At 55.2% G+C, this 57671-nt stretch carries 52 protein-coding genes, 1 tRNA gene and 1 riboswitch; of the genes, 19 read left to right on the forward strand and 34 right to left on the reverse strand.

Going from position 1 to position 57671, the window contains the following annotated elements:
• Positions 1–157: 157 nt before the first annotated feature.
• The gene (gene yihA / locus L4174_RS15925) at positions 158–841 is read left to right on the forward strand and encodes a ribosome biogenesis GTP-binding protein YihA/YsxC (RefSeq protein WP_248144658.1); all 684 of its coding nucleotides are present in this window, start codon (positions 158–160) and stop codon (positions 839–841) included.
• A 995-nt stretch (positions 842–1836) separates the two neighbouring features.
• Here the strand turns inward: yihA and polA are convergent.
• Positions 1837–4611: a DNA polymerase I gene (polA, locus tag L4174_RS15930; RefSeq protein WP_248144657.1), complete on the reverse strand. Its 2775-nt coding sequence runs from the start codon at positions 4609–4611 to the stop codon at positions 1837–1839.
• Between the two features lie 325 nt (positions 4612–4936).
• On the opposite strand from polA, the gene elbB reads away from it, so the two are divergent.
• Positions 4937–5587 (forward strand): isoprenoid biosynthesis glyoxalase ElbB, encoded by a 651-nt coding sequence (gene elbB / locus L4174_RS15935; RefSeq protein WP_248144656.1) that lies wholly within the window; start codon positions 4937–4939, stop codon positions 5585–5587.
• Positions 5588–6081: 494 nt separating this feature from the next.
• Here the strand turns inward: elbB and L4174_RS15940 are convergent, their stop codons facing one another.
• From L4174_RS15940 to recQ, 4 genes are all read right to left on the reverse strand, one after another.
• Positions 6082–6522 (reverse strand): GNAT family N-acetyltransferase, encoded by a 441-nt coding sequence (locus L4174_RS15940; RefSeq protein ID WP_248144699.1) that lies wholly within the window; start codon positions 6520–6522, stop codon positions 6082–6084.
• Between the two features lie 58 nt (positions 6523–6580).
• Positions 6581–7258, reverse strand: a complete 678-nt coding sequence (locus L4174_RS15945) for a 7-cyano-7-deazaguanine/7-aminomethyl-7-deazaguanine transporter (protein ID WP_248144655.1) — start codon at positions 7256–7258, stop codon at positions 6581–6583.
• A 156-nt stretch (positions 7259–7414) separates the two neighbouring features.
• Positions 7415–7732, reverse strand: a complete 318-nt coding sequence (locus L4174_RS15950; protein ID WP_248144654.1) for a DUF3630 family protein — start codon at positions 7730–7732, stop codon at positions 7415–7417.
• 280 nt (positions 7733–8012) lie between these two features.
• The gene (gene recQ / locus L4174_RS15955) at positions 8013–9860 is read right to left on the reverse strand and encodes an ATP-dependent DNA helicase RecQ (protein WP_248144653.1); all 1848 of its coding nucleotides are present in this window, start codon (positions 9858–9860) and stop codon (positions 8013–8015) included.
• A 188-nt stretch (positions 9861–10048) separates the two neighbouring features.
• Here recQ and rarD point away from each other — a divergent pair, with 188 nt between their 5' ends.
• Together rarD and ggt are read left to right on the forward strand one after the other, a co-directional pair.
• Positions 10049–10960, forward strand: a complete 912-nt coding sequence (gene rarD / locus L4174_RS15960; RefSeq protein WP_248144652.1) for an EamA family transporter RarD — start codon at positions 10049–10051, stop codon at positions 10958–10960.
• Between the two features lie 110 nt (positions 10961–11070).
• Positions 11071–12816 (forward strand): gamma-glutamyltransferase, encoded by a 1746-nt coding sequence (gene ggt, locus L4174_RS15965; RefSeq protein ID WP_248144651.1) that lies wholly within the window; start codon positions 11071–11073, stop codon positions 12814–12816.
• 86 nt (positions 12817–12902) lie between these two features.
• On the opposite strand, the gene uvrD is transcribed toward ggt, so the two are convergent.
• A complete protein-coding gene (gene uvrD / locus L4174_RS15970; protein ID WP_248144650.1) occupies positions 12903–15074 on the reverse strand; it encodes a DNA helicase II in 2172 nt (723 codons plus the stop codon).
• 290 nt (positions 15075–15364) lie between these two features.
• Here uvrD and L4174_RS15975 point away from each other — a divergent pair, with 290 nt between their 5' ends.
• From L4174_RS15975 to L4174_RS15990, 4 genes are read left to right on the forward strand one after another with little or no spacing between them, the layout of a single operon-like run.
• On the forward strand, positions 15365–15628 hold the full coding sequence (locus tag L4174_RS15975) for a DUF2282 domain-containing protein (RefSeq protein ID WP_248144649.1): 264 nt from the start codon (positions 15365–15367) through the stop codon (positions 15626–15628).
• Positions 15625–16494, forward strand: a complete 870-nt coding sequence (locus tag L4174_RS15980; protein ID WP_248144648.1) for a DUF692 domain-containing protein — start codon at positions 15625–15627, stop codon at positions 16492–16494. The genes L4174_RS15975 and L4174_RS15980 overlap by 4 nt, the downstream gene beginning before the upstream one ends.
• Entirely contained in the window at positions 16475–17257 is a 783-nt protein-coding gene (locus L4174_RS15985) for a DNA-binding domain-containing protein (RefSeq protein WP_248144647.1), read from the forward strand. The genes L4174_RS15980 and L4174_RS15985 overlap by 20 nt, the downstream gene beginning before the upstream one ends.
• Before the next feature lie 9 nt (positions 17258–17266).
• Positions 17267–17725 (forward strand): DoxX family protein, encoded by a 459-nt coding sequence (locus tag L4174_RS15990; protein ID WP_248144646.1) that lies wholly within the window; start codon positions 17267–17269, stop codon positions 17723–17725.
• Between the two features lie 2 nt (positions 17726–17727).
• On the opposite strand, the gene yigB is transcribed toward L4174_RS15990, so the two are convergent.
• The 6 genes from yigB to L4174_RS16020 all read right to left on the reverse strand — a co-directional run bounded on the left by yigB (position 17728) and on the right by L4174_RS16020 (position 22400).
• Entirely contained in the window at positions 17728–18444 is a 717-nt protein-coding gene (gene yigB / locus L4174_RS15995; RefSeq protein ID WP_248144645.1) for a 5-amino-6-(5-phospho-D-ribitylamino)uracil phosphatase YigB, read from the reverse strand.
• A gap of 26 nt (positions 18445–18470) precedes the next feature.
• A complete protein-coding gene (xerC, locus tag L4174_RS16000; RefSeq protein WP_248144644.1) occupies positions 18471–19379 on the reverse strand; it encodes a tyrosine recombinase XerC in 909 nt (302 codons plus the stop codon).
• Positions 19376–20083: a DUF484 family protein gene (locus L4174_RS16005; RefSeq protein ID WP_248144643.1), complete on the reverse strand. Its 708-nt coding sequence runs from the start codon at positions 20081–20083 to the stop codon at positions 19376–19378. The genes xerC and L4174_RS16005 overlap by 4 nt, the downstream gene beginning before the upstream one ends.
• Positions 20084–20150: 67 nt before the next feature.
• The gene (gene dapF, locus L4174_RS16010) at positions 20151–20981 is read right to left on the reverse strand and encodes a diaminopimelate epimerase (protein ID WP_248144642.1); all 831 of its coding nucleotides are present in this window, start codon (positions 20979–20981) and stop codon (positions 20151–20153) included.
• Between the two features lie 20 nt (positions 20982–21001).
• A complete protein-coding gene (lysA, locus tag L4174_RS16015) occupies positions 21002–22252 on the reverse strand; it encodes a diaminopimelate decarboxylase (protein WP_248144641.1) in 1251 nt (416 codons plus the stop codon).
• 28 nt (positions 22253–22280) lie between these two features.
• A complete protein-coding gene (locus L4174_RS16020) occupies positions 22281–22400 on the reverse strand; it encodes a lipoprotein (protein WP_248144640.1) in 120 nt (39 codons plus the stop codon).
• A gap of 76 nt (positions 22401–22476) precedes the next feature.
• On the opposite strand from L4174_RS16020, the gene cyaY reads away from it, so the two are divergent.
• Positions 22477–22788, forward strand: coding sequence for an iron donor protein CyaY (cyaY, locus tag L4174_RS16025; RefSeq protein WP_248144639.1), 312 nt, complete (start codon positions 22477–22479; stop codon positions 22786–22788).
• A 59-nt stretch (positions 22789–22847) separates the two neighbouring features.
• Here cyaY and L4174_RS16030 read toward each other — a convergent pair whose 3' ends face one another.
• The gene (locus L4174_RS16030) at positions 22848–25436 is read right to left on the reverse strand and encodes a class I adenylate cyclase (protein WP_248144638.1); all 2589 of its coding nucleotides are present in this window, start codon (positions 25434–25436) and stop codon (positions 22848–22850) included.
• A 389-nt stretch (positions 25437–25825) separates the two neighbouring features.
• On the opposite strand from L4174_RS16030, the gene hemC reads away from it, so the two are divergent.
• From hemC to L4174_RS16050, 4 genes are read left to right on the forward strand one after another with little or no spacing between them, the layout of a single operon-like run.
• Positions 25826–26761 (forward strand): hydroxymethylbilane synthase, encoded by a 936-nt coding sequence (gene hemC, locus L4174_RS16035; RefSeq protein WP_248144637.1) that lies wholly within the window; start codon positions 25826–25828, stop codon positions 26759–26761.
• A complete protein-coding gene (locus tag L4174_RS16040) occupies positions 26758–27510 on the forward strand; it encodes a uroporphyrinogen-III synthase (RefSeq protein ID WP_248144636.1) in 753 nt (250 codons plus the stop codon). Before hemC ends, L4174_RS16040 begins: the two co-directional genes overlap by 4 nt.
• A 4-nt stretch (positions 27511–27514) precedes the next feature.
• Positions 27515–28684, forward strand: a complete 1170-nt coding sequence (gene hemX, locus L4174_RS16045) for a uroporphyrinogen-III C-methyltransferase (RefSeq protein WP_248144635.1) — start codon at positions 27515–27517, stop codon at positions 28682–28684.
• Positions 28681–29868 (forward strand): heme biosynthesis HemY N-terminal domain-containing protein, encoded by a 1188-nt coding sequence (locus L4174_RS16050; RefSeq protein WP_248144634.1) that lies wholly within the window; start codon positions 28681–28683, stop codon positions 29866–29868. The genes hemX and L4174_RS16050 overlap by 4 nt, the downstream gene beginning before the upstream one ends.
• A 374-nt stretch (positions 29869–30242) precedes the next feature.
• Here L4174_RS16050 and L4174_RS16055 read toward each other — a convergent pair whose 3' ends face one another.
• The 3 genes from L4174_RS16055 to L4174_RS16065 form a co-directional block, all read right to left on the reverse strand.
• Positions 30243–30671, reverse strand: a complete 429-nt coding sequence (locus L4174_RS16055; RefSeq protein ID WP_248144633.1) for a hypothetical protein — start codon at positions 30669–30671, stop codon at positions 30243–30245.
• A gap of 40 nt (positions 30672–30711) precedes the next feature.
• Entirely contained in the window at positions 30712–31482 is a 771-nt protein-coding gene (locus L4174_RS16060) for a class I SAM-dependent methyltransferase (RefSeq protein ID WP_248144632.1), read from the reverse strand.
• Between the two features lie 133 nt (positions 31483–31615).
• Complete coding sequence (locus L4174_RS16065; protein WP_248144631.1) at positions 31616–34753, reverse strand: bifunctional diguanylate cyclase/phosphodiesterase; 3138 nt, start codon at positions 34751–34753, stop codon at positions 31616–31618.
• 115 nt (positions 34754–34868) lie between these two features.
• On the opposite strand from L4174_RS16065, the gene asnC reads away from it, so the two are divergent.
• Entirely contained in the window at positions 34869–35330 is a 462-nt protein-coding gene (asnC, locus tag L4174_RS16070) for a transcriptional regulator AsnC (protein WP_036750916.1), read from the forward strand.
• A gap of 92 nt (positions 35331–35422) precedes the next feature.
• Here asnC and hemB read toward each other — a convergent pair whose 3' ends face one another.
• The 9 genes from hemB to rmuC all read right to left on the reverse strand — a co-directional run bounded on the left by hemB (position 35423) and on the right by rmuC (position 43563).
• The gene (gene hemB, locus L4174_RS16075) at positions 35423–36469 is read right to left on the reverse strand and encodes a porphobilinogen synthase (RefSeq protein WP_248144630.1); all 1047 of its coding nucleotides are present in this window, start codon (positions 36467–36469) and stop codon (positions 35423–35425) included.
• Positions 36470–36559: 90 nt separating this feature from the next.
• On the reverse strand, positions 36560–37348 hold the full coding sequence (locus tag L4174_RS16080) for a TatD family hydrolase (protein ID WP_248144629.1): 789 nt from the start codon (positions 37346–37348) through the stop codon (positions 36560–36562).
• Positions 37349–37477: 129 nt separating this feature from the next.
• Positions 37478–38224: a Sec-independent protein translocase subunit TatC gene (tatC, locus tag L4174_RS16085; RefSeq protein ID WP_248144628.1), complete on the reverse strand. Its 747-nt coding sequence runs from the start codon at positions 38222–38224 to the stop codon at positions 37478–37480.
• A 6-nt stretch (positions 38225–38230) separates the two neighbouring features.
• Positions 38231–38659 (reverse strand): Sec-independent protein translocase protein TatB, encoded by a 429-nt coding sequence (tatB, locus tag L4174_RS16090; protein WP_248144627.1) that lies wholly within the window; start codon positions 38657–38659, stop codon positions 38231–38233.
• A 3-nt stretch (positions 38660–38662) separates the two neighbouring features.
• On the reverse strand, positions 38663–38908 hold the full coding sequence (tatA, locus tag L4174_RS16095) for a Sec-independent protein translocase subunit TatA (protein WP_248144626.1): 246 nt from the start codon (positions 38906–38908) through the stop codon (positions 38663–38665).
• 55 nt (positions 38909–38963) lie between these two features.
• Positions 38964–40601, reverse strand: coding sequence for a ubiquinone biosynthesis regulatory protein kinase UbiB (gene ubiB, locus L4174_RS16100; RefSeq protein WP_248144625.1), 1638 nt, complete (start codon positions 40599–40601; stop codon positions 38964–38966).
• A 5-nt stretch (positions 40602–40606) separates the two neighbouring features.
• Complete coding sequence (locus tag L4174_RS16105) at positions 40607–41233, reverse strand: SCP2 domain-containing protein (RefSeq protein WP_248144624.1); 627 nt, start codon at positions 41231–41233, stop codon at positions 40607–40609.
• Positions 41234–41240: 7 nt separating this feature from the next.
• On the reverse strand, positions 41241–41993 hold the full coding sequence (gene ubiE, locus L4174_RS16110) for a bifunctional demethylmenaquinone methyltransferase/2-methoxy-6-polyprenyl-1,4-benzoquinol methylase UbiE (protein ID WP_248144623.1): 753 nt from the start codon (positions 41991–41993) through the stop codon (positions 41241–41243).
• 46 nt (positions 41994–42039) lie between these two features.
• Positions 42040–43563 (reverse strand): DNA recombination protein RmuC, encoded by a 1524-nt coding sequence (rmuC, locus tag L4174_RS16115; protein ID WP_371929412.1) that lies wholly within the window; start codon positions 43561–43563, stop codon positions 42040–42042.
• A gap of 209 nt (positions 43564–43772) precedes the next feature.
• On the opposite strand from rmuC, the gene L4174_RS16120 reads away from it, so the two are divergent.
• Positions 43773–44681 (forward strand): DMT family transporter, encoded by a 909-nt coding sequence (locus L4174_RS16120; RefSeq protein WP_248144622.1) that lies wholly within the window; start codon positions 43773–43775, stop codon positions 44679–44681.
• A gap of 134 nt (positions 44682–44815) precedes the next feature.
• Here L4174_RS16120 and L4174_RS16125 read toward each other — a convergent pair whose 3' ends face one another.
• Positions 44816–46018: a multidrug effflux MFS transporter gene (locus L4174_RS16125; protein ID WP_248144621.1), complete on the reverse strand. Its 1203-nt coding sequence runs from the start codon at positions 46016–46018 to the stop codon at positions 44816–44818.
• A 121-nt stretch (positions 46019–46139) separates the two neighbouring features.
• Between L4174_RS16125 and L4174_RS16130 the strand changes: the two genes are divergently transcribed.
• The 3 genes from L4174_RS16130 (at position 46140) to L4174_RS16140 (ending at position 50135) form a co-directional block, all read left to right on the forward strand.
• Positions 46140–47099 carry a LysR substrate-binding domain-containing protein gene (locus L4174_RS16130; RefSeq protein WP_248144698.1) on the forward strand — a complete coding sequence of 320 codons (960 nt, stop codon included), beginning with the start codon at positions 46140–46142 and terminating at the stop codon, positions 47097–47099.
• A 123-nt stretch (positions 47100–47222) separates the two neighbouring features.
• A complete protein-coding gene (locus L4174_RS16135) occupies positions 47223–49010 on the forward strand; it encodes an aminopeptidase P family protein (RefSeq protein WP_248144620.1) in 1788 nt (595 codons plus the stop codon).
• A 192-nt stretch (positions 49011–49202) separates the two neighbouring features.
• A complete protein-coding gene (locus L4174_RS16140; RefSeq protein ID WP_248144619.1) occupies positions 49203–50135 on the forward strand; it encodes a hypothetical protein in 933 nt (310 codons plus the stop codon).
• A gap of 74 nt (positions 50136–50209) precedes the next feature.
• Here L4174_RS16140 and thiH read toward each other — a convergent pair whose 3' ends face one another.
• The 7 genes from thiH to L4174_RS16175 form a co-directional block, all read right to left on the reverse strand.
• Positions 50210–51322: a 2-iminoacetate synthase ThiH gene (gene thiH, locus L4174_RS16145; protein WP_248144618.1), complete on the reverse strand. Its 1113-nt coding sequence runs from the start codon at positions 51320–51322 to the stop codon at positions 50210–50212.
• A 9-nt stretch (positions 51323–51331) separates the two neighbouring features.
• Positions 51332–52102 (reverse strand): thiazole synthase, encoded by a 771-nt coding sequence (locus tag L4174_RS16150; protein ID WP_248144617.1) that lies wholly within the window; start codon positions 52100–52102, stop codon positions 51332–51334.
• 1 nt (position 52103) lies between these two features.
• Complete coding sequence (gene thiS, locus L4174_RS16155; RefSeq protein WP_248144616.1) at positions 52104–52313, reverse strand: sulfur carrier protein ThiS; 210 nt, start codon at positions 52311–52313, stop codon at positions 52104–52106.
• Positions 52310–53068: a HesA/MoeB/ThiF family protein gene (locus tag L4174_RS16160; RefSeq protein ID WP_248144615.1), complete on the reverse strand. Its 759-nt coding sequence runs from the start codon at positions 53066–53068 to the stop codon at positions 52310–52312. The genes thiS and L4174_RS16160 overlap by 4 nt, the downstream gene beginning before the upstream one ends.
• A gap of 3 nt (positions 53069–53071) precedes the next feature.
• Positions 53072–53713: a thiamine phosphate synthase gene (gene thiE / locus L4174_RS16165; protein ID WP_248144614.1), complete on the reverse strand. Its 642-nt coding sequence runs from the start codon at positions 53711–53713 to the stop codon at positions 53072–53074.
• Positions 53710–55638: a phosphomethylpyrimidine synthase ThiC gene (gene thiC, locus L4174_RS16170; RefSeq protein ID WP_248144613.1), complete on the reverse strand. Its 1929-nt coding sequence runs from the start codon at positions 55636–55638 to the stop codon at positions 53710–53712. Before thiC ends, thiE begins: the two co-directional genes overlap by 4 nt.
• A 129-nt stretch (positions 55639–55767) precedes the next feature.
• Positions 55768–55865, reverse strand: a riboswitch (TPP riboswitch).
• An 80-nt stretch (positions 55866–55945) separates the two neighbouring features.
• A complete protein-coding gene (locus L4174_RS16175) occupies positions 55946–56371 on the reverse strand; it encodes a universal stress protein (RefSeq protein ID WP_248144612.1) in 426 nt (141 codons plus the stop codon).
• A gap of 138 nt (positions 56372–56509) precedes the next feature.
• Between L4174_RS16175 and crcB the strand changes: the two genes are divergently transcribed.
• Entirely contained in the window at positions 56510–56893 is a 384-nt protein-coding gene (gene crcB, locus L4174_RS16180; RefSeq protein ID WP_248144611.1) for a fluoride efflux transporter CrcB, read from the forward strand.
• 169 nt (positions 56894–57062) lie between these two features.
• Here the strand turns inward: crcB and L4174_RS16185 are convergent.
• Positions 57063–57139: transfer RNA gene (locus tag L4174_RS16185), tRNA-Trp, on the reverse strand.
• Between the last annotated feature and the right edge of the window lie 532 nt (positions 57140–57671).

Consider the following 57671-nt stretch of genomic DNA (forward strand, 5'->3'; position numbering starts at 1 on the left):
ACATTCCGTTTATAATTATTGAGCTTCCAGTACCACAAGTATTGCTCAGCAACATGGTATACAATGCACCATCAACCAAGCAGGGTTAGTGCTACATTTTACACACTTTCGCATAAAAGTAATTAGTCGACGACCAGAAGACTTGACGGAGTTAACAGTGAATTCCCCTCTCAACTACAGACAAACCCATTTTATTACCAGTGCCCCGGATATCCGCCACCTTCCCATGGACAAGGGAGTTGAGATTGCATTTGCTGGCCGATCAAATGCTGGTAAATCAAGTGCTTTGAATCGTCTGACAGATCAGAAAAGTCTGGCACGGACCTCAAAAACACCAGGCCGGACCCAATTGATCAACATGTTTGAAGTCCGCACGGGCTGCAACCTGATCGACCTGCCGGGCTACGGCTACGCGCAGGTTCCGCTGGAGATGAAGCAGAAGTGGCAGGCGGCGCTGGGTGAGTATCTGCAAAAGCGTGAATGCCTGCAGGGTCTTGTCGTTCTGATGGATATCCGCCACCCGATGAAAGATCTCGATCAGCAAATGATTTACTGGGCCGTCGAGAGCCGTTTGCCTGTTCTGGTTCTGCTGACCAAAGCCGACAAACTGAAAAGCGGTGCCCGCAAAGCGCAGCTGCTGAAAATCCGTGAAGCAGCTCTGGCTTTTGGCGGCGATGTCGAAGTGGAATGCTTCTCTGCACTGAAAGGGATTGGTGTGGATCAGGTTCGCCGCAAACTGGACATCTGGTTTGCCCCGGAACTGGCCCGTCAGCAAGCACTGCTCGAAGCCGATCAGGACGAAGACATTGACGGCCTGAATCATAACGCCGCTTCAGAATAATTTGTCTTCCTGCCTGGCCCGAAGCCAGGCAGGAAACCGTCACAGGCATCATTATCTGTCCGTACAAATACTGTGTCAGAGATACCAGATAAAAATGACCCCACCTGAACGATGGGGCAACGGGAGAGAAATAGGAGGTTTTTATATTTGTCCAGAAAGGATTAATGATTTAACCCCTCAACGCAAGTTTTTTATCCGTAATCTGGTTATTTTTTTCTCCCTGATGCCAGATATTCCTTAGCCCTTCCCATTGTTAACTTCCTTTTTTACCCCATTCAGCCCAAATTCAATGCCTATTGTTTCATTCTGCAAATTAAGTTTGCATAGACAAAGCTATGCAGCCATGTTCACTTGGAATTTTATTACACAATGGATGGCAAACAGACAAAAAAAAGCCACTCAAATCAAGAGTGGCTGATCATGGATAGGTCGACTGTCACAAATGAAATACAGCCAGACAAATATGAACAAGAAGCAGACTTGAGTATAACCTTCCGGAATCACAAGTTAAAGTAATTACTCTAATTTTATGTCGTATCATGCCCTGCCCGCTCACCACTTGGCAGGATCGTCACAGTTTGAATGGTCAAAGCGGAAGAGGATTCGTCGTGGTCACAGTGCTTTTGTCAGTGAAAACAGGCAATGTCGTTCAATATTAATCGGAGACGTCAGTTCGCAGACAGCGGAGAAAAGATATGCGGGAAAAATTTCGGGCCAGAAATAAAAACGCCCTGACCAAAGCGATCAGGGCGGCTGAATCAGCCAAATCCAATAACGTGAAACAAAAGGTCTGAAAGATAGAACATCTTACCTCTGTACCCTACGCCGCTAACTGTATATCAATTGTGCAGAAATGAAAACCCTTTTCCGTAATTTTTTTTCATTCATCACGTAATTAAGTTTTACATCAGCACGCTAAACCCCGATCCAGATTAAAAAAAACCAGCCAAATGGCTGGTTTTTGATAATTGAATTACAGGGATGAATCTCACAAATTAATGAGCCTGATCCCAGTTGTCACCACTGCCTGCCTCAGCAATCAGCGGCACATCGAGTTCAGCTGCAGCTTCCATCAGCTCACAAACCGACTTCGCCACACGATCCAGCTCTGAAGTTTTCACTTCAAAGACCAGTTCATCGTGCACCTGCATCAGCAGACGAACACTATCCTGTGTCTGAACCCAGGCATCAACGGCAACCATGGCGCGTTTAATAATATCCGCTGCCGTGCCCTGCATCGGTGCGTTAATTGCCGCCCGCTCTGCTGCTTTCCGGCGAATCGCATTACGCGATTGAATATCCGGCAGGTAAAGACGACGGCCGAACAGTGTTTCCACATACCCCTGTTCACTGGCATGGGTTCGGGTACTTTCCATATATTCCAGAACTCCCGGGTAACGCTCGAAGTACACATTCATATACTCCTGCGCCTCATTACGGCCCATCCCCAGCTGTTTGGCCAGACCAAACGCACTCATCCCGTAGATCAGACCAAAGTTGATCGCTTTTGCACGACGGCGCTGTTCACTGGTCACCTCATCGATAGCGATACCCAGGATTTCGGCAGCCGTTGCGGCGTGGATATCTTTTCCTTCCCGGAACGCTTCCAGCAGGGCTTTATCGCCAGAAAGGTGCGCCATAATCCGCAGCTCAATCTGTGAATAGTCCACAGCCAGGATCTGATATCCTTCCGGCGCAATAAAGGCCTGACGAATACGGCGGCCTTCCTCGTTCCGGATCGGAATGTTCTGCAGGTTCGGATCAGTCGACGACAGGCGCCCCGTGGCCGCCACTGCCTGATGGTAAGACGTGTGCACACGCTTGGTTTCCGGATTAATCATCCGGGGCAGCTTGTCGGTATAGGTTGATTTCAGTTTCGCCAGACCACGGTGTTCCAGAATCAGCTTCGGCAGCGGGTAATCCAGCGCCAGCTCCTGTAACACTTCTTCGTTGGTCGACGGAGTGCCGGACGGCGTCTTCTTCAGAACCGGCAGGCCCATTTTCTCAAACAAAATCGCCTGCAACTGTTTCGGCGAACAGAGATTGAATTCTTCCCCGGCGACCTCATAAGCCTGAGTCTGAAGCTCATCGAGACGAACTGCGATTTCCTGCGACTGTTTCGCCAGCTTGTTCACATCCAGCAAGACACCGGTCCGCTCCATACGCGACAGCACGGGCACCAGTGGCATCTCAATGTCTTCCAGTACATGTTTCAGTTTCGGGTCGACATTCAGCTTCCCGATCAGCAAATGATGCAGGCGCAAGGTAATGTCTGCGTCTTCCGCCGCATATGGGCCAGCCTGTTCAAGATCGATCTGATTGAACGTCAGCTGTTTCTTCCCTTTGCCGGCAATCTCTTCGAAACTGATGGTCTTGTGCTCCAGATAACGCAGCGACAGGCTGTCCATATCATGGCGGCCGACCACGCTGTTATAGACATAAGACTCCAGCATGGTGTCGAAACGGATCCCCTGCATGTCGACGCCGTAACGGGCCAGTACACTGGCATCATATTTCAGGTTCTGACCGACTTTCGCCTGTGCCGGATCTTCCAGTAATGGCTTCAGCTGCGCAATCACCCAGTCGCGATCCAGTTGTGCCGGTGCGTCCAGATAGTCATGTGCAACCGGCACATAAGCCGCTTGGCCTTCTTCAGCCGCAAAGGACAGCCCGACCAGATTGGCGATCATGTAATCCAGACTGTCGGTTTCGGTATCAAAGGCAAAGACTTCAGCCTGTTTCAGAATATCCAGCCACTCCAGGAAGCGAGCTTCATCCAGCACCACTTCATAGCCACTGCGATCAATCACAGGTGCCGGTGACTTCGACGGCGCCGCTTCCTCACTGACCGGGCTGGCCGCGCTGTCCGCAACAATGCGGCCGTCACTGCCGTCCAGCATTTCTGCCAGCCAGCGACGGAACTGTAACTTGCCGAACAGACGGGTCAGCTCATCCGTATCCGGCGTGCCTTTTTGCAGATCCTGCGGGCCGAATTCCAGTGCGACGTCCAGCTTGATCGTCGCCAGTTCGTAAGACATAAAGGCCGCATCACGATGTTCTTCCAGCTTTTTCGGCATGGTTTTCGAGCCACGGAAGCCCAATCCCGGAATTGCATCCAGATGGTCATACAAGTCTTTCAGGCCGCCGATGCCAGTCAGCAATGCGGTAGCCGTCTTGTCGCCCACCCCGGGAACGCCCGGAATGTTATCAACTTTATCTCCCATCAGTGCCAGATAATCGATGATCAGCTCCGGACCAATCCCGAACTTTTCACGCACGCCTTCGGGATCCATCACGACACCGGTCATGGTATTAATCAGGGTGACATTCTCATCCACCAGCTGTGCCATGTCTTTATCTCCGGTGCTGATCAGAACCGGCATGCCAGCCTGCGACGCCTGACAGGCCAGGGTCCCGATCACATCATCTGCTTCAACACCCGGTTCACAGATCAATGGCAGCCCCATGGCCTTGATAATGGCATGCAGAGGTTCGATCTGAGCGCGCAAATCATCCGGCATCGGCGGCCGATGCGCTTTATACTCGGGATAGAGCTCATCGCGGAAGGTCTTGCCCTTGGCATCAAACACCACAGCAATATGCTCTGTGGCAAACTGCCGCAGCATGCTCCGCAACATATTCACCACACCATACACCGCCCCGGTCGGTTCGCCGTCAGAGTTGGTAAAGTTAGGCGCGGCATGATACGCACGGTAGAGATACGAGGAGCCATCGATCAGGATCAGTGGATTTTCTGGAATAGTTGCCATAATGGATTATCAGTATCTGGGAGATAAAAGGATCAGAACCTTAGGATGCCACGAGACGTGCCAAGTGTTAACCGAAGTTTTCCCTGTTGTTGGCCCGAGATCTGTGGATAAGTTTGTTAACTATTGCCGAGAGCCTGAAGATCATTTTTGCTTCTTGATCAGAAAAACGATTTTTAGTCATTTGAGATCAATGGTTTATTTAGCAAAGCAAAAATGGATCCATGATCCTGAAATGATCATCAAATGTGGAAAAAGTTATCAGATGGCGGTGTAATCGGACAAAGCGGTGTTAATTTCTTCAGTTTTGAACAAAAAGGAGGCCAAGATGAAGAAGGTTGCAGTCATTTTAAGCGGTTCGGGTGTATTTGACGGCAGTGAGATCCATGAAGCCGTTCTGGCATTACATGCCATTGAACAGGCTGGGGCCAGCTGGCACTGCTTTGCACCCAATATGGAACAGCATCATGTGATTAACCATATGACCGGTGAGCCCATGAACGAAACACGCAATGTCCTGATTGAAGCTGCGCGGATTGCACGGGGCCAGATCCAGGATGTTGCCGAGCTCAGCGCCCGGGACTTCGATGCATTATTGCTGCCCGGCGGCTTTGGCGCAGCAAAAAATCTGTCAGATTTTGCGTTCAACGGTGCCCACTGCCAAATTCATCCAGAGGTGAAACGTGCCTGTCAGGAATTTGCCCGGGCGCAGAAACCTGCCGGTTATCTGTGTATTGCACCGGTTCTCATTCCTCAGATTTACGGTCAGGGCGCCAAAGGCACCATCGGTAATGAAAAAGAAGTCGCCAGTGCATTTCGGGCCATGGGCGGCGATCATATCGATTGTCCTGTGGATGAATTCGTGCTGGATCAGGAACGCAGTCTGCTCAGCAGCCCGGCTTACATGCTGGCAGGTTCTATCTCTGAAGCCGCCAGTGGGATCAATAAACTGGTGCAGCAGCTGGTGAAAATGGCCTGAATAAGAAAAAGCGGCGCTTGATTCAAGCGCCGCTCAGCAGAAACGGTCGAGGTTATCAGCCCTACACTAAAAACCAAACCCAAGCTGTATACTGGAAGCAATGTGAGCAATGTCGTGCCTTCATACGAGAAAGGATAACAAGATGTTCCTCGCTGAGCGCCAGTTAATAATAACCATTCTCATTACCTTTGCAAGCCTTTATTGAGAATAATTTTCATTTACTAAGTTTTTCAAAGACTTCCCCGACCTCTTTTCACCCTGAGATCCGGAGCTGCCAAAAAAGAAAAAGCGGCGCCTGAGAACAAGCACCGCTAAGCAAAAGTCAGCAGAATATTCAGCCCTACACTCAATACCCGCCTTCGCTAAAGTACACTGGAAGCAATGTGAGCAATGTCGTGCCATCAAACAGAAATCCTCTGGTGTGAGTTTTCCTTGAAAGCAAGTTAATAATAACTATTCTCACTTAAGGTTCAAGTGTTATTTGAGAATTATTTTCATTTAAATTCATTCCAGGTCTTCACGAAATGCAGCCGGTAGTCCTCAATCCCGTCTTTCTTCTCCATATGCTCAATCTGATAGCCGTTTCGCAGCAATAAACGCAGCATAGCCGGAAAACGGTTACGGGATTTCACCCGCAGCTCCGCATACCCCTGCGCCTGGACCCAGTTTTCCTGCGCTGACAGCAGTGCCTGTGCCACACCATTCTGACGGCCCTCCGGCACCACACCGCCCAGCCAGCTGTAAAAGCAGGTTTCAGACAGGCGATAACCGATTTTCACCCCGAGCAATATGCCGTTCTTTTCAGCAATCAGGATCAAAGGGCTGCGTCCCCGGACCCGGCTTGCCAGACTGGACTCGGTTTCCGGCTGATCAAGTTCGTTGATTCTGGCCAGGACCTCAGCCGCTTCCGCCAGGCTGGCTTCACGTATCTTTATCACAGCTTGTGGTACTCCCATTCAGAAAGAAAAAAGCCGGCAGTCGCCGGCTTTGAGTTTAAGACAGCCCCTGCGAGGGCTCAAGCTGGGCCTGCATCCGGGTCAGGCGCTTCACCAGATAGTTCAGCAATACACCGTACATCGGCACAAATAATCCCAGACTGATGATCAATTTCACCCCGTAATCCACCAGCGCAATCTCGACCCAGTGTTCAGCCATAAAAGCATCCGGGCTCTGATAAAATGCGATGGCAAAGAAAGCGACAGTATCCATTGCATTGCCGAACACGGTCGATGCGGCAGGTGCAATCCACCATTGCTGGCACTGTCGCAGGCGGCTGAAGACTGAAACGTCCATAATCTGCCCGAGCAAATAGGCCATAAAGCTGGCGATCGCAATCCGGGCCACAAAGAGATTGAACTCACCCAGCGGCGCCAGCCCCTGATAAGCCCCCTGATAGAACACCACCGACAGCAGATAAGACACCGCCAGTGCCGGGAACATGACCCGGGTGATGATCCGGCGCGCCATTGCCGCACCGTAAATTCTCACCGTCAGATCTGTGGCCAGAAAAATAAACGGAAAGGTGAAAGCGCCCCAGGTCGTGTGGACACCAAACAGGGTAAAGGGGATCTGAACCAGGTAGTTACTGGAGGTAATGATCACCAGATGGAAAGCAACCAGAATCCAGAGTGCCTGGCGTTGCTGCGCCGGCGAAAAAGCAGAAGTCGTCATCAAACAGACCTTTTTGTCAAATGGGGGCGAGGGAACCCAACACAATCAACAGCACATTTTCTGTACAGTGCTGTCTCCAAAGGCGCTGATTATACCGTAAGCAATCCGACTGCCAAGCCAGCACGGCAATGGCAAACGTTTGCAGTTAAAATTTGATTACTGGGTCAACTTTTTCAACCAGCCCGCAAGAAACACCAGCGTTTCACTGTCGTCCTGACTCAGCGCTTCCAGCCACAGGCTGGCACTGTAATGCTCCCCTTTCAGCATCAGACGACAGCCTTCAAAGTCAATCAGCCAGACATGCAAATCAGCATTGGCCTCTTTTTCCACCACACTGGCATCGAGCAGCGTCACCAGAGATTGCGCCAGCTCTTCAAAACTGTCGTAGTCGAATTCCGGGGCAGTCAGGTGCAGGCAGCCGCGCTCCTGGTCCAGCGCTCGCACACCCAAATAAGGCTCTGTCGATAAAGTCATAGGATTTCCTTTTCAGTCTCCGGCACACAAATCCGGTTTGATGTAACCAAGTGTTGCTTAGCGTGTCAAAGCATAAGCAACCGATAGCTTCCGGGTGAATTTCATGGTCTGATGCCTGTGTTGTGCTGATGGCCAGGAGGCCTCACAACACCGTGGCGAAGAATTGCATTCTCGCCCCAATACGCAAGCTGTTTTGTAGTGAACAAAGCCCTCGTTTTGTTTCTGCTACACTCTCTGCCGGATAATCATCGATTGTCCGGTTTTTTTTACTTTGCGTTCCTCAAGAATACTCTGCAGCCGCCAGCAGATGCTCTTCAATCACCGACAAAAAAACCCTGCCGTATTTTTCCAGCTTCCGCTGCCCGACCCCGTTCACCGCCAGTAACTCCCCTTCCGAGGTTGGCAGACTCTCAGCCATTTCCATCAGACTGGCATCGTTGAAGACGACGTAAGGCGGCAGCGATTCTTCATCGGCGATTGCTTTGCGAACCATCCGCAGCTTGGAAAATAATTTCTTGTCATACTGGCGCTTGAGACGGCTGTCCGGCCGTGAGTTGCGTGCGCTGCTGTCAATCCGCGGCACCGCCAGTTGCAGGGACGCTTCTCCGCGCAGAATAGCCCGGGCTTTTTCCGTCAGTTGCAGGGTGGAATGATTCACGATGTTCTGAGACAGGAACCCGCGGTGGATCAGCTGACGCAGGATACTGACCCAGAATTCATGGCTGTGCTCCCGGCCAATACCATAGGTACTCAGCTTGTCGTGTCCCTGCTCCCGCACCTTGGCATTTTGCAGGCCACGCAGCACATCGACCACATGATGGAGGCCGAAACGCTGGTTGACCCGGTAGACACAGGACAGGGCCTTCTGGGCCGTTTCCAGGGCCTCGAAATGCTGTGGCGGATCTAGGCAGATATCGCAGTTGCCGCAGGCATGTTCGCTGTGCTCGCCAAAATAGTGCAGCAGAACCTGACGCCGGCAGGTCTGTGCTTCGGCAAAAGCGCCCATGGCATTGAGCTTATGCCCTTCCACCTGTTTCTGCGGCCCGTCGTCTTTTTCTTCCAAACAACGGCGCAGCCAGGCCAGATCGGCCGGGTCATAAAACATCACGGCTTCAGCCGCCAGGCCATCCCGCCCGGCACGGCCGGTTTCCTGATAATAAGATTCGATATTCCGCGGGATATCAAAGTGCACCACGAAGCGCACATTGGGCTTGTTGATCCCCATCCCGAAAGCCACGGTTGCCGCCACAACCTGAATGTCATCCCGCTGGAAACCTTCCTGCACGCGGATACGCTCGTCGTGGTCCAGACCGGCATGGTAGGCTGCAGCCCGAATCCCCTGCTCGGCAAGCTTTTCCGCCACCTGCTCGACCTTCTTGCGGCTGTTACAGTAAATGATACCGCTCTGACCGCGCACACTGGTCAGAAAACGTCCCAGCTGCGCCATCGGTTTGTATTTTTCCTGCAGGGTATAGCGGATATTCGGACGGTCAAAACTGCCCAGATGAATGAATGGATCGGTGAGTGTCAGCCGGCTCGTGATATCGTGGCGGGTCGTGTCATCCGCTGTCGCCGTCAGGGCAATGACCGGCATCTGCTGAAAATGTTCTTTCAGGGTTCCCAGCGCAGCATATTCCGGACGGAAATCGTGCCCCCACTGCGAAATACAATGGGCTTCATCCACCGCCAGCAGGCTGATCGGCAGACCGCTGAGCCGGTCAATAAAGTCGCGACTGAGGACCCGTTCCGGAGAGACATACACCAGCTTGAGTGTGCCGTCGGCCATGCCCTGCCAGGTTGCCTGCAGCGCCTCCGGGGTCATGGTCGAGTTGAGACAGCCCGCAGCCACCCCGTTGGCCTGCAGCTGGTCGACCTGATCTTTCATCAGGGAAATCAGCGGCGAAATGACCAGTGTCAGCCCCTCACGCATCAGCGCCGGGATCTGGTAACAGAGTGACTTCCCGCCACCGGTCGGCAGGATCACCAGGCAGTCACGCCCGGATGCCACCGCGTCAATGACTGCCTGCTGGCCGGGCCGGAAAGACTGATAACCGAACACCTGCTGCAGGATCTGCGTACTGGTGACGGACGTGACGGCGCGGCTGAGATCTGAGGTTGAGGCAGACATGACTTCACTCTTGATTGACACAGCCGGCTATTCTATACCAATCAGATCCGGGATGGGAGCCACCCGCACTGAACACCAATAAGTCACTAGTCAATTTCAGCTGGCTGGCATTATACTGCCCGTTCCAACAGACACTGCGTCTTTGCACCGCCTTCTGCCAACGCTTTACCACAACACACTGGAATACAATGGACGAGCAAGCGAAAACGACCCAACGCGGGGTGATCCTGGCCCTGGCCGCCTACACCATGTGGGGCATTGCACCCATTTACTTTAAACAGCTGCAATCTGTCAGCCCCTTTGAAATTATCAGCCACCGCATTATCTGGTCTTTCTTTTTCCTGGCTGCTCTGATTTTTCTCGGCCGGGGCTGGGGGAAAGTCCGGCAGGTCCTCAAGCAACCGAAAGCTGTCATGATGCTGCTGGCCAGCTCTGTGGTCATTGGCGGCAACTGGCTGATTTTTATCTGGGCCGTCAACAGCAATTATATGCTGGATGCCAGTCTGGGCTATTTCATCAACCCGCTGCTCAATGTCCTGCTGGGCATGATTTTCCTCGGGGAACGCCTGCGGCCGCTGCAGTGGCTGGCCGTTGCGATGGCTGCCGGCGGCGTCGTGATCCAGCTTGTCCATTTCGGCTCACTGCCCTGGGTGGCGCTAGTGCTGGCGGGCAGTTTTGGTCTCTACGGTTTGCTACGCAAGAAAGTCAATCTGGATGCACAGACCGGCTTATTCATGGAAACCAGCATTCTGCTGCCGCTGGCCATGGGCTATGTCTTTTTCTTTGCCGACAGCCCGACCTCAGACTGGACCCAGAACAGCATGAACACCAACCTGCTGCTGATGGCTGCCGGGATCGTCACCACGCTGCCGCTGCTGTGTTTTACCGGCGCCGCGACCAAGCTGAAACTCTCGACGCTGGGCTTTTTCCAGTACATCGGCCCGAGCCTGATGTTCCTGCTGGCCGTCTTCATGTACGGCGAGGTTTTCAGTGCTGACAAGAGTCTGACCTTTGCCTTTATCTGGCTGGCACTGGTGCTGTTCAGCTACGACGGCATCACAGGTCACCGCCGCAACCGCAAGAAAGCCCAGCTCGCTTAACCCGCCCCGCTTTTCTGATCATGTCACAGATTGCTCAACCCAACGGGCAATCTGTGATAAAACACCTAATCTTATCCCTTGATTCACAACAATTTTAAAAAGGATCTGCCATGAAAAGGACCTCCCTTGCCCTGGCGCTGACCGGCCTGCTGCTCACCGCACCGGCATTCAGCGAGCAAGCCACCGATTTAGTCGCCCCGGAAGGGGCCACGGGTTTACAGCATAGTGCCCAGGTCACGGGCAAAGACTGGATGATTGCAACGGCCAACCCTTATGCCAGTGATGCCGGTGCCGCCATGCTGGCCAAAGGCGGTAATGCTATTGATGCCATGATTGCTGCACAGCTGGTGCTGGGCCTGACCGAACCGCAGTCCTCCGGCCTGGGTGGCGGGGCTTTTCTGGTGTACTGGGACAGCGAGAAAGATGCCCTGACAACCTTCGACGGCCGTGAAACGGCACCGGCGGAAGTCACACCTCAGCTGTTCCAGGATGAATCCGGCAAACCGCTGGCCTTTTACGATGCGGTGGTCGGCGGGCGTTCCGTCGGTACCCCGGGCACCGTCAAGCTGCTGTGGCACACCCACCAGCGCTTAGGCAAACTGCCGTGGAAAGATCTGTTCGAACCGGCGATTAAACTGGCCCGGGATGGTTTTACCGTCAGTCCGCGTCTGGCGCAGCTGATCCGGGAAGACAGTGAACGCCTGCAGCGCTTCCCGGCGACCAAAGCTTATTTTTTCCCGGGCGGCCAGCCGCTGAAAGCCGGTGATACCCTGAAAAATCCGGCCTATACCGATACCTTGCAGCAAATTGCTGAACGGGGTGCCAGTGCCTTCTACCACGGCGACATCGCCAAAGACATCGTGAAAACAGTACGTCAAGCCACGGGCAATCCGGGGGTCCTGAACACCATGGATCTGGCCACCTACACCGTGAAAGAACGTCCGGCCGTGTGCGCCCCTTACCGCCAGTACGAGGTCTGCGGCATGGGACCACCCAGCTCCGGCGCACTGACACTGGGTCAGATCCTCGGTATTCTCAGCCATTACCCGATGAAAGAACTGGGCCCGAACAAAGCCCTGAGCTGGCATCTGCTTGGCGATGCTTCCCGGCTGGCCTTTGCCGACCGTGGCCGCTACATGGCCGACAGTGATTTCGTTCCGATGCCGACCGAAGGGCTGCTGGACAAAAACTACCTGCAACAGCGCGCCGGCCTGCTGAAAAGCAATCAGGCGCTGAAGGAAGTGAGTGCCGGCTTACCGCCATGGTCTCACGCCATGAACTACGGGCTGGATAACGCGATTGAACTGCCGTCAACCAGTCACCTGGTGATCGTCGACAAAGACAGAAACGTACTCTCCATGACCACCACCATTGAGAACGGATTCGGCTCCCGCCTGATGGTGCGCGGCTTCCTGCTCAACAACGAGCTGACCGACTTCTCCTTCAGCACCCATGACAACGGCATGCCGATCGCCAACCGGGTCGAGCCGGGCAAACGGCCGCGTTCATCGATGGCACCGACCATCGTGCTGAAAAACGACAAGCCGGTACTGGCCATCGGTTCACCGGGCGGCAGCCAGATCATCGGCTATGTGGCCAAAACGCTGGTCGCCCACCTCGATTGGGGACTGAGCCTGCAGCAGGCGGTTGATCTGCCGAACATGAATAACCGGTTTGGTCCGTTTGAGCTGGAACAGGGGACCAGTGCTGAGCGCTGGGCACCGGAGCTGGAAAAACTGGGCTTTGAAGTCCAAATCAAACCGCTGAACTCCGGAGTCCAGGCCATCGGTCTGTTCCGCGGCCAGCTGAACGGGGCCGCCGACCCACGCCGGGAAGGCAAAGTGGTCGCGCAGTAAGCGGCCTTATTCCGCGACTGCGATCAAAAACGCGCCGGCCTCCTGAGGAGACGGCGCGTTTATTTTTAAGATAAGTCAGTGATGACTTACATCGCTTCCAGTTTGGCGTACTGAGTCACCAACCACTTGATTCCTTCACCATTGAAAGCAACCTGCACCCGGCTCTGAGCACCACTGCCTTCAAAGTTGATGATGGTGCCTTCCCCGAATTTCGGGTGCTGGACCCGCTGCCCGAGGCTGAAACCGGTCTGATTGAAGTTCTCGTTGACCTGCGTCTGGCTGAATCGACCACCGGTTGACGGACGGGAGACCTGTGCCTTCATCCGCACTTCCTCGACAAATTCTTCCGGAATTTCGCGCACGAAACGCGACACTTTGTGGAAATTGTCCTTACCGTACAGACGACGCATCTCGGCGTGTGTAATGTAAAGTTTTTCCATCGCACGGGTCATGCCGACATAACACAGACGACGCTCTTCCTCGAGACGTCCCGGCTCTTCAGAGGTGCGGAAACTCGGGAACATCCCTTCTTCCACGCCCACCATGAACACCATCGGAAATTCCAGTCCTTTGGCGCTGTGCAGCGTCATCAGCTGTACCGCATCATCAAAATCATCGGCCTGTCCTTCACCAGCTTCCAGCGCCGCATGCGACAGAAACGCAGCCAGCGGACTCATCTCCCCGGCTTCCTCCGGCACCTCAAACTGACGGGTGGCAGTCACCAGCTCTTCCAGGTTTTCAATCCGGGCCTGCGCTTTCTCACCTTTTTCCTGCTCATACATTGCCCGCAGTCCGGACGAACGGATCACTTCATCGGTCTGCTGATACAGCTGTATCTCCCGGGTGTCGTCTTCCAGCGCATTGACCAGTTCCACAAAACGACGCAGTGAGTTGGCAGCCCGGCCGGCCAGGACTTTCTCATCCAGCAAAGCGACACTGGCCTGCCACAGAGTAGTGCCGCGATCCCGGGCCGCCATCCGGATAGTATCCAGCGTCCGCTCTCCCAGTCCCCGGGCCGGGGTGTTCACCACCCGCTCAAACGAGGTATCATCATCGCGGTTGGCAATCAGGCGCAGATAAGACAGCGCATCCTTGATTTCCTGACGCTCGAAGAAACGCATGCCGCCGTAGATCCGGTAAGGCATCCCGGCCTGAATCAGCGCCTCTTCCAGCACCCGCGACTGAGCATTGCTGCGGTACAGCATCGCCGTGTCATTCAGTGCGCCGCCGCTGTCCTGCCAGCCTTTGATCTTACCGACCACAAACCGGGCTTCATCCAGCTCGTTAAAGGCGGAATACACTGAAATCTTTTCGCCCTCACCGCCTTCGGTCCACAGATTCTTGCCCATCCGCTCATTGTTATTGGCGATGAGCGCATTGGCCGCCTGCAGGATATTGCCGGTCGAACGGTAGTTCTGCTCCAGGAAGATACTGGACGCACTGGTGAATTCCTTCAGGAAACGCTGAATATTTTCGACTTTGGCGCCCCGCCAGCCGTAAATCGACTGATCGTCATCGCCCACGATCATCACGTGGCATTCTGGCCCCGCCATCAGGCGCAGCCAGGCAAACTGAATGTTGTTGGTATCCTGGAACTCGTCTACCAGAATGTGCTTGAAACGGGCCTGATAATGTTCGCGGATGTGCTTGTTGTGCTTGAGCAGTTCAAATGAACGCAGCAAGAGTTCGGCAAAATCGACCAGTCCGGCGCGGTCACAGGCTTCCTGATAGGCGGTATAAACGCGCAGCCAGGTCTGCTCGACCGGGTCGTTGAAGGTCTCGACATGCGACGGACGCAGTCCCTCATCTTTCTTGCCGTTGATATACCAGGCCGCCTGACGGGCTGGCCACTGTTTCTCGTCCAGATTCTGCGCTTTGATCAGGCGGCGCAGCAGACGCATCTGATCATCGGAATCGATGATATTGAAATCTTCCGGCAGCCTGGCATCCAGATAATGGGCGCGCAGCATGCGGTGACTCAGGCCATGGAAAGTCCCGTTCCACATCCCGGCACAGTTTCCCTGCATCAGCGCGTTGATCCGGCCGCGCATTTCTGCCGCGGCTTTGTTGGTGAAGGTCACCGACATGATGGAGAAAGGCGAGGCTTCTTCGACCCGCAGCAGCCAGGCAATCCGGTGCACCAGCACCCGGGTTTTTCCGCTGCCGGCCCCGGCCAGAACCAAATGATTGCCCAGCGGTGCCGCCACCGCTTCGCGCTGTTTGTCATTGAGACCATCTAACAAGAGTGAAACGTCCATCGCCTTTCTACTGGTTATTTATACACTGGCGGTGATTATAACAGCTCAGACAGAGAATGCCCGCCCTGTCTCATGCTGAGTCTCGTCCGGCCCGTCAGCCTCAATTTTCCGACGTCAGCACCACTGCAGCACAAAACGGCCGCACAGAAAAAATTCACTTCGTCTGAAATTTCTTTCAGCCCCTCCCTTTCTATAGTGGATAAGAGCACCTGATGCGTTCCACCTCAGCTTCCAGGACTAACGCTCGAAAACCGCAACATTTGAACTGTCTGATATCAAGAGGAATGATGATGAAAAAGAGCAATCTCGCCTTAGCCACCGCTGTCTCTGGCCTGCTGATCCTGGCTGGTACTGCCCCTGCCGTCGCAGCTGACAGCGGTGCGAAAGAAAAATGTTATGGCGTCGCCAAAGCCGGAAAGAATGACTGCGCCACCAAAACCGGCTCCTGTGCCGGAACCGCCAAAATGGACGGTCAGAAAGATGCATTTATCATGGTGCCCAAAGGCCTGTGTGATCGTCTGGCTGGCGGCAGCACCCAAAGCAGCAAATCATGACCAATGATTGCGCCTTTCAGCAGGTTGGGGTTGGCCTGAGAGCCCCCCACCTGACTCTTTTTCGCGACATGGCACAGCCTCCGGTCGGCTGGCTGGAAGTCCACAGCGAAAACTACTTCAACCCGGAGAGTCCGGCACGCCAGACCCTCAGCCAGATTGCTGAACAGTTCCCGATCAGCTGTCACGGCATTGGCTTATCTCTGGGGTCTGCCGATCCCCTCAACCGCCGTCACCTGACCCAGCTCAGGCATCTGGTTGATGACCTCTGCCCCATGGCTGTCTCTGATCACCTGAGTTGGAGTTCCGTCAACGGCCAGTACCTGAACGACTTATTGCCCATCCCATATACCGAAGAAGCCCTGAACGTGGTCTGCGACAAAGTCTCGCAGGTCCAGGACACTCTCGGACGCCAGCTACTGGTAGAAAACCCGTCGAGCTATCTCAGCTTCCGTCATGCTGACTATACGGAATGGGATTTTCTGAGCCGGGTCCAGCAACAGACCGGCTGCGGACTGCTGCTCGATCTCAACAACATTTATGTCAGCAGCTTTAACCACGGCTTTGAGTGCAGGGCCTATCTCGACGCCATCAACCCGGCTGCGGTGAAGGAAATTCATCTGGCCGGTTTTACGGTCCGGAAACTGGATCAGGGCGAGATTTGGATTGACACCCACAGCCGCCCGGTCAGCGAACCGGTGTGGCAGCTATATCGCGACTGGGTCCGTCAGCACGGCGCCGTCCCGACCCTGATTGAATGGGATCTCGACATTCCGCCGCTGGCGGTTCTGCTCGGCGAAGCGGACAAGGCCCGGCAGATCCTGCGCGAAACAGCACAGGAGGTCTCGCATGAATGCCGTCAAGCCTGACGGGCCGGATCTGGCAACACTGCAAACCAGCTTTGCCCGGGCCCTGCATTACCAGCCCAGCGAAATCACGGATCACATCACGCCACATGCCTTGCGTGCCGAACAGCAACTCCAGATCTACCGCAACAATTTCATTATCAGCCTGACCGAAGTGCTGGAAGCCACCTACCCGGCCGTGAAAGCCGTCGTCGGAGAAGCATGTTTTTCCGCACTGGTCCGGCAACACATTCTGACAGTCCCGCTTGAACAGGGCGATGTGAGCCATTACGGATGCGGCCTTGAGAACACCATCGCCGCACAGGAGGCACTGCACCAGTCGGTCCCGTATCTGGCCGATCTGGCCCGGCTGGAATGGCTGGTGGACCGGGCTGCACAGCTCACGCCGTCCGGTCAGGATTTCCCGCTGGAGAAACTGCAAGATCTGACCGAAGCACGGCTGGCACAGGCTCGGCTGGTTCCGAATTCCGGCTGCGGGCTGCTCGACAGTGACTATGCGGTTGCTCAATTGTGGCAGGCGATTCGCGACGATGATCTGGACACGCTGGAGCGTCTGGACATTCGACAGCCGCAATCGGCCATCGTGTTGTCCGGCCCCAGGGTGATCACCACCACAGCGGCAGGCACGGCGCTGGTCGAACTGACCCGACAACATCGACCACTGAGCCAGGCCACCCCGGAGATGCTGGCGCTGCTGGGCGAACTGATTTCGCAGCAGGTGTTTATCAATATCCGCTATCCTGATGACACAGAAGCATCAAACTGAGGGACTGATATGTTTTATCTGATTAAAGACATCGATACCCAGTTCAGCCGGGCGCTGACACCCATTACTCCGTTACTGCTCCTGCTGACCCGGTTGTGGGTCGCCTGGGTGTTTTTCAATGCCGGAATGCTGAAGTTCCAGAGTTGGGACAGTACCCTCTATCTGTTTGAATACGAATATCAGGTCCCGCTGATCCCCTGGCGCATCGCGGCCTATCTGGGCACAGCAACTGAGCTGATTGTGCCCGTTTTTCTGGCGCTGGGTCTGCTGACGCGCCCGATGGCACTGCTGCTGTTCATCTTCAATATGATTGCGGTGGTCTCTTATCCGCTGCTGTGGGAGAAAGGATTCTTTGACCACCAGCTGTGGGGCATGATGCTGCTGGTGAATGTGTTCTGGGGAGCAGGTCTGCTGTCGCTCGATCATCTGACCGGCCGGGCACGCAAACCCAGCCGTCTGATGGAATAAATTCAGACCAGCGTCAGCAACTGATCCAGCGTGTGAATTTCAACGTCCGGCAACCACTTGGCTTTTGTTTCCTGACGCATTTGCCGGTGCTGATCGTTCAGCCAGCAGGCCTGAAAACCACAACGCCGGGCACCGCCGACATCGGTCTCCAGATGGTCGCCGACATGGAGGATATCCTGCGGCGCCACGCCCAGCAGAGCCTGTGCCTGCAGAAACAAATCCGGCTCCGGCTTCGACAGACCATCGCGGCCCGCTACCAGTACCCGGGAAAAATACTGACCCAGACCAATCTTATCAGCATCCACGTTGCCGTTGGTAATCGCCAGCAGCGGCACCCGGGTTGCCAGCTCACCCAACACCGTGTGGGTCAGCGCCGGCACATCGACCTGATTGCGCACCGTCAGTACCACACTGAGCCCTTCCTCACTGGCGGCACTTGCCTGCTGCGCAGAATAACCCAGCTGCATCAGTCCGGTCCGCAGCATTTCCCGTCGCCAGGCCGTCACGTCATGACGCAGCATCGGATTCTCCTTCGCCAGCCGGAACTTGAGCCGATGCCAGTCCGCCGGGGTCAGATCGCGGGCGACCGGATGCGAAGCCGCAAGCCAGTCGTGCATCGCCTGTTCTGCCCGCAGGATCACCGGATGGTTGTCGTACAGGGTATCGTCCAGATCGAAGGTCATCGCCTTGGGCGAACGAAAACTACGGTAAAACTGCATGACAACGGCTCCTTTCCTGCCTGGACTTATTTACGTTTTTTGGCCCGGGGATGGGCCTGATCGTACACCTTCGCCAGATGCTGGAAATCCAGATGGGTGTAGATCTGTGTGGTGCTGAGATTCGCGTGGCCGAGCAATTCCTGCACCGCCCGCAGGTCACCGCTTGATTCCAGCATATGAGTGGCAAAACTGTGGCGCAGTTTGTGCGGATTAATATGGCTCGATACGGCCTGTTTCTGGCCCCATTCTGCCATCCGCTTCTGAACATTACGGTTTGAGATCCGCTGACCCAGTTTGGAAACGAACAACGCCGGTTCACCGGGTGCAGCTAACTGGCCTCTGACTTTCAGCCAGATCCCGACCCATTCCCGGGCCTGGCCCGCGAAAGGCACGATCCGCTCTTTGTCCCCTTTACCGATGACCCGCAGATCGCCCTTGCTCAGGCTGATGTCTTTGACATTCAGCCCGACCAGTTCCGACAAACGCAGTCCGGCCCCGTACATCAGTTCCATGATCGCGCGGTCGCGTACCGACAGCGGGTCGTTTTCGTCCACGCTGAGCAACTGATCCATTTCATCGACATCCAGATTCTTTGGCAGCGGACGGGATTTCCGCGGCGCCGAAACCCCTTTGGCCGGATTAGCTTTGATCTCGCCCTGATGCACCAGATAATCAAGAAAGCTGCGCAGAGCCGACAGCCGCATGGCCAGACTGCTGGCCTTGAGGCCGTCACGCATCCCTTTGCTGGCGACCTGACGAACCCAGCCGGCATCCACCGACCTCCAGTCTGACACGCCCAGCTCGCACAACTGTTCGGCCACAGTCGTCAGCTGACGCTTGTAGTTCTGCTGGGTGTGCAGGCTCAACTCGCGCTCACTGCGCAGGTACTCGTAAAAACGTTCCAGCGATTTGGTCAGACTGGCGGGTAAACTCACTCAATCACCTCCCGGCTGTATTCCCAGTGCCGGATTAAACGCGCCAGTACCCCGGCCATCTGTTCGACAAACAGGGTATCCATGTCCGGCTGAAAGTGGCCGCCGTCCCGGCTGGCAAAACTCAGGATCCCATCCGGCCGCTCCGGCTCGCCCAACGGCAGCACCACAAAGGAGCCCAACTGAGGCGGCTGGTGAAACAACAGCTCACTCTCTGCTTTACGCAAACGGCCCAGATAAACTCCCCGCGGGTTAAAACGGGCGCGGCGAAATCCCTCAAAGGCTTGCCGGCTCAGATAAAGTTTATTATCCAGACTGTCGAACAGCCGCACGCTCACGCTCAGATCCAGCTCAACGGCCAGCTCAGTCAGCACACTGAGAGCCTGATAAATATTGTGGGTCTGAAACAGCCGCTGCTGTGCCTGGGCAAATGAGGCAAACAAAGTACTGTTGCTGGCAGCCACCACCATCATGGTATCGATCTGCTTTTCCAGCTCAGCGACTTTATGGCGCAGACGTTCCATCTGCCGCTCCACCAGCGACACCGTACCGCGCTCCGGGTGAGGCAGTCGCAACTGCTCCAGCAACTCGGGCTGGTGCAGAAAAAAATCCGGGTTTGATGCTAAAAAGGCCACCACCGCCTCTTGGTTCAGCGGTGCGGCCTCGTCGTCAACCGGGGATTGATCCAGTTGGTTAATATCCGTCATATCTCTTGGTTTGGTTAGGCTCGGCGGAGGCTTCAGCCGCCGCCGGCAACTTGCCAGTCACTCTGGTTCAGAGAGTGAGCTGACCATCAAACACATGGGCGACCGGTCCGGTCATATACAGCGGCTGGTCATCACCAGCCCAGCGAATGTGCAGGTCCCCGCCCGGCAGGCTGACCGTGACGTTGCTGTCCAGCAGCCCCTGCCGCTGACCAATCGCCACTGCCGCACAGGCACCACTGCCGCAGGCCTGTGTTTCCCCGGCACCCCGCTCATAAACCCGCAGCCGGATGGCGGAGCGCGACAGCACCTGCATGAAACCGACATTCACCCGCTCCGGGAAACGTTCATGGCTTTCCAGCAAGGGTCCCAGCGTTTCGACTTCAGCGGTATCGACGTCATCGACCACGGTCACACAGTGCGGATTTCCCATACTGACTGCGCCGCAGAAGATCGTATTATTTTCAGCCCGGAGGATATAGGTTTTCTCTTCCTGTTTGGCTGAAAACGGGATCTTTTCCGGAGTAAACTCAGGCAATCCCATATTCACCGTCACCTGATTGTCGTTTTCCAGCTGCAACATCATTTTGCCGGACTTGGTACTGACCGAAATCCGGTATTTGTTGGTCAGCCCTTTCATCGACACAAAGCGGGCAAAGCAACGGGCACCGTTGCCACACTGCGAGACTTCGCTGCCATCCGCATTGAAAATACGATAGTGGAAGTCCGTCTCGGGATCATAAGGCGGTTCCACGACCAGTAACTGGTCAAAACCGACCCCGCGATGCCGATCTGCCAGACGCCGGATTGCGTCCGGTGAAAAGAAGATGTTCTGGGTAACACAGTCAACGACCATGAAATCATTACCCAGACCATGCATCTTGGAAAATTGAAACTGCATCGGCGTTCTCTCGTTCCGGGTTAAGGCAACAGGTGTTCAGACTGCCACAGCTGGCTCAGGGTCTCGCGCTCACGCACCACATGCGCCTGATCGCCATCCACCATGATTTCCGCCACCCGCGGACGGGTGTTGTAGTTTGAAGACATCACAAAACCATAGGCACCGGCAGAACGCACGGCCACCAGATCGCCCGGTTCCAGTTTCAGCAGCCGTTCTTTACCAATGTAGTCTCCGGTTTCGCAAATCGGACCCACAAAGTCATATTCCATCGGCTCGCCGTCACGCGGCACCACAGGCACAATTTCCTGCCAGGCGTGATACAGGGTCGGGCGGATCAGATCGTTCATGGCCGCATCGACAATCGCGAAATTCTTGTGTTCCGTATGCTTGAGGTATTCCACCCGGCTGACCAGCACACCGGCATTGGCAGCAATTGCGCGGCCCGGCTCAAAAATCAGTTCCAGATCCATGTGATTTTCCAGCCGCTCCAGCAAAGCTTTGGCGTAGTCTGACGGCAGCGGCGGCTGCTCATTGCTGTAGGTCACGCCCAGACCACCACCAACATCCAGGTGTTTGATCACGATACCTTCCGCTTTCAGGGTATCGATCAGCGCCAGCAGGCGATCCGTGGCATCAATGAAAGGCGCCATCTCCGTCAGCTGCGAACCGATATGGCAGTCCATCCCAATCACGTTCAGATTCGGCAGACTGTGTGCCAGACGGTACACTTCCGGTGCCCGGTCAAAGGCAATCCCGAACTTGTTGTCACGCAGACCGGTGGAAATATACGGGTGGGTTTTCGCATCAACATCCGGGTTGATCCGCAGCGAGACCGGCGCAATCTTGCCCATCTCCGCCGCGACCTGGTTCAGACGCTCCAGCTCAGGTTCGGACTCTACATTGAAACACTTAATGTCCAGTTCCAGCGCCCGGCGCATTTCCGCCGCCGTTTTACCGACCCCGGAAAACACCACTTTCGCCGCATCACCGCCCGCGGCAATCACCCGCTCCAGTTCACCCACAGAAACGATATCAAAGCCGGAGCCCAGTCGCGCCAGAATATTCAGCACACCCAGGTTGGAGTTGGCCTTCACGGCATAACAGACTAAATGCGGATGGTCCGCCGCCGCACTGTCAAAGGCACGCCAGTGGCGTTCCAGCGTTGCACGGGAGTAGACATAAAGCGGGGTGCCAAAACGTTCAGCCAAATCAGTGAGGGCAATCTCTTCGGCGTATAGCTGACCGTCTTGCTGATAATTAAAATAATCCAATGTGATCTCTTCCCTGTTATGGCCGCGGTTATTCGGTTTGTTCGTTGTTCTGGGTGTCATCGGCCGGCATATACAGCGGGCCGCTCTGGCCACAGCCTGCCAGCGTCAGCACGGTCAGGATAAATGTTGTGATTAAACCTTTACGCATTTTCAAAGCCAGTGATAATGATTGCAATGCCCTCTATAATCGCACCCACACTAGGAAAAGCAATAGGACTAACAGGATGAACGATACTGAATTTCATAAACTGGCTGATCAGGTACTGATGCATATCGAAGAAGGCATCGACCAGTCCGGTGCAGATATCGAGTATGAAACGACCGGCAATGTACTGACTCTGGAGTTTGAAAACCGCAGTCAGATCGTCATCAACCGCCAGGAACCACTCCATGAGATCTGGGTTGCATCCAAATCAGGCGGTTACCACTTCAAGTATAACGACGGCATCTGGCACTGCACCCGCAGTGATGAAGAACTGATTTCGCTGATCAAGCGGGAATGTTCACTGCATGCAGAAGAGAAAGTCGACTGGTAACAGTCTCCGGCGCGTCAGCTGACAGTGCATACGCGCCGGAATTATCGATAGAGAGGAGTTCAGGAAAGACTCAGATGACCGCCCTTGCCGGAATCCGGTTCCGACAAGCCGTTTTCACTATCCGCCGCCATCCGGCGCTCAGCCTGATACCCGCTTTTATACGGCAGGACCTGACATTCACCTTCAGCGCTGTACACGATATGGTAAAACTGCGGCAGGTTGAAGTTGATGAAGTTCGAGCTGTAGCTGAACCTGTCATGCGCCGAGGTATAAAAACGGTTTACCCCGTGCACCATCTCATCCATGTTGCCACTGCACTGGCGGTACACTTCAATGCGGTTGGTTTCATCGAGAATGTAGATATTGAATCCGTCATTCTCACAGTCTTCAAAGAAAAACTGGATCAGCCCTTCGCTGGCATAGGCATCCACGATTGACGGCGGATGAGGTTCATCCATTTTCCCCATTACCACACTGGCGGAACCCATCAGCTTGTTACTGGAAATACAGCGATAAAAATCGACGGAGTTTTCCAGTTTCTGCACGGATACCCCGCGGCGCTCGAAGAACAGACCATGGGTCTGACTGCCGATACGGATTGCTTTAAAGCGGCGCTGTTTTTCCTGCTGCTCGACCGGCATCAGACGCATCTCAATGCATTCCGCCACCAGCTGATACACCAGATTCCGGATCATCCCGCGCATATGCTTGCTGTAACAGAACACATCCACCGACTCCGGCGGGATCGCGTCCTGGTGCATTTTGCTGAGAATCGTCTTCAGGGCATCCATCATGGCATTTTCGCCTTTGAAGTTCAGCGTCCGCACTTCATTCCAGGAGTTCCGGTACACCAGATCGACACTGCCCACCAGACAGGCCTGCTCAGGACCAAAGCTGAAAATATCGGTATTTTTGAAGTCAAACTTCACGGCCCGGCTTTTCAGTTCCTCGGTCGGATCCTGCTCCAGGTTGATAAATATTCCCAACTGACGGATCTCACACGGACTGGACAACGCGCTCAGGCTGGGCTTGGGACGGCGAATCGAGAAGGTGTTTCGGATATCGCTCACCAGCTGATACAGCTTATCGATATCCATCGCCGAATCACGGACCACAGCATGAAGATTTGTCGTCTCGGTCAGCAGTCCGTTGAAATAAGCCCAGGACACCAGTTTGCTCAGGTAACGGTTATGCTCCAGCGATGGCTGGCCCAGAATGGCAAACGGATCCAGCGGCTGCTTGTAGAGATACCAGCCTGCTGTGTTGGTGCGCCCGGCCGGGACCTGAATAAAGGTCAGATCGCCTTCGTGGAGATCCGGAGAAATCTGCGGATTGAGCAGAGTCACCTTACCCGGCAGCACCTCAAAAGCCGCATACAGTTTCCGGGCCAGAATACTGATATCTTCCGGACTGATTGACGAGGTAATGTCGTTGCGGCGGGCAAACAAAATCAGGTTCCGGTAGCTGAGCATCAGGGCATCGAGCAGCTCGTTGTGCGCCCGTTTCACCAGCTCAACTTTCCAGTTCCGGCGATTATCCAGTTCCGCCAGAACTTCCTGTGACCATTGCCATTCAGAAGACAGTTCAGCCAGCACTTCACGACGCCAGGCCACGGAGCCCGCGCCGGGCTCACGGGTCAGCTTTTCGTGCGTTTTGAGATAAAAACAGCGACGGACCAGATCCAGCCGGCGGTGATCGTGAATCCGCTCCAGATAGCGGGTCACCTTTTCCAGCATCAGATAATAAGCATCCATCGCATAGTGTGAGGAGTGCTCCGAGAAGAAGCGGCGTTTTCCGTCAACACTCAGCAGTTGCGTGTGCGGGTATTCGCAGGAGTAAGCCTCCAGCAGAATCGCCTTCAGCACCGACTTATACGGCGAATCGATGCTCTTATACAGATGCCACAGGCTGGAACCGAAATACTCTTCCGCGGGAATGCGGGTCAGGCCACCAAAATCGATCCATTCGTCACGATTGATGTAGCCGCTGCTGGCAAGGTAGTCGACGTAATCGTCATAGCATTCTTCCATCTCCGGCGGGACCAGGTACCACAGGAAACGCTGTCCGGCGAGATGGACGGCAGAACGGTAAAATTCGTCCAGCAACAGCAGATGCTGACTGGAGCCGCAGTTATCCCCGCTCAGGGCATCGGAACAGTTATCGCGGAAACGGTTATCATCGATCAGGAAAAAGTTGGCCTCAACCCCCTGAATCATCGCCCAGTCGGACACCGCCTTGCATTTGGCGATCAGCGCTTCGCGCTCCTCCACCGGCATCCGGGTACGAATGCAGACCCAGATATCCAGATCGCTGGTCAGACTCTGCCCCAGTGACGCCGTGCTGCCCATGGCATACAGGCCCAGAATATCGCCGTCTGCGGCTTCCTGAGCACCAAAAGACGAAAGATCGAAACCGAATTGCTCACGGATCAGGGAAATCTGAAGAGAAGAAGGAACAAAAGAGGCAATGCCCTGCGGCACCTCGGCATCCTGGAAGCCAGGCAAAGCGGGATGGTTCACATGCAATAGCACAGGCAACAGACTGAAGACCTGCTCCGACTGTGCATTCATGGCCAGCCGGGCACGCTCGACCCGACGCTGGTTATGTGTATCCAGCCTGCCAATTAACGTATGAATATAATTTTGCAAATTACTCTTCCAAGAGCTACCAGCATCCAGCGCGGCCCGAATCTTGTCATCGATAGGGCAGTCTGTGAGCCATCTGTGAGCAAAAACGTGATCAATCTAACAGTTTTTGGGCAATCCGTAAAGTCAGTAAGGTTGATTCAGATGATGGTCAGGCGCTGGCTGTGCAAGTCCGTTCAATATCACCACAAAATAGTACAATGAATAAAAATCGCCAGCGCCCCCGAGTTTGGAATGCAGATCACACACCGGAATGTGAAGCATATCACAGTTGCGATATCACAGAACCAGACAAAAGCGCTTCACCGCACTGGTCACAACATCTACATTACCTTACCCGTGCCGGAGTGGTACGATTAGTGTATTTAAAGCAATTAGATGGACTCCATTGTATGACTGAGAAGCCTATCCGGATCGCCACCCGCAAAAGTCCGCTCGCCCTCTGGCAGGCAGAATATGTCAAAGCGGCGTTGGAACAAGCCCACCCAGGGATCACCGTTGAACTGGTGCCTATGGTCACCAAAGGTGACATCATTCTGGATACCCCGCTGGCCAAAGTGGGCGGCAAAGGCTTGTTTGTCAAAGAACTGGAGCAAGCCATGCTGGAAGACCGGGCCGACATTGCCGTCCACTCCATGAAGGACGTTCCGGTCGAATTCCCGGAAGGACTGGGGCTGGTCACCATCTGTGAGCGCGAAGACCCGCGCGATGCCTTTGTTTCCAACCAGTACGCCCACGTAGACGAACTACCTCAGGGCGCTGTGGTCGGCACCTCCAGCCTGCGCCGTCAGTGCCAGCTTCTGGCCCGGCGCCCGGATCTGCAGATCAAAACCCTGCGCGGTAACGTCGCCACCCGCCTGCGCAAACTGGATGAAGGCGAATACGACGCCATCGTTCTGGCCTGTGCCGGGCTCAAACGCCTGAAGCTGGAAGACCGCATTCGCTGTGCGCTGGAGCCGGAAGTCAGCCTGCCTGCCGTCGGACAAGGTGCAGTCGGGATTGAATGCCGTCTGGCCGACACCCGGATCCGGAACCTGCTGGCCGTCCTGAGCGACGAATCCACAACAGCCCGGGTCCTGTGTGAACGCGCCATGAATAACCGTCTGGAAGGCGGCTGTCAGGTGCCGATCGGCAGCTACGCCGAACTACAGGGCGATCAAATCTGGCTGCGGGCGCTGGTGGGAGAACCCGACGGCACCCACATCGTTGCAGGAGAAATCCGCGGCCCGATCGCCGATGCCGAGCGTCTGGGAACTCAGCTGGCAGAAGAACTTCTGTCACGCGGCGCCCGGGAAATTCTGACCCGACTGTACGACGACGCCGAATGACAGTCCTGATCACCCGCCCAGCCCCGCAAGGCGACGCACTGGCACAAGCTCTGGCACATCAGGGAATCGCATCTCTGGTACAGCCGCTGCTGACCATTGCTCCCGGTGCAGGACTCCCCGGGCTGGGTGATCAGCTCCGGACGTTGCAAGAAGGAGACTGTCTGATTGCTGTCAGTAGCCATGCAGTCAAAATGGCTCATACTTATCTGACAGAACAAGGCATTAGCTGGCCGCGGCAGCCCCATTATCTGGCTGTCGGCCGGCAAACGGCCGATGTACTGGCCCAAGCCTGCGGTCAGGCTGTCACGGCGCCGCCGCGAGAAGACAGTGAGGGCTTGCTGGCACTCCCTGAACTCGCACAGCCAGCCGGGCACCGGGTTCTGATTCTGCGAGGCAACGGAGGCCGTGAACTGATTTTTGATACGCTGGTCGAACGACAGGCCAGGGTATCTTACTGTGAAACCTATGCGCGACACTGGCTGGCACTGGACGGAGACTTACTGTTCCGCCAATGGCAACAGCAGGACGTGGATACCCTGGTCGTCACCAGCGGCCAGCAACTGGATTTTCTGTACCGGTTGATGCCAGCACAGGCCCGGCCATGGCTATGCCAGTGCCGGTTGCTGGTTCCCAGTGAGCGTATAGCAAAGGAAGCCAAGGACATCGGCTTTCGCTGTATAACCATGGTAGGCAGTGCCAGTAATGACGCATTGCTTACTACCCTAAGCACAACTGGCACAACGGGATAAACGGATGACTGAGAAGAAGACCAATAACGATCACCCTACGGCAGGCAACCAGTCTGATGCCGCAGCGACCGCCAAGGACAACCCCAAAAACGCCGACAACCAGCCCAAAGCGTCAGGTCGACCAGCCCAAGAGCCGACCCAACGCGCCCCGGCCAAATCCGGCAGTAAGACCGGCCTGGTCGCCATTGCCCTCGTCATTTTGCTGGGCGGCGGACTCTATTACCACGGTCACCAGCAGAATCTGGCCCAACAGGCACAACTGGCCGCACTGACCGGTCAGCTCAGCGAGATGAAAAACGCCCTGTCACAAAGCGAGCAGTCCGTCAAAGCTGCCGTGCAGACCAGCCTGGACACAGCGGAGACCAGACTGGGTCAGCAGGAAAACGATATTCAGGGATTACAGCGCGCACTGACTGAAGTTCAGGGACGCCGCCCGAACGACTGGTTGCTGGCCGAGGCCGATTATCTGACCCGGATGGCCGGCCGAAAACTCTGGCTGGAGCACGACGTTGCCAGTGCCACTTTATTGCTGGAGTCTGCCGATAACCGCATCGCACAGCTCAATGATCCGAGCCTGACCGAACTGCGGACAGCCCTGAGTGATGACATTACCATGCTCAAATCCATCGCCCGGATTGACCGTGACGGTCTGGTGCTTCGCCTGACCAGCCTGCAAAATCAGATCGAGAGCCTGCCGCTGGCCAACGCCATTGTGCCGGAATCCCTGGATCAGCCCCAGACTGACAGCGTCAGTGAGTCCATTTCGGACTGGAAAACCAACCTGATGACCTCACTGAAACAGTTCAGTGAGCACTTCGTCACGTACCGCAAGCGGGATGGCAACGTGATACCGCTGCTGTCGCCGGAGCAGGATTTCTACCTGCAGGAAAATATCAGATCCAAACTCGAAACCGCCATCAAAGCCGTTTACCGGGAACAGGGTGAGCTCTATACGACCTCACTGACCATGGCGAAAGACTGGGCCAGCCAGTTCTATAAAACAGACGATGCCAAAACCCAGAGTTTCATCCAGGCCCTGAACGAGCTGGCAGAGCAGAAGATTCAGGTCAGCTACCCCAAGACACTGAAATCACGGTCTGAGCTGTCAGATATCATCAGCAAGCGCATTCGCCAGCAGGTCGCCCCAATCCACGGTGAGGAGAATCCGGCATGATTAAACTTTTGCTGCTGGTGGTTGCCTTGATCGCCGGCTTGATTTTTGGCCCGATGCTGGCCGGCAATCAGGGCTATGTCCTGATTTCTGCCGCCAATCAGACCCTGGAAATGAGCCTGACCACGTTAATCCTGCTGGTCGTTGTGCTGTTCGGTCTCTTCTTCCTGCTGGAAAATCTGGTTAAATGGCTGCTGTCTCTGAGCAGCGTTACCCGGGGCTGGTTCTCCGGCCGCCAAAGCCGGAAAGCCCGCCAGCTGACTTCCAGCGGACTGGTCAAAGTCCTGGAAGGAGACTGGAAACAGGCTGAAAAGCTGGTGGTCAAATCCGCCAGTCACAGTGACACCCCGCTGCTGAACTACCTGGCCGCTGCCGAAGCCGCTCAGGGACAGGGGCAACTGCACCAGCGCGACGAATACCTGCGTCAGGCTTCTGAGCTGGACAGCGAGAGCCTGGCTGTCGCCCTCACCCGTGCCCGCCTGCAATGCCGTCAGCATCAGTATGAAGAAGCCGTGGCGACGCTGCAGGATATGAAAAGCGCCCATCCGCGTAACCCCTTGCTGCTGGAACTGCTGAAGCAGTGTTACCTCGAGCTGGAAGACTGGCCGGCCTTACTCGGTCTCATTCAGCCGTTGAAAAAATACAGCACGCTGAGCGATGAACAGGCCGACAAACTGCAGGAAAAAGCGGAATGCGGCCTGATGGCACAAATCGCCCAGCACAGTGGCAGCGACGGTCTGATGGGTCACTGGAACAGCCTGAACCGCAAAGCCAGACAAAACCCGGTGCTGGTTGCCTGCTTTGTTCGGGAAATGTGTGCCCGGAATGCCGACAGTGAAGCCTATACCGTCCTTCGCGAAGCGCTGCGCAAGAAGATTGAGCCGCAACTGATCAGTCTGATGCCGACTCTCAAGCTGACAGACTATCATCCCGCGATTGTCACACTGCAGGATCTGCTCCGCTATGACAGCGGCAATGCGACGACGCACAGTGCCCTGGGCCAGCTGTATCTTCGTGAAGGGAAATACCCGGAAGCCCGGACGCATCTGGAAAAAGCCATTGAGCTGCACCCGACCGTGGTCGATTACAGTTATCTGGTAGAAACGCTGGAGAAACTGAACGACAAAGCCGCCGCCCACCGCCTGTCCCGGGAAGGTCTGGCACTGGCTCTGCCGTCGAAAATTTAACCGCTCAAACACATCTGTTGCAAAATGTAAAAAGCGCCATTTTTGGCGCTTTTTTGTCCCATACGGAAAAACAATCTCAGAATTTCATCCGCTTTTGTATCCATCTGTTAATAGCCATTTCAGCTTATATATTTGCTATTGATGGAATGAATTAAAAAATATTCAATGTGGCCTCTTTGAGCACTCACAGATGGAAATACGGTTATGCTCCCTTGGTTAATTGTTTCCGGCATTGTTGTTGCAGTCATTACCTGCCTGCTGACAGCGGTACTGATTAAAGAATCCTGAGATTCATCAATCCCCCTCAATACAAAAGCCTCCGGAGCGGAGGCTTTTCTTTTTTCAAATTCACACGTTTCAAATCTATACGATTTTCAGGCGCTGGCCTTGTATATCAGCTTGTCAAACTGCCGCTGAGCCAGCTCAGCTTTCTTCTGATATTTATCAGCCTTCTTCCGCTTTTTCTCGCTTTTCTTTTCATACTGACGCTTTTTCTTGGCCAGTTTTCGTAATTTTTTATCCAGCTTTCGGGCTTTCACGGACATCAGCAACTGAGCTGATAAATTCAGTACGGCACCGGATTCCAGCGGCTCCCCAACCGCAGGAGCCGTCAGGGCTGGTGTAACCGGCAGAGACTGAACGGATGACTCAGGCAGACGCATCGGCTTACACAGCGCCCCTTTCCCGTTGGCAGCCCGGGCACAACTGCGACACAGATAGCGGGGCTGATTCACCAGCTCACCAATCGCCTCTGCTTTGGCACTGATTTCCGTGCGCCGGAATTTACATAGTGACTTAGACATGACTTCTCTCCACTCTGCCGCCATCTCGTCTGACAAGGTTTTACTTCATGGCCGCTTTTATATAGACATCAAAGCGGTTCTTCTTGGTGCTGATCACCGTCGAAGGTGTCTGCTCATCCAGCCAGGGCGCATAATCCGGACGCTTGACGACCACCCGTTTTGCCGCGAGCGCCAGTGCCGGAGACAGCAACAGATCGGCATCCGTATCAGCCCCGACCAGACTCTGAAACACCCGCATCTCTTTTTTCACCAGCGCCGACTTTTTCTTATGCGGAAACATCGGATCCAGATAAACCACATCCGGCGCCATATAGTCCGGATCCGCAATCAGATTAGTCAGTGCATCCTGACTGGTCGCATGCAGCAGACTCAGCCGTTCACTGACCCAGCCGCCAATTTCGGCATCAGCTTGAGCCCGACGCAATCCGTCCTCAAGCAGTGCTGCCACCACAGGGTGCCGCTCAATCATCTGAACCCGGCAGCCCAGCGAGGCCAGTACAAAGGCATCGCGACCCAGCCCGGCCGTGGCATCCAGTACCGTTGGGGTCACACCACTTTTCAGACCGACGGCCTTCGCAATAGCCTGTCCTCGTCCACCCCCGAATTTGCGCCGGTGGGCCGCTGCCCCGCCGGCAAGATCCACATAAACGGCACCCAGCTTGGGTTCATCCCGTTTCAGCAGCTCCAGCCGTTCTTCGGTCAGGTGCAGCGTAAACTGAGCCTCAGGATCATGCTCCAGCCCCCAGCGGGCAGCCAGTTCCGTCAGCTCAGACTGACGCTCGGATTGGTCACAAAGTAAGGTGATGCGCACGGGTGTCTCCGCAAAAGGTCGCCTGACCGGACAGGCAGATTTCAATATCGGCTACGGATTATAGCAACCGGGGCAGGCAAATGGTTCACTTTTTCATGCACCCAGCGAACAGCGGTGATGTCTCGCGGCAGGCTTACAATATCGCCTCGGTGGCCTGATTCAGACGGTGTACCAGTTGCGGCAGCGGCATTGGTTTGCCGAAGAGGTAGCCCTGACCATAGTCCACACCCAGCTGTTCCAGACGAACCAGAATCGCTTCGTTTTCGACAAATTCTGCCACAGTCTGCTTGCCCATTTTCTTGGCCAGATCATTGATGGCCGTCACCATGGCTAGGTCCACCTCGTCATCGGCGATATCGCGCACGAACATGCCGTCAATTTTGATTAAATCCACCGGCAGACGCTTGAGGTAACCAAAAGAAGACAGCCCGGCACCGAAATCATCCAGGGAGATCAGACATCCCAGTGATTTCAGCTGAGTAAACAGCTCGATGGCTTCACTCATGTTGCCGATTGCGGCCGTTTCGGTAATTTCCAGGCACAACTTGCTGGGCGGGACCGTTGAATGGCCGATCCTGGTCAGCAGGAAGTCCACAAAGTCCGGATTCCCCATCGACTGTCCCGACAGATTGATGGAACACAACTGAAGCGGTGCCACCGCTTCCGGATGAGCCTCCAGCCAGTCGAGGGCGGCACTGACCACATAGCGGTCAATCAAATGGGCCAAATTGTAACGTTCAGCCGCCGGCATAAAGAGACCCGGCGGGATCATGGCCCCGTCACTGCTCCGCATCCGGAGCAGAATTTCATAGTGATGGCCCGGCATCGGATGAGCCAGCGGCGCGATCGTCTGCGCATAGAGCTCAAAGCGCCGCTCATCCAGCGCCCGCCGGATATGATTCACATAAGCCATTTCCCGCTCCCGCCGCTGCAGCTCTTCATCATCCGGACGGTAAAGGTGGAGACGGTTTCGCCCTTCGTCTTTTGCGGCATAACAGGCAGTATCGGCCTGAGCATGCACCTGCTGGGTAGATCCCGCGGTGTTATCAATCAGGCGGATACCAATCGAAGCACTGAGGCTGAAACGGGTGTTCTGCCAGTAAAACTCGCTCTCTTCCAGCAACTGGAGAATTTCGGCCCCCAGCCGCAACGCCCCCTCAACCTCGCAATGACTGAGGATAATGGCAAATTCATCCCCGCCCAGCCGGGCCAGCGACGCTTTATGCGGCATGATCCCACGCAGCAGCCAGGCCACCTGTTTTAATGCCTCATCCCCCGCTTCATGGCCTGCCGTATCATTAATCACCTTAAACTGGTCCAGATCGATATACAGCATGGCATGACGGGCACTTTTCTCTCTGGCTTCGGCCAGAGAAGATTCAAGCAGACGCTCAAAGTAGCTGCGGTTGAACAGGCTGGTCAGGTAGTCATGGTTGGCCTGATATTCCAGTTTGGCTTCCAGCTCACGGGTACTGGTAATGTCCTCTCCCACCAGCAGCAACTGATGCTGAGACAGTGAAGAGCGGATCGTCTCACGAATCCATACTGCCTTGCCGCTGGCACAGGTATAGCGCAGCTGGCGACGCCAGACACTCTGCTCTTCCTTCCCTGGATGGGTTGAAATAAAGTGCTGCGGAATTTCGGCATCATCCAGATAGAAGTCGGTCACTTTATGGCCCAGCATTTCGCGCTTACTGTAGCCCAGCAGCTCAGTCGCAAACTGGTTCACTGACTGAACCCGTCCATGCTGATTGATAGCCAGCAGGATCACCGGCTGCTGTTCGTAGAGCAGCCGGTAGCTGATCTCCCGTTCACGCAGTTTTTCTTCCATATGATGCCTGGCCGTCACATCCCGGGCTTCCAGCAGCAGCTGACCTTCTTCCTTCTCGGTTTGCGGCAGCGGCTTGATCGAGATATCCAGAATACGGATCCCGTCCTCACTGCTGTTAATTCCGGTTTCAAAGCGAACCAGCTGACTGTGGCTGGCCGACAGAAACGACTGCTTTAACTGCTCTGTGCCGGAGCGCTCCCAGCAGCCCCACTCCCAGAAGGGACAGTCATATTTAATCACTGAACGCCCGAGCAAATCCTGCAGTGCGAGATTGGCCGACTTCAGCTGGCCGCGATGGGTCAGAATCGCGATATACTGGAAACTCTGATCAAAGACGCCTTCAAACAGGGTCCGGCTCTGATTGAGCTTGCGCTCGCTGCGGCGTAAGCGGCGAATAATGACAATTAACAACAAGATCACCGACAGCAGCACTGCCAGCACCGCCGTGATCAGCCTGACCTGTCCGGCATACCGGTCAAACCAGCTGGGCGGACGATTTACCAGGAGCACTGCTTCCGGATCCACTTTCACTTTCCAGCGTTTCAGCGCCGGATAATTCAGCATCGCCTGATGCGGGCTGCTCAGAAACGCCGGAAAATCTGCCACTGTTCCATTGAGCACCTGCCTGAGCAGCTGACCCAGCATCAGCCCCTGATCATACCCGCGGCTGACCACACCGCCCAGCGCATCACTGTCGAGCAGAAAACGGTAGGAGACATAAACCGGCGCGTTTGCCCTTCGGGTCAGGGTATGCATGATCTCACGGCTGGGCATGAAAATACCCTGGCCATCCACATAGTAGCTAAGGAAAACAATGGCTGAATCCGGCGGCAGCTGACTGACGGTATCGAACAGTTCCCCGAAGGTATGCGGGTTGAGGTAGGTATACGGGATATCCGGATGCTGAATCAGATATTCCTGAGCATCCTGCCAGAGTTCACGTCCGGTGGCGGTGTTATCGGTAATGAAATAAAAGCGCGAGACATCCGGCTGGACGCTCTGTGCCAGGCGAATATTGGCTGACACATCGTTCGCTTCGAGGATACCGGCCACATGGGACAGGTTGGCGTGTTTCTCGGGCTTATATTTGTTAATTCCGGAGATCAGGACCGGGGTCTCGCCTATATCTGCCGCCAACTGGTTTGCCAGCCACAACGCATTGTCGTCCGTCACCACAATGGCATCGAATTTCTCGCTGCTCAGTTTCGCCTGATACAAATCGACCAGCTGATCCAGATACCAGGGCGACTGATACCGCATGCTGTCCATGTAATCCACCTGGAGCTGGATATCCGTTGAACGCAATGCGGCACTCAGACCATCCTGCTGGGCATCGGTCCAGCGCATCCCCTGATGATACGAATGGATCACCAGCACATTCGCCTCAGCCATCACCAGCCTGGGCAGGCACAATGCCAGCAACAAGAGAACTAAGCGCATGAAGAGAAAGTGATATCCTTTGGTAATGTCGCGATTGTTCTTCAATCCTAAACCGTGCGTCACAGTGCAAGCCAGTATATGATGCAGTAGTTGCGAACTACCACGGAAAGATGCCATGACCCCGCTACCCCGTCTGGATGACTTAGATCGGGATATTCTGAATGCCCTGATGCATGATGCCCGGATCCCTTATGCCGAAATGGCAAAGCGCTTTCATGTCAGCCCGGCCACCGTCCATGTCCGTGTTGAAAAAATGCGCGCTGCAAACATCATTACTGGAACTGAGGTGATTATCAACCCTAAGCTTCTGGGATATGACGTCTGTTGTTTTATTGGTATCAATCTGAACGCCGCCCGGGATTATCACTCCGCACTGGCTAAGCTGAACGAGCTGGATGAAGTGGTTGAAGCCTACTACACCACCGGGGCCTACAATATCTTCGTCAAACTGATGTGCCGCTCGATTGAAGAACTCCAGTATGTACTGATCGACAAACTCCAGGCCATTGATGAAGTTCAGTCAACGGAAACCCTGATCTCGCTCCAAAATCCGATCAACCGTAACGTCAAACCCTGAGCAACGGCAAACGCCGGGACGCGATACTGCCTTCAGCAACCACAAACAAAAAAGCGAGCCCTCAGGCTCGCTTTTCACAACAGGTCAGGCTGTTAACGATTTTCGTTCAGTGTGGCCTGACGCTCCGCCGCTTCTTCAGCCAGCCACTCGGCCACAGACTTGGCAAAGTAAGTCAGAATGCCGTCTGCACCAGCGCGCTTGAAGCACAGCAGAGATTCCATCACGGTCTCTTTTTCTTTCAGCCAGCCATTCTGGATCGCTGCCATATGCATGGCGTACTCACCTGAGACCTGATAGGCAAAGGTTGGTACCTGCAGCTCGGTTTTCACCCGGCGGACTACATCCAGATACGGCATACCCGGCTTGACCATCACCATGTCGGCACCTTCCTGTACATCCATCGCCACTTCATGCAATGCTTCGTCACTGTTGGCCGGATCCATCTGGTAAGTCTTCTTGTCGCCGCCTTTCAGATTGGCCGCCGAACCGACTGCATCCCGGAACGGACCGTAATAGTTAGACGCATACTTGGCTGAATACGCCATAATCTGGGTATGAATGTAACCCGCTTCTTCCAGCGCTTCGCGGATTGCACCAATGCGGCCATCCATCATATCGGAAGGCGCCACAATGTCGGCGCCTGCTTCGGCGTGAGACAGTGCCTGCTTGACCAGCACTTCAGTGGTTTCATCATTCAGGACGTATCCGTCTTCATCAATGATGCCGTCCTGACCATGAGTCGTGAACGGGTCCAGCGCCACGTCAGTGATCACGCCCATCTGCGGCACGTGCTCTTTCAGCAGACGCACCGCACGCTGCACCAGACCTTCCGGGTTGTAGGCTTCTGCCGCGCAGACACTCTTGAAGTCCTGTGACACAACAGGGAACAGGGCAATCGCCGGAACACCCAGCTTTGCCAGATACTCCGCTTCCAACAGCATCAGATCGATGGACAGACGCTCTACCCCCGGCATGGACTCCACCGGCTCGCGGCGGTTTTTCCCCAGCAGGATAAACATGGGATAGATCAGGTCGTTGACTGACACCTGGTTTTCAGCCGTCAGACGGCGGGTAAAGTCTTGCTTGCGCACACGACGCATACGACGGGCCGGAAATGCCCCCTGAATAGATACAGACACTGCTCACTCCTTGTTGGTTGTGCGGCGAAATTCTGCTGAAAGGCGCCGCAATCAGTCACAGTAGCGCTCATCTTACCACTGAACAGTCAGTTACGCTGGTTCGATCTGAAAAAATGCCCGGGTTGTGGAAAAAACCGCCGAGCTGAATTCTGCCGCCGGCTGGTTGCGGCAGGCCGCCACCGTCGCTGCAATATGCGGCAGATAAGCCGGTTCATTACGACTTGATTTCGGTTTCGGCCGCAGATCACGCGGCAGCAGATACGGGCAGTCTGTCTCTACCATCAGACGATGGTCCGGAATATGGCGGACAATCTCCCGCAGCTCGGTCCCCCGGCGTTCGTCACAAATCCAGCCGGTCACCCCGATGTGCAGATCCAGGTCCAGACAGTCTTTCAGTTCCTGCTCCGTCCCGGTAAAACAATGCAGCACCGCAGCCGGGAGCTTGTCGCGCCAGGGGTTGAGAATTGCCAAAAAGCGATCATGCGCATCCCGGCAGTGCATAAAGACCGGCTTTTTCAGCTCAGCCGCCAGCGCCAGCTGGGCTTCGAACACCGCCTCCTGCTGCGGCCGAGGCGAGAAATCACGATTGAAATCCAGCCCGCATTCCCCAATCGCCACCACCGCCGGATCAGCCGCCAGCATCCGGATAACCGGCATCGACAAATCGGTCACCGACTTGGCATCATGCGGGTGCACACCCGCAGTGCTGAAGCAATAGCCCGGCCAGCGATGCGCCATCGCCAGAGCCTCGCGGCTCTCATCCTCACTGGTACCGGTGAGGATCAAGGCTTGGACCCCGGCTTCGCGCGAGCGGGCGATCACGGCATCCCGGTCTTTATCAAAACGGCTGTTGGTCAGGTTGACACCTATATCTATCATCACTGTGCTGTCCACTGGAAATTTGGCGTCATTGTACACGCCACATTCAGACAAATAAAAACTGACCTTGGCACACAGCACAAACAAAAACAGCCGCACAAAGGCGGCTGTCAGTCTCAGCGTTCAGACTCAGTCTTCTGCGGATCCATCGTCATCTGCACGTACATAGAAGCGGGAGAAGAACAGTCCGACTTCAAACAGCAGACACATCGGCACAGCCAGCAAGGTCTGCGAGATGATATCCGGCGGTGTCAGCAGCATGCCGACCACGAAGGCTGCCACGATGATATAAGGACGTTTCTGGCGCAGGCTCTCCGGGTCAGTCGCCCCAGTCCAGCACAGCAGAATAATGGCCACCGGGATCTCAAACGCGATGCCGAATGCCAGAAACAGTGCCAGAACAAAATCGAGATAGCTGGCAATATCCGTCGCGACCTGGACCCCTTCCGGGGCGATGCTGGTGAAAAAACCAAACACCAGCGGGAACACTACAAAATAGGCGAAGGCAACACCGCAGTAGAACAGCAGCGAACTGGAAAACAGCAGCGGCATCACCAGGCGGCGTTCATGCTTGTACAATCCCGGTGCCACAAAGGCCCAGACCTGATACAAAATAAAAGGCACAGCCAGAAACACCGAGGTCACCAGCGTCAGCTTGATCGGGGTAAAGAACGGCGATGCCACATCGGTGGCAATCATGCTGGTGCCTTCCGGCAGCCGCTCAACCAGCGGAGCTGCCAGCAGACTGTAAATGTCATTGGCAAACCACACCAGGCAGAGAAAGACCACCAGGACACTCAAGATAGAACGGAGCAGCCGGTTCCGCAATTCCAGCAAATGACTGAACAAAGGCTGGGTCTCTTCCACACTCGACATGAAGCGTTATTTATCCTGTTGTTGCGAAAATGATGACGGCTTGGCAGGCATCTCATCCGGATGAGTCTCTGCCTGCGGATGCACTTCTTCCGTTGCCGGTTGCTCTGGCTTGATTGAAGGTTCAGATTTGACAGGCTCAGGTTTGGCATAAGGACGCTGCACTGAGGCCGCTGCCTCTTTCAGTTCCTCAACCGATTTTTGCAGATCCGGGGCCAGATCCTGCATCCCCGCCTGCTCGGCCTTTTTCAGGTCCTGATGCAGCTCGTGAATCTTCAGTTCCTGAGACAGCTCAGTCTTCACCGCAGTGGCCATATTTCTGGCAGCATTAACCCAGCGCGAGACCGAGCGAATCGCAACCGGCAGCCGTTCCGGCCCCAGCACTACCAGGCCGACCACGGCAATCAGAATCAGCTCCCAGAACCCGATATCAAACACGTGTTAAACCTGCTCTTTATCTTTCTGGTCTTTCTGCGGCTCTGCGGCATCTTTCTTATCCGCCAGCGACTTCTGCTCAAAGTCTGCATCCGCTTTGTTTTTGCTCTCTTCCTCATCGCTCATGGCTTTCTTGAAGCCTTTCACCGCTGAGCCCAAGTCACCGCCGATTGAACGCAACTTCTTGGTTCCGAATAACAGCACAATAATCAGGGCAACGATTAGCAGTTGCCAGATACTGATTCCACCCATGTTTACCTTTCCTCAATTCATCGTTAAAGCCATGGCACCTTGCGTGACACAGCGGTTATTTGGTGTAAGCCCGCCAACCCATCAGCCAGAAGATCCCCCCAGCTGTTGCTGATATGGCCGGATAAATATCCACCTGGTTACCAAAAAGTATGGCAGAACATATAATCAGGGTCGCGCCAACGCCAAAACAAAACCTTGCCTGGCCCTGCTGACGACGGCTGGACATAAAGTTGTCATACAGCATATCAATCCGCTGATTCATTACTTTGCCCTGGCGCAAACTGTCATAAAGCAATTCAGGCAGTTCAGGTAATTTTTCAGCCCAGAACGGCGCCTTCTCCCGCACCGCAGCAATGATGGCCTGCGGCCCGACCTGACGCGACATCCAGTCTTCCAGAAACGGTTTGGCGGTATCCCACAGATCCAGCTGCGGATACAGCTGACGGCCCAGCCCTTCAACATAGAGCAGGGTTTTCTGCAGCAGCACCAGCTGCGGCTGAACTTCCATATTGAAGCGACGTGCGGTATTGAAAAGGTTCAGCAGCACATGGCCAAACGAAATATCTGCCAGCGGTTTCTCGAAGATCGGCTCGCACACCGTGCGAATCGCAAATTCAAACTCATCGACATTGGTATCATGCGGCACCCAGCCCGAGTCGACGTGCAGCTCGGCCACCTTGCGGTAATCCCGGTGAAAGAACGCCAGCAGGTTTTCTGCCAGATAGCGCTTATCTTCCCGGTTCAGCGTCCCCACGATGCCAAAATCCAGCGCAATCCACTGCGGGTCGGCCGGATTCTTATACGAGACAAAAATATTCCCCGGATGCATGTCCGCATGGAAAAAACTGTCACGGAAAACCTGAGTAAAGAATACATTCACCGCTTTTTCCGACAGCAGCTTCATGTCTGTGCCGTTGGCTTTCAGCGCCTCAATGTCAGAGACCTGAATACCATAAATACGTTCCATGACAAGAAGATGACTGCTGGCGTAATCGGTAAACACTTCAGGCACATAGAGTGAATCACTGCCTTCAAAGTTCCGGCGCAGCTGAATCGCATTGGCCGCCTCACGCATCAGGTCCAGTTCATCGATCAGCGTCTTTTCATACTCCCGGATCACTTCGACCGGGCGCAGACGTCGGGCTTCCGGCACAAAACGCGCCACCAGCCGGGCCATCCGGTACATGAGACGGATATCGGCCTGAATCACCGGCAGGATATCCGGACGGATCACCTTCAGGACCACTTCGCGGCCATTTTCTTTCAGCGTCGCAGTATGCACCTGTGCAATCGAAGCCGAGGCCAGTGGTGTCTGGTCAAAATCGGCAAACCAGCGATCCAGCGGACCGCCCAGTGCTTTTTCGATCTGCTGGCGGGCCAGCGCACCGTCAAACGGAGCCACCCTGTCCTGCAGCATCGCCAGCTGGTCGGCAATATGCGGCGGGAAGAGATCGCGCCGGGTCGACATCATCTGGCCGAACTTGATCCAGACCGGCCCCAGCGCCTGTAAGGCCAGACGCAGACGCTCGCCCAGCGGCTTGTCCGGATGCTGGTTGCGGATCCAGAACAGGCTTTTTCGCATCAGTTTCGGCAGCCGGGTCCGGGGATCGTCCGGCAGCAGGTCATCCAGCCCGTAACGCAGCTGGACGGCAGTAATTTGGTATAGGCGCTTAATTTCGGAAAAACGACTCATGATTCTCAGGCAGCAGGAGTGGGTTGCGCCAGCCGATCAGCCAGCTTATTGATTCGGGCTTCCAGCCGGGCCAGCTGAGACGCGGCATCATCCACCTGATCGGCGAAATGGGCAATCTCGAGCGCCGGTGGTGCCAGACGCCACTCTTCGGTGATTACCTCCGCCAGATCGCGGCTGCGTTCTCCGGCATGATGGCGCAGCCCGGTCAGCTTCTGCTTCACACCGCTTACCACCGTATGGGCGACCACATCGCCGGTATAGCGGGACAAGCGTTCGGCCACATCCGGTTTCAGGCCGCTCAGCAACGCAGAGAACTGCTGGGCCAGCTGGATATCCCCATCCAGCGCCAGCTTGTCCGCTTTGATCAGCTGGGTCAGGTTGGCCTGCTCGCGCAGCTCCGGCAACGCCGTCAGGCTCAGTGCCAACTGGCAGTCGGCCTCGCCTTCGTAGGCTGCCAGCACATCAATCTGCTGGCTGAACACAAAATACAGACGTTTGCCGAACTCGTTTATCTGCACACTGATCACCTTGCCGCGCAGACGGGCCAGACGTCGCTGACTGGCCTCCTCGTCTTTGAGCAGGGTATTCAGAGCCGTTTCCACCACACCGGTGAGGAGCACATCAACTGGCATCCGGACCTCAGAACTTATAGCCGCGGTGCAGCGCAACGATGCCGCCGGTCAGGTTATGGTAGCTGGTCTGCTCAAAACCGGCGTCCTGCATCATACCTTCCAGCGTGGCCTGATCCGGATGCATCCGGATGGACTCGGCCAGATAGCGGTAACTGTCGGCATCACCGACCACCATCTCACCCACGCGAGGCAGAATGTGGAACGAATAAGCATCATAGATTTTCGATAACGGCTCGAGCACCGGCTTGGAGAATTCCAGCACCAGCAGACGACCGCCTGGTTTCAGCACCCGGAACATGGAACGCAGCGCTTTGTCTTTGTCGGTGACGTTCCGCAGACAGAAACTGATGGTGATACAGTCGAAATAGTTATCCGGGAACGGCAGCTCTTCAGCGTTGGCCTGAACATAAGCCACATTCCCGACAATTCCGCGGTCACGCAGTTTACTGCGACCGACTTTCAGCATGGAATTGTTGATATCAGCCAGAACCACCTGACCTTCCTCACCTACCATGCGGGAGAATTTCGCGGCCAGATCCCCGGTACCACCGCCCAGATCCAGCACGTGCTGACCACGACGTACACCGCTGCAGTCGATCGTGAAACGCTTCCACAGACGATGAATGCCCATCGACATCAGGTCGTTCATCAGATCGTACTTGTCAGCTACAGAGTGAAACACTTCCGCGACCAGCTGCGCTTTCTCTTCTTTGGCGACCTTACGGTAACCAAAATCAGTGGTTTGTGTGGGTTCAGTCATGCTCGTTCCATCAATTTTGATTTATGGGCGTAGTTTACTTGATGCATCATGGTGTGTCATTCACCGTCTCGGTGAGGACGTGAACAGCCTCACTGTCGCGCAGCGCCTGTTCAGTCAGGGCGACCGGTAAATCCCGCTTCACTTCAACCCCCAGCTGCCTGAAGCTCTCCGCCTGCCGGATAATATTGCCCCGCCCGGTCGCCAGCTTGTTCATCGCACCCTGATAGCTCTGGCTGGCCTTGTCCAGCGCATGGCCGACGTTGTCCATGTCGGCGACGAACAGCCGCAGCTTGTCATAGAGCTTGCTGGCGCGATCCGCAATTTGCTTGGCATTCTGATTTTGCCTTTCGTTCCGCCACAGGTTATTGATGGTGCGCAAAGCCACCAGCAAAGTTGTCGGGCTGACCAGCATGATATTGCTGTCCATGGCATCCCGGATCAGTGACGGGTCGGCTTCCACGGCGGTCTGAAACGCGGGCTCAACCGGAATAAACATCAGCACATAATCCAGGCTGCGCACGCCTTCCAGCTGATGATAATCCTTGCGACTCAGACCGCGGATATGGCCACGCAGCGAAGTCAGGTGATCGCTGAGTGCCTGATCCCGTTCGGCCTGCGTCTCGGCATGGAAATAACGCTCATAGGCGACCAATGACATTTTGGCATCGATCACCACATCTTTGTCCTGCGGCAGATGCACCACAACGTCAGGCTGATAGCGCTTGCCGCTGTGATCTTCCAGATTCACCTGAGTCTGATACTCGTGTCCCTCGCGCAGACCGGACTCGCTCAGCACCCGTGCCAGTACCACTTCGCCCCAGTTGCCCTGGGCTTTGTTGTCTCCTTTCAGGGCCTGGGTCAGATTTACTGCCTCACGCGCCATCTGCTCATTGAGCTGTTTCAGGCTGTTGATCTCGTGAACCAGCGTATGCCGCTCACGGGCCTCATGGCTGAAGCTGTCGTGAATCTGTTTACGAAATCCCTCCAGCTGTTCCTTGAGCGGGCTGAGCAGGCCATCCAGACTGAGTTTGTTCTGCTCGTCCACACTGCGGCTTTTGTGCTCGAACAACCGGTTAGCCAGACTTTCAAACTGCTGCTGAAGCCGGGTTTCGGCATTTTCCAGCAGGGTGATTTTCTCCTGAGCCGATTTCTGCTCTTCCCGGTAACGGGTCTGCAACTCACGCAGATCTGCCGCCAGTACGGATTCAGCCTGACGAGAGGCTTCCAGCCGCTCCGTCAGTTTCAGATGCTCCTGACGCAGCGTTTCCAGATAGCGCAGCTTCTCCACCGCCGCGGCCAGCCGGGCGTGCATCTGGCGCAGTTCGTTGCTGAGCCGGTCACGTTCGACATCCAGCGTATCCAGCTCCTGCTGCTGTTCCGCCAGTTCGTGGCGCAGTTGCTGCTCCTGCTGACGGGCCAGCCGAGTTTCGGACTCTAACTGCCGCTGCCAAATCTCTGCCTGCTGACGCAGTCGGCCCTGAAACCACAGGGCGGTCGCACTGCCTGCCACCACCGCACCGGTGATCGCAGCGGCCAGCCACTGGCCGTTCTCACTGAACCATTCCCCCATCATTGCACTGTTTCCTGCATGTTTTTGTATTCTTAGGATAAGGCTAAAAAGATACTGGATAAATGTCCAGATATTGTCATCACGGAAAGCGGGCTCTGGCGGAATCCTGTGCTGGCTGACTAAGCGCAAATGGCATAAACTGACAGTTTTTACGGCAGGCTGTCGTCAGTCCTGCCTGTCAGTTCCCGTCCAGCAGCAGGAAGCGCAGTATGCAGGAAAAGAAAGCGATCGGGTTCGGTCTCGCCGCCGTACTCTTATGGTCCACCGTCGCCACCGCCTTCAAAATCACCCTCAACTATTTTTCGCCGATCCAGATGGTGGCGGCCGCGAGCGCCGTCTCAGCGATCACCCTGATTACCATCGCCGGTTATCAGGGCAAGCTCAGTCAGTTACTGCCGACTCTGAAAGCCAAGCCGCTTTATTACCTGATGCTCGGGCTAATCAATCCCTGTATCTATTATCTGGTGCTGTTTCAGTCCTATGCGCTGCTCCCGGCCTCGCAGGCGCAGCCACTCAACTACAGCTGGGCCATCACCCTGACCCTGATGGCGGCACTGTTTCTGGGCCAGAAAATCCGCCCGCAGGACTGGGTCGCCTGTCTGTTTGGCTATCTTGGTGTGGTAGTGATTGCGACCAAAGGCGATCTGATGGCGTTGCAGTTCGACAGCCCGCTCGGGGTGGCTCTGGCACTGCTGTCGACCCTGCTGTGGGCCCTGTTCTGGATTCTGAATACTAAAAATCAGGCCGACCCCGTGGTCAGTGTCTTGCTGGGTTTCCTGCTGTCACTACCATTTTCTATCGGTCTGAGTCTGTATACCGGTGGCTGGCAGCCCATTCCCTGGCAGGGCTGGATGGCCGTCAGTTATGTCGGACTGTTCGAAATGGGGATCACCTTCGTGCTCTGGCTGAATGCGATGAAGCTGACCCGCAACACGGCCAGACTGAGCAACCTGATCTTCCTGTCACCCTTTATCTCGCTGATGCTGCTGGCGACCATCATCGGGGAAACAATTCATCCGGCGACCCTGATCGGTCTGGTGATGATTATTCTTGGCCTGCTGATCCAGCAATGGCGCGGCAAAGCGAAGCAGAAAGACGTCAGTACTTCCTGCTCCTGAGCCATCAGGCAAAAAAAAGCCTGTCACGTCAGTGACAGGCCAAGCGAGAGTTAAAAGGGTTGTCGAGACCCAGCGCCTTTTTCTGGCGTCTAGTTATATGCCAAACCAGTTCAATACAAAATTAGTTGTCAGGATTAATCCTGAGTCGGAGCCGGATGCCACTGGCGGCCACGGCGGGACAGCAAGATCAGCAGTCCCGGCAGCAACAGCAGCATCTGGAAGGTCATCAGCAGCGGTGGTGCCAGATCCAGTCGCTGAGTCAGACTGACCATCAGCCCGGCGCCGCTCATCTGGAACAGGCCCAGCATCGCAGCCGCGGTTCCCGCCCGGTCACCGAACGGCGCCAGTGCTTTCCCGGCTGCAGAGCCCAACACAAACGCAAATCCGAATGAGCTCATAAAGATCGGCAGCATAAAGGCCCATGCGGTCGCGATATCTTTCAGAATCAGCATCATACCGCCCGAAAGCGTCAGCATGGCCAGACCAGACATCAGGGTGCGGCGTGAGCCCATCTTATCCATACACTTCGGCGCGACCATGCAGGCAATTATATTGAGGACGGCATTGATGCCGAACCAGAACGTAAACTGCCCCATATCCAGTCCCAGATGAACCATCAGCCACATCGGTGCGGACGTCACATAAGCCAGGATCACAGCCATCGCCAGCATCGACATCGACGCATGGAACACAAATACCGGCTCGCGCAGCACCGAGAAATAACGCGACGGGCTGAACATCGCACCGCTGACAAAGGTATCCGCCGGGCGGGTCTCCCGGAAAAACGTGGTCAGCAGGCCACCAGCCACCAGCGCGAAACCCGCCATGAAGCTGAAGTTGGCACGCCAGCCAAATTCGTGGGTCAGCCAGGAGCCCAGCAGCGGGGCCAGTGCCGGAATAAAGCAGATGGCACCATTGAGATAGCTGATCATCCGGCCGCTGCGCTCAGGGCCGAAGCTGTCACGGACTGCGGCAAAGGCAGCCACCGAAGTCGCACAGGCGCCGAACCCCTGCAGGAATCGGGCAAGCAGCATAATATCCAGCGACTGCGCCACATAGGCCAGGGTCGAACTCATCGCGTAAAGCGCCACCCCGGCCAACGCAATCGGACGACGGCCGAAGCGGTCAGCCAGCGGACCGGCAAAGACCTGTCCCAGCCCCAGACTGAACATAAACCAGGTCACCGTATCCTGGACCAGTGTCGGGTCGACAGCAAAACTGTCCGCCATGGCCGGTAAGGCTGGCAGATAAATATCGATGGCCAGCGGGCTGAACAGCACCAGCAGGACCATCAGTGCCACAATGCGGCGGTTCGACAAAGATGTTTCAGGCTTCATTCACTCGGTTTCCTATCAAAAGACGGTGCCAGTCTACGAGGTTCGTGATATGAATTAAAATGGTTTATATTCACGGTGAAATTTCCACTCAGGAATATCTCAGCAACATGACGGATGAATGATGACAGTTGATAAACTGACCCGGCTGGACCTCAATCTTTTGGTCTGCCTGCATGTGTTACTCCAGGAGTGCAGCGTCACCCGCGCCGCAAACCGCTTATGTCTGAGCCAGTCTGCGGTCAGCAAAAGCCTGGCCCGGCTGCGCGAGCAGTTCGACGATACCCTGTTTGTCCGCAGTGCCCACGGACTGCAGCCGACTCCGCGTGCCCGGGCACTGCAACCCGTACTGGAAAAACTGCTGCAGGACATCGAAAACCTGACCGCACCGGCAGAGTTCGTCCCGCAAAACAGTGACCGCCATTTCAAAATGTCTCTGGTGGAAAGTGCCTATCCGCTGCTGATGCCGCGCTTTCTGGGTGACATTTTCAGTCAGGGACCCAACATCCTGCTGGATACCCATGCCTGGGAGCCGGATACTTTTGACAAGATGCTGCGTGGTGAGATTGACTTCGGGATCACCGGGAAAGATCTCAACCCGCTGGACGCCCAGCTCACCCTGATGCCGCCGAAAGGCGTACTGTTCCAGGAATTGCACCGCGATACCCAGCGCTGCATTGTCCGGCCGGGTCATCCGGTGCTGGCACTATATGAGGACGGTCAGTGGAATCAGGATCACTACCTCCGCCAGCGGCACATTCAGGTGCGTTGCGGCCGGGATGACCGCTGGCTGCTGGACTACAAACTGGCAGAGCAGGGCCTGCAACGCGATATCGCGATGTTTGTGCCAGACTTTAATAGCGCCGCCAGTTTATGTACCCATACCGATCTGGTCTTCACCGCGCCCAGCCATTTCGCCAACTATGTCGCGGCCCAGCTCGACCTGATCGTGCTGCCTTTACCGACAGCACTTCCTGCTATGGCTTACACCCTTTTCTGGCCGCAACACCAGGAAAATGACCCGGGGCACAGATGGTTAAGGCAGATCATCATCAACGGATGCCGTGAATTGTCTACCGGTTAATTGCAGGCTATTCACAAAAACGCTACCTTTAGCGGATCGGCCTGCTGCCGTCGTCAGGGTGACTGAGGGGCAGGTTTGGCTCATCCGTTCGAGGATGACATCAACAGAAAGGAATATTGACAGATGCAATCAGTGATTTCACAACGCGTGGCACAGATCCGCCAGTGGCTGGAAGCAGAACAGCTTGATGCCCTGGTGATCCCGCATGAAGACGAATACCTGGGTGAATACATCCCTGAACATAACGAGCGCCTGCTGTGGGCAACCGGCTTCACCGGTTCGGCCGGGGCCGCTGTTATCGGCCGCGACAAGGCAGCGATGTTTGTGGATGGCCGCTATGTCGTCCAGGTTCGTAAACAAGTGCCGGGCGACGTGTTTGAATACCGTCATCTGATCGAAGAACCGCCAATGCAGTGGGTGGCAGACCACTTTGCTGCCGGCAGCAAAATTGCCGTCGACCCGCGCCTGCACAGCGGCGCCTGGCTGAAACGTACCCAGCAGTCGCTGGACAGCAGCCTGGAGCTGGTGCTGCTGAACACCAACCCGATTGATACCCTGTGGCAGGACCGCCCGGCGCCGACGCTGTCTGATGCCAGACTGATGGGGCTGGATTTTGTCGGCCAGCACAGCAGCGACAAACGCGCGAACATTGCCGCCAGCCTGCAAAAACAAAAAGCCGATGCCGTCCTGCTCACCCAGCTCGACAGCATTGCCTGGCTGCTGAACATCCGCGGCAGCGACGTGCAGTGCCTGCCGGTCCTGCTGTCGACCGCTATCCTGCACAATGACGGCAGCGTCGATTTCTTTATTGATGAATCCCGTCTGCCTGCTGAGTTTGCAGCGCATGTGGGTGAAGGTGTCCGCATTCAGGCGCCGGAAACCCTGGAACACCGCCTGAAAGCCCTGAACGGCAAGCACGTGCTGCTTGACCCGGCCACCAGCAATGCCTGGGCCGGACAGACCCTGCGTGACGCCGGTGCTGTGATCCTTGAAGGTGCCGATCCGTGCATGCTGCCGAAAGCGGCCAAAAACCCGACCGAAGTGGCTGGCATGAAAGCCAGTCATATCCGTGATGGCGTGGCGGTGTCCAAATTCCTGGCCTGGGTTGACCGTCAGGTCGCAGCCAGCAATCTGCTGGACGAAGCCACGCTGGCCGATCAGCTGTGGCAGTTCCGGATTGAAGATCCAAGCTGCACCGATGTCAGCTTTGACACCATTTCCGCAGCCGGTGGCAACGCTGCCATGTGTCACTACAACCACAACAACCAGCCGGAACCGGGCGTCCTGCAAATGGACAACGTCTATCTGGTAGATTCAGGCGGTCAGTACCCGGACGGCACCACCGACATCACCCGCACCATCGCAGTCGGTAATCCGGGCGATGAAGTGAAACAAACCTTCACGCTGGTGCTGAAAGGTCACATTGCCCTGGCCAGTGCCCGTTTCCCGCGCGGCACGACAGGCTCACAGCTGGATGCTCTGGCACGTCAGCACCTGTGGGCACACGGTTTTGATTTCGACCACGGTACAGGCCATGGCGTCGGCCATTTCCTGAACGTACATGAAGGCCCGCAACGGATTTCGAAAGTCCCGAATCCAACCGCGCTGCTGCCGGGAATGGTGCTGTCGAATGAGCCGGGTTATTACCGTGCCGACGCCTTCGGCATCCGGATTGAAAACCTGGAGCTGGTTGTGGAAGTCCCAACCGAAGGGGATATGACCGTACTCGGTTTCGAATCGCTGACCCGTGCCCCGATTGATCGCCGTCTGGTGGATCTCAGCCTGATGACTGACAGCGAGCTGGCGTGGCTGAACACTTACCACCAAACCGTCTTCGACGTCATCAGCCCGTCCCTGCAGGGCGAGAATCTAACGTGGCTGAAACAGGCAACTGCGCCGCTCAGCCGCTAAAAACATCCCTGATTTACCTCCCAAAAGTCCGGTCAGTACGCCGGACTTTTTTCTGCCTGCCAGCCGGAGCACAACGGTCATGTATCTCCGTGACCCAGCACAAAACTGTCCCTATTGACTGTTTTCACATCTGATGAATATCGCTAGCATGCCTGATGAAACAATAATCAATTATATTCATAAGGTTATATCATGAAAAAACAACTGCTTCTGTCACTTCCTTTTTTGTCTTTTGCCGCTCTGGCCAACACCAATCCACATTTAGAAACCTACAAACAGTCCGTAAATCAGACGATTTATAAAGGCCAGCGGGTGAACATTCCGGTCAAATTCAACCTGCCTGCCGACCGCCACCATCTGGTCACACTGGGATATGATAATAATCAGCCCAATGCCATGGACTGTAAGATCGAAATTTACAACGGTGCGAACCAGCGCCTGCATAATCTGGACTGCCGTGCGGGCTGGGGAGAGCACAAATTCGCCACCCCGATCGTGTACTGGCAGGACAATTACCGTGCGGTGATCTCTGTGTACAACGCCGACTTTACCAAACCCAGCCAGCGCTTTGACGGGAATTTCCGGTTTAACTACGGCGAAAGCACGAGCATCGATAACGACCATCTGCCAACCTGGTGGAAAAAAACTTATGAGGTGGTCGGGCTCGATGCCAATACCGATTACGACGGCGATGGCTTCAGCCTGATTCAGGAGTATTTCGGCAACAGTAAACCGAACGATGCCACCAGCTACCCGGATCACGATCCTGTGATTGATTTTGATGAGCAAATCTCTGCCGGTACCTCACTCTATGCCAGCTTTGGGACGCCAGTGACCAAATGGGTGGAAATTACGCCGTACAACAACAAGAAAGTGAAATCGCTGGAACTGGTTGTCAACACAACCGCCAATGCCCGTAATCAGTCTGTGGTTGCGTTCATCTATAACGAAAATAACGAACGGGTTTATCCGAGCTACCTGAAATACCCTTCAGGCACACTCTCTGTCTCTTTTGATGAACCGGTCGATGTTCAGAAACTGAAAATTGAGCTGACAGCCAGACATTATTCATCCAACATCAATGCCCGTTACGACGCCAAGGTCAACGCCGTCTTTACGGAATAATTGTTTCATCTCATCAAAAAGGGCTGATGGTTTTCATCAGCCCTTTCATTTTCTCTGCAGCTTACGCTAAGCAATCAGCCGGAATAAGCCGGGTGCCAGTCTTTCCAGACGACCTCAAAACCGTGCTGTTTCACCGCCTGCGCCACGTCACTGACCGCCCGCTCATCGCTGATCGCAAACTGCTCCAGCTCCGGCTCGTTATCGGCATAACCTCCCGGTTGCGTTTTGGATCCTGCCGACATGCTGGTGATCCCCAGCGGCAACACATTGTCGCGAAAATGCGGGGATTCCCGGGTCGACATGGACAGCTCAACCTCACTGTTGAACAGCCGGTATGCGCAGATCAGCTGCACCAGCTGGCGGTCACTCATCACAGATTTTGGCTCTAATCCGCCCGTACACGGACGCAGTCGCGGAAACGAAATTGAATAACGGGTCTGCCAGTAAGTCCGCTCCAGATAATCCAGATGGCTGGCGACAAAAAAACAGTCAGTCCGCCATTCTTCCAGACCAATCAGTGCGCCGATGCCGATTTTATCAATGCCGGCCCGCGCCAGTCGGTCCGGGGTTTCCAGCCGGTACAAAAAGTCCATCTTATTGCCACGTAAATGATGCTGGGCATAAGTCGGTGCACTGTAGGTTTCCTGATAAACCATCACCGCATCCAGCCCCAGCGTTTTCAGCTCGGCATACTCCGCCTGATCCAGCGGCTGGACTTCCATCGACAGATAACTGAAGTGACGCTTGATTGCCGGAACACTCTGACGGAAATAATCCATCCCGACCTTACGTTCGTGCTCACCGGTGACCAGCAGCACGTTATCGAAATTCAGCGCTTTGATCGCCGCACATTCACGCTCAATCTCGTCCAGCGTCAGTGTCCTTCGCTTGATCTTGTTCTCCATGGTAAAGCCGCAGTAAGTGCAGCTGTTGGCACAGAGATTCGACAGATACAAAGGCACGTAAAATCCGATCGTCCGGCCAAAACGCTGCCGCGTCAGAGCCGCCGACTGCTGTGCCATTTGCTCCAGATAAGCCTCGGCAGCCGGGGAAATCAAGGCTTTAAAGTCTTCGAGATCCCGCTTGCGTTTGCTGAGTGCACGCTCAACATCCGCCGCCGTTTTACTGTAAATCGACAGCCGGACACCATCCCAGTCCAGCTGACGCCAGACATCCGCATAACTCATGCCGCCTCCTTAAATGCTGGCATCCAGAAACGCCGTCAGCGGGCTGGATGCAACAGCCTGGCTGACTGTCCCGGCCAGACCGGCTTCATAAGCCATCCGTCCGCTTTCGACCGCCAGTCTGAATGCCCGGCCCATGGCCACCGGATCAGCCGCCGCAGCAATCGCGGTATTGACCAGCACCGCATCCGCGCCCCGCTCCATGGCTTCCGCCGCATGAGACGGCGCGCCAATCCCGGCATCCACAATCACCGGCACCCGTGCCTGATCGATAATGATGTCGAGGAAATCCCGTGAGGCCAGCCCTTTATTGGAGCCAATCGGCGCACCCAGCGGCATGACCGCCGCGCAACCGACTTCTTCCAGCCGCTTACAGAGCACCGGGTCGGCATGACAGTAAGGCAGCACAATAAAGCCCTGTTTGACCAGCGCTTCTGCGGCAATCAGCGTTTCAATCGGATCCGGCATTAAATATTTCGGATCCGGGTGAATTTCCAGTTTCAGCCAGTGAGTGCCCAGCGCTTCACGGGCCAGCTGCGCGGCAAAGATCGCTTCCTTCGCATTTTTCGCGCCGGAGGTATTCGGCAGCAGGTTCACCCCGGCGGCACGCAGCGGCGCCAGGATGTCATCGTCCCGGTTTTCAATGTCGACCCGTTTGAGTGCCATGGTCACCAGTTCCGAACCGGAAGCCAGAATGGACTGCGCCATCACATCCCGGCCGGCATACTTGCCAGTACCGGTAAACAGACGGGATGAAAACGTTTTATCAGCAATCGTCAGCATCTCAGCCTCCTGCAATAGCTTGAAACAGGGCGATCGCGTCGCCATCGCTGAGCACGGTGTCTCCCCAGCAATCACGACTGACAATCGACTGATTGAGCGCCACTGCGGTGGCATCCAGCGGCATTGCCAGTTGCTCCAGCAGCGCTCGTAGCGAGGTTTCTGCCGCCAGCTGCATGGCTTTATCGTTCACCTGAACGTTAATCATGGTCATAAAGATTCCTTACTGCATACAGAGCATTGCGGGTTCACGGGCAGAGCAAACTGCTGCCATTGCAGGGTGAGGCCGTCAAACTGGCGGAACTGACCCTTGCCAGATTCGCCACTGCCGGTGATCGCCTTGATAGCCTGCAAGGCCTGGAAGGTCCCCATGATCCCGACGACGGGACCGGCAATCCCGGACTCGCTGCAATTTTGCGGTGCCTGCATGTCACCGTGCGGAAACAGGCAGTGATAGCAAGGCCCCTGCTGCGCCCGGAAATCAAAGTTCATCAGTTGCCCCTGCCAGCGGATCGCCGCCCCGGAGATTAGCTGCTTGCCGTGTTCGAAACAGGCCTGATTGATGGCATGGCGGCTGGCAAAATTGTCGGTGCAATCGAGCACCACATCCGCAAGGCTGATTTCCATCGCCAGCTGTAACTTAGCCAGATTGGCGGTCACGGCCCGGGCCCGGATGTGCGGATTGAGTGCCTTCACCTGCGCGACTGCGGCCTGAGCCTTGCTCTCGCCCTGATTGTCATCGCGGTAGATGATCTGGCGTTGCAGGTTGGAACGCTCCACCCGATCGCCGTCCGCAATCACCAGACTGCCCACACCGGCACCGGCCAGATACAACGCCGCGGGCGCTCCCAGACCACCGGCACCGATGATCAGCACCTTGGCCTGTTGCAGGGCCAGCTGACCCTGCTCACCAATTTCCGGCAACTGCACCTGACGGTGATAGCGTAAAAAAGATTCGTCAGTCAGCATGGCTTACCTCACCAGCTTTTCAGCGAAAGCGGCCAGAGCCTGCTCCGTGTCCGGTGCAGCCGTCACGGCCCGCACCACGGCGACACAGGACACGCCGGTCTGCCAGACGTCCGCCACATTGCTCAGGTCAATTCCGCCGATAGCCACCGTCGGATAACGGCCCGCCACGGTCGCCAGATGTTCCTTCAGCTGTGCGACCCCTTGCGGCGGGGTTGGCATGTCCTTGGTTGGCGTCGGGAAGATGTGGCCGATTGCCACATAGCTCGGCGCAATCGCCAGGCCGCGCTGCAACTCAGCCGACGTCCGGGTAGAAACACCCAGCCGGATACTGGCATGACGCAAGGCATCCAGATCGGCGGCATCCAGATCTTCCTGTCCCAGATGCACCCCGTAAGCGCCGTGTTTCAGCGCCAGCTGCCAGTAGTCATTGATAAACACCTGAGCGTTGTGCACACGGCCCAGCCGGATGGCTTCGATGATTTGTGTTTCCAGTTCTGGATGTGCCGGATCTTTCATCCGCAGCTGAACCGTTTTCACGCCCAGCGGCAGCAGCCGGGCAATCCAGTGAACATCATCGACGACAGGATAGAGCGGCCCGATGCCGCCCTCCATTCCCGGAAATGTCAGTTGTTGCGCCCCACTCATGCCTGATCTGCCTCATGGGTTTTCGCCTGATGATATAGCTCGCTGCCTTTTTCCCGGAATTCGGCCGATTTCTGGCGCATGCCTTCCAGCGGATCCTCCAGTAACTGGATCACCTGAGCCTCATTCTGTGCTTTCGCATAATCCCGCACTTCCTGAGAAATCTTCATCGAACAGAATTTAGGTCCACACATTGAACAGAAGTGCGCAATCTTGCCGGATTCCTGCGGCAGGGTTTCATCGTGGAATGCACGGGCAGTATCCGGGTCCAGACCCAGATTGAACTGGTCTTCCCAGCGGAATTCAAAACGGGCCTTTGACAATGCATTGTCTCGGACCTGCGCCCCCGGGTGTCCTTTGGCCAAATCAGCCGCGTGAGCACAGAGTTTGTAGGTAATCAGGCCAGTCTTCACGTCATCTTTATTCGGCAGGCCAAGGTGTTCTTTCGGCGTCACGTAACACAGCATGGCACAGCCATACCAGCCAATCATCGCGGCACCAATTCCGGAGGTGATATGGTCATAACCCGGGGCAATATCGGTCGTCAGCGGGCCTAAGGTATAGAACGGAGCTTCATGGCAGTGCTTGAGCTGCTCTTCCATGTTTTCCTTGATCATATGCATCGGCACATGCCCCGGTCCTTCAATCATCACCTGTACATCATATTCCCAGGCGATCTGAGTCAGCTCTCCCAGTGTACGCAGTTCGCTGAACTGGGCTTCGTCATTGGCATCCGCGACTGAACCCGGACGCAAGCCATCGCCAAGCGACAGCGCGATATCGTATTTTGCGCAGATCTCGCAAATCTCGCGAAAGTGCTCATACAGGAAGCTTTCCTTGTGATGTGCCAGACACCATTTCGCCATGATAGAACCGCCACGGGAAACAATACCCGTCACGCGCTTGGCCGTCATCGGGACATAGCGCAGCAACACACCGGCGTGAATCGTAAAGTAGTCAACGCCCTGTTCCGCCTGCTCCAGCAAGGTGTCACGGAACACGTCCCAATTGAGGTTCTCAGCAATGCCGTTCACCTTCTCCAGCGCCTGATACATTGGTACGGTTCCAATCGGCACCGGACTGTTACGGATGATCCACTCACGGGTCTCGTGAATGTTCCGACCGGTTGACAGGTCCATCACGGTATCGCCGCCCCAGCGGGTCGACCACACCAGTTTTTCTACTTCTTCCTCAATCGAGGAACTGACCGCCGAATTCCCGATATTGGCATTCACCTTCACCAGAAAATTACGACCGATAATCATCGGCTCAGATTCCGGGTGGTTGATGTTGGACGGGATAATAGCGCGGCCTTCAGCCACCTCTTTTCGCACAAATTCAGGGGTAATGTCTTTGGGCAGGTTGGCGCCGAAGCTTTGTCCCGGATGCTGCTGGTTCAGCACTTCATCACGGTAACGGGCGCGGCCCATGTTTTCACGGAGCGCGATATATTCCATCTCCGGCGTGATGATCCCCTTGCGGGCGTAGTGCATCTGAGTCACGCACTGGCCTGGCTTAGCCCGGCGGACACGGGCACGGAGCGCAAAACGCAGCTCATCTAATGTGTCATCAGCCAGACGCTCTTTGGTATAGGCAGAACTCAGCTCATCCAACAGCTCAGTATCATTCCGCTCTTCAATCCAGTTTTCACGCAGCTTTGGCAGACCACTGTAGATATCAATCGTCTGTTCCGGATCGGTATAAAAGCCAGAGGTATCGTAGACTCGTACCGGTTCGTTCGGCTCAAAAATCGGGTTATTTTTATCCCCGCCGACTAAGGAGTCAGCCTGAGCAATCTCACGCATGCCGACACGGATATCATCCCGGCTGCCGGTGACATAGATTTTTCGGGAATTCGGGTAGGCTTGGGTAGTGAGTGAATCAATAAATTGTTTCGCTTCCAGTCTCGCTTGCTTGCGACTCGACATAGCAATTTCCTTTCATCTGATATTTCTGGGAAGTTGCTTGACGGATGGGCGCGTAAACAAGAGGCGGACACAAGTAGGGCGTGTCGCATCGTCTGATACAGCAGCTGTACACGACAGGTACAGCTAGGCAGAAGATTTTCTCTTGTTCCCTTCGCAGATACTAATCTGATCAGGTTCAACGGATCCCGCAATGCGGTCTCAGCCAGTTGGCACTCCGACAAGTTTCAGCTAACGAGTATAAGAAAGGTGTATCCCGACAGCAAGCGGTCTTTACTGAATTTCAGGAATCAGTAAAAACCGTCACGCATCAGCGACAAATCAGCACATCGCACTTTAAATGCAGATCCAATTCACGACGGACATCTTCTCGCAACCAGTGCAGATCCGTTTTGGCATGGCCGACAATCACTAAGTCTGCATTTATTTTTGCTGCCAGTTCAATGAGATGTTTTGCAACATCACCATCATAGAGATGCATCGCGCGCACAGGCTGCGGAGAATGGGTGGCTAATTCAGACAACTGCGCCATTCGCCTGAGCTCCTGATCGTCATGGGCTTCTTTCAGTTGCAGCTCAATATCCAAAAAACTCAGATTACCGACCCCGGGCTCGACATATGCCAGGTGTAGGTCTGCATTGTTATGGCTTGCCACGACCCCGGCTTTCACGACCAGCTGCTGTGCCCGTTGATCATCTGGGTTGAGTGCCAGCAAGACCGTTTTATAAAGCTTCATCACCACCTCAATTCACGAACGCTTGCAATACAACACCGTATAGCACATTGTTTTGTGAATTACCTTAGTGACTGTCTCAACAGAGGGTTCATTTCATGGTATTAGTATCTGGTTTGATTGACAGAGACCAGCGTACAAATGAATCAACTCATCGTTTTAAGCTATGTTGCCTTTGGCGGAGCCTTTGGCGCATGTGCCCGTTATCTGATAGCCGAGCTGTCTGTTGTCCTGTTTGGACGCGGCTTCCCTTATGGGACCCTCGCCGTCAATGTCATCGGTTCATTTATCATGGGACTGCTGATGTCAGCCCTGAATCAGGGAATGATTGAAGCCTCACCATGGCGTCCGATTCTCGGATTGGGCTTTCTCGGCGCCCTCACGACATTTTCAACATTCTCCATGGATAACGTCGTCCTGCTTCAGCACGGCGAGTACGCCAAGATGACACTGAACCTGCTCTTAAATGTATTCCTGAGTATTTCTGCCTGCTTTATTGGCTATCAGCTGATGATGAGAAGCTAAGACTGACGTGAGAGTTTAGATTGGTACCAGCCTCATCATAGATGAGGCTTTTTTTCGATTTGGGCTCGAATAAATTCAGCATTCTGAGGATGTAATGCCGTACGGTATCGCGTTAGATAAACGCTGAAAACGAAAAAGCTCCCGCATTTCTGCGAGAGCTTAAAAGAGATGGCAGGGGTGGAGAGATTCGAACTCCCAACACGCGGATTTGGAATCCGCTGCTCTGCCAATTGGAGCTACACCCCTGTCGTGTGGTAAGTATTGTATATAGACTGATGATAATTACCAGCCCTGAATGTCGAAATTTATCAATTTGATGCTCAACCGCCTACTAAAACATCGATCATCAAACTCAACAGGTTTACGTGGCCGATTGGTGCAGTATTCCCTCGCCAGACAACAACATTCCAGCTGATCCTAGTTAAGAACCAAAACACGATATCAGACTTGTAGACAGTGTGTCACCAGCGTTTTAGAAGATGAATACACCCTATCTCAAATCACTACAGGTGCTCCTGGGATGCGCTTTAGCGCAGAGTTCCAGTAGTTCTTCTGTGGACTTCAACTTTCATCCCATGGGGCACATCTGTGGTTATGTCTTAAGTTTTAAAACAACGGGCAGAGAGAGGGAAATATTCATCCTGCCAATAGGCGGATATCCAACTGTCAGAAATCAAATCACGAATAGCAAATAGCAAAAAAAAGTCATGACTGGCTGGGTTTCTTTAAGAAGTAGCGGACAGCTGGAATCGCATTCGACCGGGAGGCGTCCGGCCGA

Source organism: Photobacterium sp. CCB-ST2H9 (genome assembly GCF_023151555.2).
Classification (GTDB): domain Bacteria; phylum Pseudomonadota; class Gammaproteobacteria; order Enterobacterales; family Vibrionaceae; genus Photobacterium.

Coding starts and splice junctions, on each gene's coding strand:
- polA (WP_248144657.1), bottom strand. CDS start 4,611: ATGGCAACTATTCCAGAAAATCCACTGATCCTGATCGATGGCTCCTCG.
- elbB (WP_248144656.1), top strand. CDS start 4,937: ATGAAGAAGGTTGCAGTCATTTTAAGCGGTTCGGGTGTATTTGACGGC.
- L4174_RS15945 (WP_248144655.1), bottom strand. CDS start 7,258: ATGACGACTTCTGCTTTTTCGCCGGCGCAGCAACGCCAGGCACTCTGG.
- L4174_RS15950 (WP_248144654.1), bottom strand. CDS start 7,732: ATGACTTTATCGACAGAGCCTTATTTGGGTGTGCGAGCGCTGGACCAG.
- recQ (WP_248144653.1), bottom strand. CDS start 9,860: ATGTCTGCCTCAACCTCAGATCTCAGCCGCGCCGTCACGTCCGTCACC.
- rarD (WP_248144652.1), top strand. CDS start 10,049: ATGGACGAGCAAGCGAAAACGACCCAACGCGGGGTGATCCTGGCCCTG.
- ggt (WP_248144651.1), top strand. CDS start 11,071: ATGAAAAGGACCTCCCTTGCCCTGGCGCTGACCGGCCTGCTGCTCACC.
- uvrD (WP_248144650.1), bottom strand. CDS start 15,074: ATGGACGTTTCACTCTTGTTAGATGGTCTCAATGACAAACAGCGCGAA.
- L4174_RS15975 (WP_248144649.1), top strand. CDS start 15,365: ATGAAAAAGAGCAATCTCGCCTTAGCCACCGCTGTCTCTGGCCTGCTG.
- L4174_RS15980 (WP_248144648.1), top strand. CDS start 15,625: ATGACCAATGATTGCGCCTTTCAGCAGGTTGGGGTTGGCCTGAGAGCC.
- L4174_RS15985 (WP_248144647.1), top strand. CDS start 16,475: ATGAATGCCGTCAAGCCTGACGGGCCGGATCTGGCAACACTGCAAACC.
- L4174_RS15990 (WP_248144646.1), top strand. CDS start 17,267: ATGTTTTATCTGATTAAAGACATCGATACCCAGTTCAGCCGGGCGCTG.
- yigB (WP_248144645.1), bottom strand. CDS start 18,444: ATGCAGTTTTACCGTAGTTTTCGTTCGCCCAAGGCGATGACCTTCGAT.
- L4174_RS16005 (WP_248144643.1), bottom strand. CDS start 20,083: ATGACGGATATTAACCAACTGGATCAATCCCCGGTTGACGACGAGGCC.
- dapF (WP_248144642.1), bottom strand. CDS start 20,981: ATGCAGTTTCAATTTTCCAAGATGCATGGTCTGGGTAATGATTTCATG.
- L4174_RS16020 (WP_248144640.1), bottom strand. CDS start 22,400: ATGCGTAAAGGTTTAATCACAACATTTATCCTGACCGTGCTGACGCTG.
- cyaY (WP_248144639.1), top strand. CDS start 22,477: ATGAACGATACTGAATTTCATAAACTGGCTGATCAGGTACTGATGCAT.
- hemC (WP_248144637.1), top strand. CDS start 25,826: ATGACTGAGAAGCCTATCCGGATCGCCACCCGCAAAAGTCCGCTCGCC.
- L4174_RS16040 (WP_248144636.1), top strand. CDS start 26,758: ATGACAGTCCTGATCACCCGCCCAGCCCCGCAAGGCGACGCACTGGCA.
- hemX (WP_248144635.1), top strand. CDS start 27,515: ATGACTGAGAAGAAGACCAATAACGATCACCCTACGGCAGGCAACCAG.
- L4174_RS16050 (WP_248144634.1), top strand. CDS start 28,681: ATGATTAAACTTTTGCTGCTGGTGGTTGCCTTGATCGCCGGCTTGATT.
- L4174_RS16055 (WP_248144633.1), bottom strand. CDS start 30,671: ATGTCTAAGTCACTATGTAAATTCCGGCGCACGGAAATCAGTGCCAAA.
- L4174_RS16065 (WP_248144631.1), bottom strand. CDS start 34,753: ATGCGCTTAGTTCTCTTGTTGCTGGCATTGTGCCTGCCCAGGCTGGTG.
- asnC (WP_036750916.1), top strand. CDS start 34,869: ATGACCCCGCTACCCCGTCTGGATGACTTAGATCGGGATATTCTGAAT.
- L4174_RS16080 (WP_248144629.1), bottom strand. CDS start 37,348: ATGATAGATATAGGTGTCAACCTGACCAACAGCCGTTTTGATAAAGAC.
- tatC (WP_248144628.1), bottom strand. CDS start 38,224: ATGTCGAGTGTGGAAGAGACCCAGCCTTTGTTCAGTCATTTGCTGGAA.
- tatA (WP_248144626.1), bottom strand. CDS start 38,908: ATGGGTGGAATCAGTATCTGGCAACTGCTAATCGTTGCCCTGATTATT.
- ubiB (WP_248144625.1), bottom strand. CDS start 40,601: ATGAGTCGTTTTTCCGAAATTAAGCGCCTATACCAAATTACTGCCGTC.
- L4174_RS16105 (WP_248144624.1), bottom strand. CDS start 41,233: ATGCCAGTTGATGTGCTCCTCACCGGTGTGGTGGAAACGGCTCTGAAT.
- ubiE (WP_248144623.1), bottom strand. CDS start 41,993: ATGACTGAACCCACACAAACCACTGATTTTGGTTACCGTAAGGTCGCC.
- rmuC (WP_371929412.1), bottom strand. CDS start 43,563: ATGGGGGAATGGTTCAGTGAGAACGGCCAGTGGCTGGCCGCTGCGATC.
- L4174_RS16120 (WP_248144622.1), top strand. CDS start 43,773: ATGCAGGAAAAGAAAGCGATCGGGTTCGGTCTCGCCGCCGTACTCTTA.
- L4174_RS16125 (WP_248144621.1), bottom strand. CDS start 46,018: ATGAAGCCTGAAACATCTTTGTCGAACCGCCGCATTGTGGCACTGATG.
- L4174_RS16130 (WP_248144698.1), top strand. CDS start 46,140: ATGACAGTTGATAAACTGACCCGGCTGGACCTCAATCTTTTGGTCTGC.
- L4174_RS16135 (WP_248144620.1), top strand. CDS start 47,223: ATGCAATCAGTGATTTCACAACGCGTGGCACAGATCCGCCAGTGGCTG.
- L4174_RS16140 (WP_248144619.1), top strand. CDS start 49,203: ATGAAAAAACAACTGCTTCTGTCACTTCCTTTTTTGTCTTTTGCCGCT.
- thiH (WP_248144618.1), bottom strand. CDS start 51,322: ATGAGTTATGCGGATGTCTGGCGTCAGCTGGACTGGGATGGTGTCCGG.
- L4174_RS16150 (WP_248144617.1), bottom strand. CDS start 52,102: ATGCTGACGATTGCTGATAAAACGTTTTCATCCCGTCTGTTTACCGGT.
- thiS (WP_248144616.1), bottom strand. CDS start 52,313: ATGACCATGATTAACGTTCAGGTGAACGATAAAGCCATGCAGCTGGCG.
- L4174_RS16160 (WP_248144615.1), bottom strand. CDS start 53,068: ATGCTGACTGACGAATCTTTTTTACGCTATCACCGTCAGGTGCAGTTG.
- thiE (WP_248144614.1), bottom strand. CDS start 53,713: ATGAGTGGGGCGCAACAACTGACATTTCCGGGAATGGAGGGCGGCATC.
- thiC (WP_248144613.1), bottom strand. CDS start 55,638: ATGTCGAGTCGCAAGCAAGCGAGACTGGAAGCGAAACAATTTATTGAT.
- L4174_RS16175 (WP_248144612.1), bottom strand. CDS start 56,371: ATGAAGCTTTATAAAACGGTCTTGCTGGCACTCAACCCAGATGATCAA.
- crcB (WP_248144611.1), top strand. CDS start 56,510: ATGAATCAACTCATCGTTTTAAGCTATGTTGCCTTTGGCGGAGCCTTT.